At 29.2% G+C, this 57,671-nt stretch carries 60 protein-coding genes, 2 tRNA genes and 1 other RNA gene (1 of these 63 running past the window's edge); 19 read left to right on the forward strand and 44 right to left on the reverse strand.

Translation table 11 applies throughout. The annotated features are described in order from the left end of the window. The coding region (locus KFW21_05775) for a hypothetical protein (protein MDK2818939.1) at window positions 1-507 on the forward strand (507 nt) is incomplete at its 5' end. A gap of 32 nt (window positions 508-539) precedes the next feature. Continuing rightward, a complete protein-coding gene (gene pyk / locus KFW21_05780) occupies window positions 540-1,949 on the forward strand; it encodes a pyruvate kinase (protein MDK2818940.1) in 1,410 nt (469 codons plus the stop codon). Window positions 1,950-2,036: 87 nt separating this feature from the next. Here the strand turns inward: pyk and KFW21_05785 are convergent, their stop codons facing one another. After that, a complete protein-coding gene (locus KFW21_05785) occupies window positions 2,037-3,146 on the reverse strand; it encodes a hypothetical protein (protein ID MDK2818941.1) in 1,110 nt (369 codons plus the stop codon). A gap of 244 nt (window positions 3,147-3,390) precedes the next feature. Between KFW21_05785 and KFW21_05790 the strand changes: the two genes are divergently transcribed. Genes KFW21_05790 through KFW21_05800 form a run of 3 tightly spaced genes read left to right on the forward strand, consistent with a single transcriptional unit; the run spans window position 3,391 to window position 6,563 of the window. Beyond that, window positions 3,391-4,155 (forward strand): hypothetical protein, encoded by a 765-nt coding sequence (locus KFW21_05790; GenBank protein MDK2818942.1) that lies wholly within the window; start codon window positions 3,391-3,393, stop codon window positions 4,153-4,155. A 15-nt stretch (window positions 4,156-4,170) separates the two neighbouring features. Further along, on the forward strand, window positions 4,171-5,583 hold the full coding sequence (locus tag KFW21_05795) for an aminopeptidase (protein ID MDK2818943.1): 1,413 nt from the start codon (window positions 4,171-4,173) through the stop codon (window positions 5,581-5,583). A gap of 17 nt (window positions 5,584-5,600) precedes the next feature. Next, window positions 5,601-6,563, forward strand: a complete 963-nt coding sequence (locus KFW21_05800) for a radical SAM protein (protein MDK2818944.1) — start codon at window positions 5,601-5,603, stop codon at window positions 6,561-6,563. Window positions 6,564-6,639: 76 nt separating this feature from the next. Here the strand turns inward: KFW21_05800 and KFW21_05805 are convergent, their stop codons facing one another. Next, the gene (locus KFW21_05805; GenBank protein ID MDK2818945.1) at window positions 6,640-7,680 is read right to left on the reverse strand and encodes an alpha/beta hydrolase; all 1,041 of its coding nucleotides are present in this window, start codon (window positions 7,678-7,680) and stop codon (window positions 6,640-6,642) included. Beyond that, complete coding sequence (locus tag KFW21_05810) at window positions 7,677-8,273, reverse strand: hypothetical protein (protein MDK2818946.1); 597 nt, start codon at window positions 8,271-8,273, stop codon at window positions 7,677-7,679. The genes KFW21_05805 and KFW21_05810 overlap by 4 nt, the downstream gene beginning before the upstream one ends. 237 nt (window positions 8,274-8,510) lie before the next feature. On the opposite strand from KFW21_05810, the gene KFW21_05815 reads away from it, so the two are divergent. Beyond that, window positions 8,511-8,600: transfer RNA gene (locus KFW21_05815), tRNA-Ser, on the forward strand. Between the two features lie 198 nt (window positions 8,601-8,798). Here the strand turns inward: KFW21_05815 and KFW21_05820 are convergent. From KFW21_05820 to KFW21_05855, 8 genes are all read right to left on the reverse strand, one after another. Continuing rightward, entirely contained in the window at window positions 8,799-9,131 is a 333-nt protein-coding gene (locus KFW21_05820) for a hypothetical protein (protein ID MDK2818947.1), read from the reverse strand. 229 nt (window positions 9,132-9,360) lie between these two features. Continuing rightward, window positions 9,361-10,533, reverse strand: a complete 1,173-nt coding sequence (locus tag KFW21_05825; protein ID MDK2818948.1) for a DUF3800 domain-containing protein — start codon at window positions 10,531-10,533, stop codon at window positions 9,361-9,363. A gap of 1 nt (window position 10,534) precedes the next feature. Then, window positions 10,535-14,269 (reverse strand): class I SAM-dependent DNA methyltransferase, encoded by a 3,735-nt coding sequence (locus KFW21_05830; GenBank protein MDK2818949.1) that lies wholly within the window; start codon window positions 14,267-14,269, stop codon window positions 10,535-10,537. Between the two features lie 85 nt (window positions 14,270-14,354). Beyond that, window positions 14,355-14,834, reverse strand: a complete 480-nt coding sequence (locus tag KFW21_05835; protein MDK2818950.1) for a hypothetical protein — start codon at window positions 14,832-14,834, stop codon at window positions 14,355-14,357. A 203-nt stretch (window positions 14,835-15,037) separates the two neighbouring features. Beyond that, window positions 15,038-16,228 carry a hypothetical protein gene (locus tag KFW21_05840; protein MDK2818951.1) on the reverse strand — a complete coding sequence of 397 codons (1,191 nt, stop codon included), beginning with the start codon at window positions 16,226-16,228 and terminating at the stop codon, window positions 15,038-15,040. A gap of 100 nt (window positions 16,229-16,328) precedes the next feature. After that, entirely contained in the window at window positions 16,329-17,954 is a 1,626-nt protein-coding gene (locus KFW21_05845; GenBank protein MDK2818952.1) for a hypothetical protein, read from the reverse strand. A 49-nt stretch (window positions 17,955-18,003) separates the two neighbouring features. After that, on the reverse strand, window positions 18,004-20,016 hold the full coding sequence (locus KFW21_05850; protein MDK2818953.1) for a hypothetical protein: 2,013 nt from the start codon (window positions 20,014-20,016) through the stop codon (window positions 18,004-18,006). 8 nt (window positions 20,017-20,024) lie between these two features. After that, the gene (locus tag KFW21_05855; protein MDK2818954.1) at window positions 20,025-20,915 is read right to left on the reverse strand and encodes a sulfite exporter TauE/SafE family protein; all 891 of its coding nucleotides are present in this window, start codon (window positions 20,913-20,915) and stop codon (window positions 20,025-20,027) included. A gap of 130 nt (window positions 20,916-21,045) precedes the next feature. Between KFW21_05855 and KFW21_05860 the strand changes: the two genes are divergently transcribed. Next, complete coding sequence (locus tag KFW21_05860) at window positions 21,046-21,603, forward strand: hypothetical protein (GenBank protein MDK2818955.1); 558 nt, start codon at window positions 21,046-21,048, stop codon at window positions 21,601-21,603. Window positions 21,604-21,977: 374 nt separating this feature from the next. Beyond that, window positions 21,978-22,712 carry a glucosamine-6-phosphate deaminase gene (locus KFW21_05865; protein MDK2818956.1) on the forward strand — a complete coding sequence of 245 codons (735 nt, stop codon included), beginning with the start codon at window positions 21,978-21,980 and terminating at the stop codon, window positions 22,710-22,712. A gap of 72 nt (window positions 22,713-22,784) precedes the next feature. Here the strand turns inward: KFW21_05865 and KFW21_05870 are convergent, their stop codons facing one another. The 17 genes from KFW21_05870 to KFW21_05950 form a co-directional block, all read right to left on the reverse strand. Continuing rightward, window positions 22,785-24,116, reverse strand: a complete 1,332-nt coding sequence (locus KFW21_05870; protein MDK2818957.1) for an FAD-dependent oxidoreductase — start codon at window positions 24,114-24,116, stop codon at window positions 22,785-22,787. 130 nt (window positions 24,117-24,246) lie between these two features. Then, window positions 24,247-24,552 carry a hypothetical protein gene (locus KFW21_05875; protein ID MDK2818958.1) on the reverse strand — a complete coding sequence of 102 codons (306 nt, stop codon included), beginning with the start codon at window positions 24,550-24,552 and terminating at the stop codon, window positions 24,247-24,249. Then, entirely contained in the window at window positions 24,546-25,091 is a 546-nt protein-coding gene (locus KFW21_05880; GenBank protein MDK2818959.1) for a DUF4065 domain-containing protein, read from the reverse strand. The genes KFW21_05875 and KFW21_05880 overlap by 7 nt, the downstream gene beginning before the upstream one ends. Before the next feature lie 94 nt (window positions 25,092-25,185). Continuing rightward, window positions 25,186-25,608, reverse strand: a complete 423-nt coding sequence (locus KFW21_05885) for a hypothetical protein (GenBank protein MDK2818960.1) — start codon at window positions 25,606-25,608, stop codon at window positions 25,186-25,188. A gap of 1 nt (window position 25,609) precedes the next feature. Beyond that, entirely contained in the window at window positions 25,610-26,098 is a 489-nt protein-coding gene (locus KFW21_05890; GenBank protein MDK2818961.1) for an N-acetylmuramoyl-L-alanine amidase, read from the reverse strand. 129 nt (window positions 26,099-26,227) lie between these two features. Next, window positions 26,228-26,407, reverse strand: coding sequence for a hypothetical protein (locus KFW21_05895; GenBank protein MDK2818962.1), 180 nt, complete (start codon window positions 26,405-26,407; stop codon window positions 26,228-26,230). Further along, window positions 26,400-26,774, reverse strand: coding sequence for a hypothetical protein (locus KFW21_05900; GenBank protein MDK2818963.1), 375 nt, complete (start codon window positions 26,772-26,774; stop codon window positions 26,400-26,402). Before KFW21_05900 ends, KFW21_05895 begins: the two co-directional genes overlap by 8 nt. A gap of 110 nt (window positions 26,775-26,884) precedes the next feature. Beyond that, window positions 26,885-27,373: a hypothetical protein gene (locus KFW21_05905; protein ID MDK2818964.1), complete on the reverse strand. Its 489-nt coding sequence runs from the start codon at window positions 27,371-27,373 to the stop codon at window positions 26,885-26,887. Between the two features lie 7 nt (window positions 27,374-27,380). Further along, complete coding sequence (locus KFW21_05910; GenBank protein ID MDK2818965.1) at window positions 27,381-28,430, reverse strand: hypothetical protein; 1,050 nt, start codon at window positions 28,428-28,430, stop codon at window positions 27,381-27,383. Window positions 28,431-28,623: 193 nt separating this feature from the next. Next, window positions 28,624-29,355: a hypothetical protein gene (locus KFW21_05915; protein MDK2818966.1), complete on the reverse strand. Its 732-nt coding sequence runs from the start codon at window positions 29,353-29,355 to the stop codon at window positions 28,624-28,626. Between the two features lie 13 nt (window positions 29,356-29,368). Continuing rightward, window positions 29,369-30,457 carry a baseplate J/gp47 family protein gene (locus KFW21_05920; GenBank protein MDK2818967.1) on the reverse strand — a complete coding sequence of 363 codons (1,089 nt, stop codon included), beginning with the start codon at window positions 30,455-30,457 and terminating at the stop codon, window positions 29,369-29,371. A 63-nt stretch (window positions 30,458-30,520) separates the two neighbouring features. Further along, window positions 30,521-30,991 (reverse strand): hypothetical protein, encoded by a 471-nt coding sequence (locus KFW21_05925; protein ID MDK2818968.1) that lies wholly within the window; start codon window positions 30,989-30,991, stop codon window positions 30,521-30,523. Window positions 30,992-31,051: 60 nt separating this feature from the next. Beyond that, window positions 31,052-32,419: a hypothetical protein gene (locus KFW21_05930; GenBank protein MDK2818969.1), complete on the reverse strand. Its 1,368-nt coding sequence runs from the start codon at window positions 32,417-32,419 to the stop codon at window positions 31,052-31,054. A gap of 43 nt (window positions 32,420-32,462) precedes the next feature. Then, window positions 32,463-32,963 carry a hypothetical protein gene (locus tag KFW21_05935; GenBank protein ID MDK2818970.1) on the reverse strand — a complete coding sequence of 167 codons (501 nt, stop codon included), beginning with the start codon at window positions 32,961-32,963 and terminating at the stop codon, window positions 32,463-32,465. Window positions 32,964-33,112: 149 nt separating this feature from the next. Continuing rightward, window positions 33,113-33,538: a DUF1320 family protein gene (locus tag KFW21_05940; GenBank protein ID MDK2818971.1), complete on the reverse strand. Its 426-nt coding sequence runs from the start codon at window positions 33,536-33,538 to the stop codon at window positions 33,113-33,115. A gap of 9 nt (window positions 33,539-33,547) precedes the next feature. Beyond that, window positions 33,548-33,919, reverse strand: a complete 372-nt coding sequence (locus KFW21_05945; GenBank protein ID MDK2818972.1) for a hypothetical protein — start codon at window positions 33,917-33,919, stop codon at window positions 33,548-33,550. Window positions 33,920-33,933: 14 nt separating this feature from the next. Continuing rightward, entirely contained in the window at window positions 33,934-35,067 is a 1,134-nt protein-coding gene (locus tag KFW21_05950; protein ID MDK2818973.1) for a hypothetical protein, read from the reverse strand. Between the two features lie 79 nt (window positions 35,068-35,146). Here KFW21_05950 and KFW21_05955 point away from each other — a divergent pair, with 79 nt between their 5' ends. Beyond that, window positions 35,147-35,446 carry a hypothetical protein gene (locus KFW21_05955; GenBank protein ID MDK2818974.1) on the forward strand — a complete coding sequence of 100 codons (300 nt, stop codon included), beginning with the start codon at window positions 35,147-35,149 and terminating at the stop codon, window positions 35,444-35,446. Window positions 35,447-35,707: 261 nt separating this feature from the next. On the opposite strand, the gene KFW21_05960 is transcribed toward KFW21_05955, so the two are convergent. The 11 genes from KFW21_05960 to KFW21_06010 all read right to left on the reverse strand — a co-directional run bounded on the left by KFW21_05960 (window position 35,708) and on the right by KFW21_06010 (window position 44,290). Next, window positions 35,708-35,878, reverse strand: coding sequence for a hypothetical protein (locus KFW21_05960; GenBank protein MDK2818975.1), 171 nt, complete (start codon window positions 35,876-35,878; stop codon window positions 35,708-35,710). Window positions 35,879-35,925: 47 nt separating this feature from the next. Beyond that, window positions 35,926-36,252: a hypothetical protein gene (locus tag KFW21_05965; protein MDK2818976.1), complete on the reverse strand. Its 327-nt coding sequence runs from the start codon at window positions 36,250-36,252 to the stop codon at window positions 35,926-35,928. A gap of 18 nt (window positions 36,253-36,270) precedes the next feature. Beyond that, window positions 36,271-36,852: a hypothetical protein gene (locus KFW21_05970; protein MDK2818977.1), complete on the reverse strand. Its 582-nt coding sequence runs from the start codon at window positions 36,850-36,852 to the stop codon at window positions 36,271-36,273. After that, window positions 36,840-37,556: a hypothetical protein gene (locus tag KFW21_05975; GenBank protein MDK2818978.1), complete on the reverse strand. Its 717-nt coding sequence runs from the start codon at window positions 37,554-37,556 to the stop codon at window positions 36,840-36,842. The genes KFW21_05970 and KFW21_05975 overlap by 13 nt, the downstream gene beginning before the upstream one ends. A gap of 12 nt (window positions 37,557-37,568) precedes the next feature. Then, complete coding sequence (locus KFW21_05980) at window positions 37,569-38,096, reverse strand: hypothetical protein (protein ID MDK2818979.1); 528 nt, start codon at window positions 38,094-38,096, stop codon at window positions 37,569-37,571. 201 nt (window positions 38,097-38,297) lie between these two features. Then, window positions 38,298-39,227 (reverse strand): hypothetical protein, encoded by a 930-nt coding sequence (locus tag KFW21_05985; GenBank protein MDK2818980.1) that lies wholly within the window; start codon window positions 39,225-39,227, stop codon window positions 38,298-38,300. 164 nt (window positions 39,228-39,391) lie between these two features. After that, window positions 39,392-40,363: a hypothetical protein gene (locus tag KFW21_05990; GenBank protein MDK2818981.1), complete on the reverse strand. Its 972-nt coding sequence runs from the start codon at window positions 40,361-40,363 to the stop codon at window positions 39,392-39,394. A 23-nt stretch (window positions 40,364-40,386) separates the two neighbouring features. Continuing rightward, window positions 40,387-41,523: a DUF935 family protein gene (locus KFW21_05995; GenBank protein MDK2818982.1), complete on the reverse strand. Its 1,137-nt coding sequence runs from the start codon at window positions 41,521-41,523 to the stop codon at window positions 40,387-40,389. Then, the gene (locus tag KFW21_06000) at window positions 41,516-43,045 is read right to left on the reverse strand and encodes a hypothetical protein (GenBank protein ID MDK2818983.1); all 1,530 of its coding nucleotides are present in this window, start codon (window positions 43,043-43,045) and stop codon (window positions 41,516-41,518) included. The genes KFW21_05995 and KFW21_06000 overlap by 8 nt, the downstream gene beginning before the upstream one ends. 9 nt (window positions 43,046-43,054) lie before the next feature. Further along, on the reverse strand, window positions 43,055-43,327 hold the full coding sequence (locus tag KFW21_06005; protein ID MDK2818984.1) for a hypothetical protein: 273 nt from the start codon (window positions 43,325-43,327) through the stop codon (window positions 43,055-43,057). A gap of 312 nt (window positions 43,328-43,639) precedes the next feature. Then, on the reverse strand, window positions 43,640-44,290 hold the full coding sequence (locus tag KFW21_06010) for a hypothetical protein (GenBank protein MDK2818985.1): 651 nt from the start codon (window positions 44,288-44,290) through the stop codon (window positions 43,640-43,642). 158 nt (window positions 44,291-44,448) lie between these two features. Here KFW21_06010 and KFW21_06015 point away from each other — a divergent pair, with 158 nt between their 5' ends. The 6 genes from KFW21_06015 (at window position 44,449) to KFW21_06040 (ending at window position 48,392) form a co-directional block, all read left to right on the forward strand. After that, window positions 44,449-44,751, forward strand: coding sequence for a hypothetical protein (locus tag KFW21_06015; protein ID MDK2818986.1), 303 nt, complete (start codon window positions 44,449-44,451; stop codon window positions 44,749-44,751). Window positions 44,752-44,770: 19 nt separating this feature from the next. Continuing rightward, entirely contained in the window at window positions 44,771-45,253 is a 483-nt protein-coding gene (locus KFW21_06020; GenBank protein ID MDK2818987.1) for a host-nuclease inhibitor Gam family protein, read from the forward strand. A 10-nt stretch (window positions 45,254-45,263) separates the two neighbouring features. After that, window positions 45,264-45,704, forward strand: a complete 441-nt coding sequence (locus KFW21_06025; GenBank protein ID MDK2818988.1) for a hypothetical protein — start codon at window positions 45,264-45,266, stop codon at window positions 45,702-45,704. A gap of 400 nt (window positions 45,705-46,104) precedes the next feature. Then, window positions 46,105-46,450, forward strand: a transfer-messenger RNA (tmRNA) gene (gene ssrA, locus KFW21_06030). Window positions 46,451-46,720: 270 nt separating this feature from the next. Then, the gene (locus KFW21_06035) at window positions 46,721-47,248 is read left to right on the forward strand and encodes a hypothetical protein (protein ID MDK2818989.1); all 528 of its coding nucleotides are present in this window, start codon (window positions 46,721-46,723) and stop codon (window positions 47,246-47,248) included. A gap of 958 nt (window positions 47,249-48,206) precedes the next feature. After that, window positions 48,207-48,392 carry a hypothetical protein gene (locus tag KFW21_06040; protein ID MDK2818990.1) on the forward strand — a complete coding sequence of 62 codons (186 nt, stop codon included), beginning with the start codon at window positions 48,207-48,209 and terminating at the stop codon, window positions 48,390-48,392. 331 nt (window positions 48,393-48,723) lie between these two features. Here KFW21_06040 and KFW21_06045 read toward each other — a convergent pair. From KFW21_06045 to KFW21_06065, 5 genes are all read right to left on the reverse strand, one after another. Then, window positions 48,724-48,808, reverse strand: a tRNA-Ser gene (locus KFW21_06045). A 49-nt stretch (window positions 48,809-48,857) separates the two neighbouring features. Then, window positions 48,858-50,060: a hypothetical protein gene (locus KFW21_06050; GenBank protein MDK2818991.1), complete on the reverse strand. Its 1,203-nt coding sequence runs from the start codon at window positions 50,058-50,060 to the stop codon at window positions 48,858-48,860. Between the two features lie 20 nt (window positions 50,061-50,080). Further along, a complete protein-coding gene (locus KFW21_06055; GenBank protein ID MDK2818992.1) occupies window positions 50,081-50,896 on the reverse strand; it encodes a hypothetical protein in 816 nt (271 codons plus the stop codon). Between the two features lie 397 nt (window positions 50,897-51,293). After that, complete coding sequence (locus tag KFW21_06060) at window positions 51,294-52,616, reverse strand: 6-phospho-alpha-glucosidase (protein MDK2818993.1); 1,323 nt, start codon at window positions 52,614-52,616, stop codon at window positions 51,294-51,296. Window positions 52,617-52,690: 74 nt separating this feature from the next. Further along, a complete protein-coding gene (locus KFW21_06065) occupies window positions 52,691-54,259 on the reverse strand; it encodes an alpha-glucoside-specific PTS transporter subunit IIBC (protein ID MDK2818994.1) in 1,569 nt (522 codons plus the stop codon). Window positions 54,260-54,564: 305 nt separating this feature from the next. Here KFW21_06065 and KFW21_06070 point away from each other — a divergent pair, with 305 nt between their 5' ends. From KFW21_06070 to KFW21_06085, 4 genes are all read left to right on the forward strand, one after another. Then, window positions 54,565-55,395, forward strand: coding sequence for a transketolase (locus KFW21_06070; GenBank protein ID MDK2818995.1), 831 nt, complete (start codon window positions 54,565-54,567; stop codon window positions 55,393-55,395). A 9-nt stretch (window positions 55,396-55,404) separates the two neighbouring features. Further along, complete coding sequence (locus KFW21_06075) at window positions 55,405-56,352, forward strand: hypothetical protein (GenBank protein ID MDK2818996.1); 948 nt, start codon at window positions 55,405-55,407, stop codon at window positions 56,350-56,352. Window positions 56,353-56,427: 75 nt separating this feature from the next. Further along, window positions 56,428-57,216: a transporter substrate-binding domain-containing protein gene (locus KFW21_06080; protein ID MDK2818997.1), complete on the forward strand. Its 789-nt coding sequence runs from the start codon at window positions 56,428-56,430 to the stop codon at window positions 57,214-57,216. A 29-nt stretch (window positions 57,217-57,245) separates the two neighbouring features. Beyond that, a protein-coding gene (locus KFW21_06085; protein ID MDK2818998.1) for an amino acid ABC transporter permease crosses the window boundary here: on the forward strand, window positions 57,246-57,671 show its 5' portion. It continues 345 nt past the right edge of the window; only the first 426 of its 771 coding nucleotides appear in the window; it begins with the start codon at window positions 57,246-57,248; the stop codon falls past the right edge of the window.

The raw sequence follows: 57,671 nt of genomic DNA on the forward strand, positions 1-57,671 counted from the left end.
GAAGACGATCTAGAAGAGTTAGTGATAGAAGAAGAAGTTGAAGACGATCTAGAAGAGTTAGTGATAGAAGAAGAAGAAGAGTTATATATATCGAAATATATTTTTGGAGCTTTTCAAAATATATTAATGCAAAAATATACGGATGAATTACCAGATTTATTAGATAAATTTAAAATTTCTAAAATAGCTATTGCTGAAAATGATAATGGATTATTTGTATTTAATTACAATGATTTTAATATACCATTAAGTATTGATCAAAACAATCCACTATTTCAAGAAGTATTATCTCATGGTAATGTACTTTCTTTATTTGGAGATTTGACAAATTCTGAATATTTAGAAGACTTATTTTCATATGAGATATTAAGATCACTTCATGAATTATTTATCAGACCAATTATGGATAATAATGTAGTAATAGGGATCGTTATTTTAGCTCGAGATAGTGAACAAATAGAATTATCTCATCAAGATAAAAAAGAATTATTTATAGATCATAATTAATAAAAAAATCAATTTATTGGAGTTGTATAATGATAAAAAAAACAAAAATAGTTTGTACCCTAGGTCCTGCTGTAGATAATGTAGATATTTTATCTTCTATGCTTTTAGCAGGAATGAATGTTGCTCGTTTGAATTTTTCTCATGGGACACATGAAGAACAAGGTGGTAGAGCTGAGCGAGTACGAGAAGCTTCTAAAAAAACATCGATACCTGTAGCTATTTTATTAGATACTAAAGGTCCTGAAATTAGAACAAAATCACTAAAAGATGGTAAAGAAATATCTTTGACTCAAGGACAAGAATTCTTTTTTACTACAGATGATATTGTTGGTGATAACAAAGGCGTATCTGTAACTTATGCAGACTTTGTGAAAGATATGAGTATTAATAAATCTATTTTAGTAGATGATGGTTTACTTGCTTTTACAGTAACTAAAATTGAAGGTAATAAAGTATATACAACTCTTCTTAATGATGGATTTTTAGGTGAAAAGAAAGGTGTTAATTTACCGGATATGAAAATTAACCTACCAGCATTATCAGAAATAGATATAGCAGATCTTATTTTTGGTTGTTCAATTGGAATTGATTTTGTAGCAGCATCTTTTATACGTAAAGGATCAGATGTTCTAGAGGTTAGAAAAATATTAGATGCAAATGGTGGAAAAAACATCAAAATTATTTCAAAAATTGAAAATCAAGAAGGATTAGATAATTTTCCTGAAATACTTTTAGTGTCAGATGGTATTATGGTAGCTAGAGGAGATCTTGGTGTTGAAATTCCAATGGCTAAAATTCCATTTGCTCAAAAAAATATGATAGCACTTTGTAATGAAGTTGGAAAACCTGTTATTACTGCTACTCAAATGTTAGATTCTATGATTAAAAATCCAAATCCAACGAGAGCAGAAGTAACTGATGTTGCTAATGCTATTTTAGATGGAACGGATGCAATAATGCTTTCTGGTGAAACAGCTAAAGGCTTGTATCCTTTACAAGCTGTTGTTGCAATGACTAAAATTGCAAATGAAATTGATCCGTATATTGAATCAATGTCTGTAGATTTTGAAGAAAGAGTAGATATAACGGAGGCTGTTGCTAGAGGTACTGTAGAAGTTTGTAGTGCTTGTGGAGCAAAGGCTATTGCTATAGGAACACATACTGGACGCTCAGCACTTAGTGTACGAAAATATTTTCCAAAAGTACCTATTTTAGCAGTTGTTGATAATGAACAAGTCGCAAGACAATTACTTCTTGTAAAAGGTGTGTATAGTATAGTTGATGACACATTATCTGGACATGAAGAAATAGCAAGAGTAGCGTTAAAAGCTTGTCAAGAAGTCTTAAATCTTCAAAAAGGAGATACTATTGTTGTATCTTATGGACAAGAAATATTTACTTCTGGAACTACAAATAGTTTGAGAGTATTAGAGATTCGTTAATTTTTGTAATAATTTTATTAAAAAAAATAGATATAAAAAAAAGAGAGAAGTATAACCTCTCTCTTTTTTTATATCTATTTTTTTTTATTATGAACGTCCAAATACACTAACATAAAAACCAATTTCACCAGGTGCTGTAGTATCATTAATATAAACAAAACTATTTGGCATAGTATAAAATACACCTAGCTTATAAGTAAGGCCTAAAAATACAGCATCAGCATAAGCTCCTACACGATGACTAATAGTTAAAGCATCGTTAACAAGAGAATTAGATTCAAATATTCCATAGACTAATCCATAGTCTACACCAAAACCAACATTATTAATACGCCCACCTAAGGATAAAAATATATTAATATCAGGAATACTATTAAACCCTACAAGAGGATCTGAAACATTACCAGATTCTGCTCCTAAAGAAGTAATAGAAAAAGTTTGTTCAAAACCTCTAATTAATACATATTGACTTAGTCTAAAATAAATATCATCAAAAGAAAATACTTCACCAAAATGAGATGGAATATATATAGCAAAATATACATTAGCATACTCTAAAGTAGTATAAATACTTAAACCACCATGACCTTTAATAGCTGTAGAAACTGCACCAATTGTTGGTATAGCAACACCACCATAAAGTTCTAAATTCCAAAGTTCAAAACGAAATGTTGTTAATAAATCAATATTAAGATAATCAATACCATTATTTGAATCTGAATAAAGAACTAATTCAGGTTCATAACGGCCTTCTTGAATAGGAAAACTAAATGCTAAACCAGCTCCTTCTAATGATTTGTAACCATAATAATCTGAACCAGGAGTATAATTGTATTGAAACCCTCTTGGGATAACTTTATCTTCTCCAAGATATTTATACCTTCCATAAAATGTATGAAAGTTGAAAGTACTGGATGGAGAAATTGATAATTTTAAAGTGTCTAATTTTATAAGATCATTAAGACCGCTTTGTAAATTTAGATCTTCACCATTTACTCCTAGACTGAAAACAAGACCACTTTTATCTCCAACAACAATATTAGCCTCTGCATTATATGAAATACTTGGTTTAAGATTTTGGTTCATTTTCATGTGAAAATCTAAGCGAGGAAATTGAATACTAGTTTCTTGTGTAAAACCGATGTTTGTAAATTGTAAGAATAAGAGTAAAAGTAATAAAAACAACTTTTTATTCATTTGAGGCTCCTAGAATAATTATCAATATATTTATTGTTATAAGTTAGAGACATTATATAAGATTTAGTATGTGTATTATAAATTATTTTAATTATTATAAATTATTTTATAATAATTATCAAGATTTATCTACTTACTAACCGACTATATACTAACTGATAAATATTATTTTAGTAATATGTTATATGATTCGGTTATTTTCTAAATTTCTTGAGATAATATTTAAATTAATGAATGAGGGTGTATGAAACTAATTATAGGGGTCTATGATAGAGAAGTTTCACATAATTTAGCTGTGATTTTATCAAGTAAAAAAATCATTCCTATAGAAGCAGAGGCTTCTGAAGAAATTCCTTCTTTGTTGGAAATTCATCGTGGAGCTATGTTACTTTGTGAAGAAACCTCTATAGATTTTTATCAGAATTTATATGATAAAAATCTTCTGACCGATACTTTTCTTCTATATCATCCCAATTTGTCAACAACAGATCTTTTAAAATTAAGAAAATTTGGATTAAAATCATTAATTCCTTATACAGAAGATGCAAATACTATTATAGATTTAATTGCTAAACAACTAAGTCTTTTAGCGTCTTCATTAAAAAAAAATGATGCTAGTATTATGATTCCTAATATCAATATAGTAGATCAAAAAATAAACTCTAATAATATTGGTAATAAAAATCCTAATAATGTTGCAATTCATCTTGTCAATTCCAAACGATGGACATATGGTAAATTATTAGGGCTTAATAGTTCTAAAGTTTCAGTTAGTATTTACAATAAAGATGTGATTCAAGATTTATTGCAAGATAAAGCATCGGATAATATATTGATGTATTTACAAGGTCTTAATATCAGAGTCTTTGCTGATCTTGTAAATATCAATGATAATAATTTTGTATTTAGGTATCGTCAAATGTCAAAAGATGATGCTCAACGATTAGCCTATTTTATAAATCATTGTCAAAAAAACCCTAAAACAGAAACTTTAACAATGAATATCTAACAAATGGAGAAATAAATGTCAAAATTAAATATTCAATCACCTTATATATATGATAAGAAAAATATTTGGGAAGTCTCTAATAAAGAAGATATTTCAAAAATTTTTATAGAATCAGATAAATATAAAGTGTTTCTTGATGCTGTACGTACAGAAAGAGAAGGGGTTGAGTGGATTCAAAATCATGTAGAATCTCAAGGTTTTGTTAATCTTGAAAAAATCACATCAGTGAAACCTGGTGATAAAATTTATTATCAATTTGAGAATAAAAATATAACTTTAGTAATTATAGGACAAGATTCTATTAAAAATGGCGTAAATATTATAGGTGCACATTTGGATGCTCCAAGATTAGATTTGAAAGTAAGACCACTTATAGAAGAAAATGGTGTGGCTATGCTTAAAACTCATTACTATGGTGGAATTAAAAAATATCAATGGTTAAATATTCCTTTAGCAATTCATGGAGTTGTTATCAAACAAGATGGTTCAAAAGTAACTATCAATATTGGAGATAAAGAAGAAGATCCTGTATTTGTAATTTCAGATTTACTTCCCCACTTGTCTAGAAAAATTCAAGGTGAGAAAAAATTATTAGATGGTATAGAGGGTGAAAATCTTAATCTATTTGTAGGAACAATACCTATTGATAACAAAGATTACAAAGATAGAGTAAAAGCTTGTGTTTTAGAATATTTGTTTCATACTTATGGAATTATAGAAGAAGATTTGATTTCAGCAGAATTAGAAGTAGTACCAGCTTTAAAAACAAAAGATGTAGGATTTGATAGAAGTATGATAGGTGGCTATGCTCATGATGATAGAGTTTGTTCTTATTCTGCACTTTCTGCTTTAACACAAATAGATTCAACTCCTAAAAAAACAGCTATTGTTTTCCTTACTGATAAAGAAGAAATTGGTTCTAAGGGTATTACAGGTAGTGATTCTCAAGCTTTGCCTAATATTATAGCAGAACTGCTTTATAGGGAAGATAAACAATATCATGAAATAGAATTAAGAAGAGTGTTGAATAAATCTTGTTGTTTGTCAGCAGATGTTGGTGCCGCGTTAAATCCTCTGTTTCCTTCAGTTCATGATAAATACAATGCTTCTTATATGGGATCAGGTGTAATTATTAAAAAATATACAGGTGCGGCTGGGAAAAGTAGTGCTTCAGATGCTTCTGCAGAATTAGTCGCAAAAATACGTCGTATCTTCAATGAAAATGATGTAGTATGGCAAGCATCTTCTATGGGTAAAATTGATGAAGGTGGTGGTGGAACTATCGCTATGTTTATTGCTCAGTATGGAATTCCTGTTATTGACTGTGGAATTGGTGTAGTAGGAATGCATGCACCTTATGAAATCATTAGTAAAGCAGATTTGTATCATCTCATTAGAGGATACAAAGCTTTCTTTATAAATTCATAGTATCTAGGAAGTAATTCATGCAGTATAAATATCTTTATGGTCCTATACCTTCTCGAAGATTAGGGATTTCATTAGGCATAGATCCTATTCCTTTTAAAACATGTCCTTTAAACTGTATTTATTGTGAATGTGGAGCAACAACTGAATTTACTATGGAGAGAAAAGAGTATATACCTACTCAAGATTTGTTAAGAGAATTAGATCATTTTATGGCTCACAATCAATCTCCAGATTTTATTACCTTTTCAGGATCTGGAGAGCCAACTTTATATAAAGATTTAGGTTTTGTAATAGATTATATACACAATAATTTTTTACATACCAAAGTTGCGGTAATTACAAATTCTATTATGCTTGCAGATAAAATTTTGTGTCGAGAATTGATGAAAGCTGATTTAGTAGCACCTTCGCAAGATGCTATTAGTGAAGAAACATACAAAAAAATTGATGTTCCTATGAAAAATATTGATATTAATAAATTACCTCAATATTTGAGAGAATTTGCTATTGAATATATGTCCTTAGAAAAAAAAGAATTATGGATAGAAATATTTATCGTAGAAGGGATCAATGATACAGATCAAGAAATAACATTGTTTATTAAAGAACTAAAAAAAATTCCTTATTCGAAAATACAATTAAATCGTTTGGATAGAATAGGAACTAAATTAGATCTTAAACCAGCATCGATGGAAAGGCTGTATTATATACAAGATCGTTTTATAGAAAATGGACTAAAAAATGTAGAAATAATTGGTAAGTTTAAAAAACGAGATGAAATCAAATCTTATAATCAATCCTTAGAGGATATTATTATGACTTGTCTTACACGCCGATCTACATCACTAAAAGATCTTTTAATAATGACATCTTCTACAGTAGATGATATTGGTAAATATTTAGATGTTTTGGGTACTGAAAATAAAATAATTCAAAAAAATATAGATGGAGAAGTCTCTTATAAGATTTTTCATAAATAATATAATTTCATAATCAAAAAAGCACCTTATTTATAAAGGTGCTTTTTTGATTATGGGAAAATTTTTTATAAAAGTTTTATTTAGGAGATTCTATAAACTCTGTGATATGTTCTTCTATAAGTACAGGATGTTCTAGAAATGCATTGTGTGCTGATTCGGGATAGACATGTTCTCTTTTAAAAGAACTTGAAATAATATTAAAAGAATTAATAGAACTTGCTGGTGGTACAATAAGATCATTCTCTCCAGTTATTAACATTACAGGGATAGTAATATTCTTTAGATTAAATTTAGGGTCTGTTTCTAAGTTGCGTGTAGATTCATTATTTTTATCAAGTAGAATAAGTATCTTTTTAATTTGTGTCCCCAATATAACTGGTTCTAATAAAGGATCTGCAGTGAGTTTAGATGCTACTTCGGTAGTATATTTGTCATAATGAGTAAAACCTTGTATTATATCAGCTTTAGAAACATAAGAATTGTGTTTAATAAAAGAATCTAAATTTAAAGGGATATTATCTAAATAGAATTTTTTGATACCTTCCCATTCCTTACGAGAATTATTTGAAATATCAGAACGATTTAGATAAGGATCAATAAATTTTGTAATGATATTTGGAGAAATACTAGAGCTCATATTAACAACATTAAGAGCTGGAGATAACATCATAAGCCCTGTGAGTTTGTTTTGATTAATACTAGTATAAGCAGAAGCAATCATGCCCCCATAACTATGAGCAAACAAATAAATATTAGAATCAGGATATAGTGATTTTACCGAAGTAACTACAAGATCAAGATCTTTGACATTTTGATCTACAGTGATAGAGCTTTCTGATATTTTACCTCGAGCTCCACCAGAACCACGCTGATCATAAAATACCATACGGTATTTCTTACGAATACTTTCCCAAGCAGGGGCATAGAAATACACTAATCCTGAACCCCCTGGTCCTCCATGGACAAATATAATAATATCTTTGCTGTTAGTTCCTGCAATCAATACAGGTAGAGATGCTCCTGCACTTTGGACATAATATAATTTTCTACTATCTTCATAAGGTTTAACAGAACAAGATGTTATAAATACACTAATAAATAATACTAATAATATCATTTTTTACCTCCTACAAAATCAAATTTATAACTTAAGCTAGCTCCATACATAATAAAATGTTTGATAGTAAAATTAAATGGGAATTGCATGCGATACCCTAAAAATACAGCAAATTTGAACGGTTGCATAAATTTTTTGTTAAAATCATAACCCATTCTAAGACCAGAGGAAAAAATTCCGTAAGGTTGGCTGATAAAATTGTCTTGAAATCCTTTTTCAAGAGTAAATACAGGGGTTTGGAAAAATTCAGAAGCAACTCCTAAACCTGTTTCTAAAGAAAATAAAAATCCTCTTTTGGTACTAAGTGAATATTGTAATTCTACAATACTACCAAACAAAATAAAAGGTGCAACAGGTTGGAAAATACTACTTGGAACAAAGGTAATAAGCGATGTTTTGACAGATAAAGTGTTTATTCCTTTTGTATAAAAGGGAATAATAAAATCAAGATCAAAACCACCAAAAGCGATATTAAATGAATAAGCTGTAACACCAAATTCTAGCTGAAAAGCTGGTTTGGTATTAGTATTTTCTTGAGCATAAATGTCGACGCTGAAAATAAGTATTAATAATAAGAGAAAATTTTTTTTCATATAAGAATTCCTTTTTTATAAGTAATATTAAATATTATAGTAACATTATATAATATATTATTATAAAAATCTACCTTTGAATGATTTATTTTAGTAAAATACCTTTAAAATGTTGTTTTATATAGGTATACAGTAGTTTTTTGTTTATATATTTTTGAAGATATATAAGATATAAATAATATATATCTTTAATATATTGACAAATATGATCAATAATGTTATAATATTCTCATAAATGGAGAGATGGCTGAGTGGTCGAAAGCGGCTTCCTGCTAAGAAGTTGTCCTGGATATTACGGGACCATGGGTTCGAATCCCATTCTCTTCGAGACCTTGTTAAGGCAAAAATTAAACCATCATAGAAATATGATGGTTTAATTTTGTAATAAATTTATGACGAATCTTCTAGGTAATGTAGAAGATTTTTTTTGATTTTGTATATTATTTTTTATTAAGTTTTTTTGTACTTAGATCCTACAAAACAAATATAAATAGCGATTAAATAATAAATTAGTAAGTACTTATCTTAAGGTTTTGAATGGAAAGTGATTTTTTTTAATAAATACATTATATAATTATCACCAGATTTTAATACTTCTACATTTATATTTTTTTCTTGATGTTGTTCTCTCTCTCGTTGTTCTTTTTCTCGTTGTTTACGCTCTTTACGCTCTTGTTTTTTATTTTGAGTATATAGATATTGTATCCAAATAAGTAAAACAGGTAAGCCTATAGAACCAAAATTAACGATACTTTTATCTATCATCAGACTGGTATGATCAGGCAAATGATAAGTAGTAAGATATGATAGAAGTACAGATATCGTAATAAAGGTTATTGAAAGTATTGTTATACCCATGTGATTTTCCTTCCATAGTTAAAATTATAAGATAACGAGCAAAAATCATCCTAAATTAATGGGAGTCTTATAGTATATAAGTAGCGAATATCATGCCAAATATCTATGATTTCCTAAGATCCTATGTAAATATAATAGATAAAAATACTGAAGTCGAATCTTTATTCTCCCACCACACTCTCAATCTCTTCCTGACTAAGTTCGTAGAGGATATCAATTTTTTTGATATTTAATCAATTCGAAATCTTACATTTTCTCCTGTTTCATAAATTTCTATGATTTTTGATAATGTAGTTATTTCAAAAAATAATTCTGTTTTTGAAAATTCATATATTCCATTTTTAGCAGCAAGTAACTTCTTTAACATTGGATATATAATATTTTCATCATGTTTAATATATTCATCAACATCTTTTGTACTTGTTGCTAATTTATAACCTTTTTTTGTTCCAACAATAATAATCCCATATTCCCTTATTTTACCAATAATATTTGTTGTTAAAAATCTGTGGTTTATTTTACAATTAACAACAGATTCTAAATATGAAATTAAATTACTAGAATTAATAATCTGGTCGCTAAAAGTATTATTAATTAATAATTCTAACACTTCTATTCTTATTCGATAATCATTTTCTTGTTTTTCTCTATAATCACGAAAAAAGTAATCACATTTCTTTTGTTGGTAATTAAAAATTTCTTCATCTTTAACTGTAGTATTAATACTGGGTAGAATTTTATATGGAAAATAGTGAATATTAATAAATTGGTTTTTAATCATATCATAGCATATTTTTTCAAAATTTCCTGAAAAATTTTTATCAATATATTTAGTTAAAGTTCCTGAAACAATATCTGATATTTGTATTATTTCAGATTCTTTACTATCTACAAATTCATGAGTCCAATTTGTATCATCAAACAATGTTCTTTGAGTATAATTATTTAAATAACTGCTAAACTCTTCTTGAAATTCATCAGATCCTATTTTATCTGCATGAATAACTAAATCCATCTTTTTAGTATTAGCAAATATAGCTTGGTAAAATACTCTATTAATATATTTATAGAATGATTTTTTATAGGATAAACCACTATCTTGTTTCAAGTATTTTTTATCAACAACAAAAGCACAAAATTGTATGGGAAGTTTTTGTATTTTTTGTAAAGCTATTGTACGTCGTTTTGATCTAAGTTTCTTACTTTTTAACTCATGTTCTGGTTGCATATTTAATTCTTGTTTTAATTCTAAAATACTATTGCGTACAGTTAGCATAAGATCTTCATCAACGATTGTTGCTAAACAAACAAAATATTGACTGACATGATCTGTGTCAAAATTTAGAGCATTTGTTCCTGTTTCATCAATATATGCGTGTAATTGTTTAATTTTCTCCTCCACCTTACGCCCCCTCCACAATCTCAATCTCTTCCTGACTAAGTCCGTAGAGGGTATAGACGAGGATATCGATCTCTTGTTCTTCGGGGGTGGAGTCTTGGTTCTGTTCTTTTTTGTGCAGTATTGTTTGCACGAGCTCTGTTATCTGTTTCTCCTGTGCTGGGGTAGGTACTGGTATGGGGAGATTTTCAACCCATACTTTTTTCCATCGAAATGTTCCCATACCTGTTGCAGCACTTATTCTATGTAAACACCATTTTATACTTTTAGAGTTTAAAATACCTAATAAAAAATATAGATTTATAATATCACTAGTCATTATAAAAGATGTTGCCTCATTGTACATTTTAGATATATCTAAATGAAATTGATTATTATCACAAATCTCAATCCAAACAATCTTCGGCTTCTCGAAATCTTCTAAATAAGCACAGTTTCGAAGATTGTAAGGAGTATCGCCTTGATCTTGTCGTTTTATTATTTCTTTACTATAGTGATCGAGATGTTTTTTAATTGCTGGATATTTGTTAATATCTATAGGAGCAATATTTTTTAATTTCATGCCGTTATGTGTGTTTATCAACCACTTATCAGCGAACTCATAGGAGTAGCGTTTGATATCGCGTCCTCGGAGCAGAGGTTTGATGATCTCTTCAGATTTGGGATCTTCTTTTATTAATGCCGAACGCGTGTTCCCGTCTATGATAAATGCCTCATTATATCCTGTTAAAACACCTCTATTAATACTAATATCCCAGTCTTTGAGGGGCTTGCCAATCTTATTCATCTTGTTGAGGATAGTGGCTTCTTGCGGGTTCACGATAATCCAACTATCGCCTGTGAGCGTAGAGGTGATTTGTTTCCGTTCTGCTTTGAGTTTGCCGTGATCTATAGAGATGATTTTGTTGTGTAGGGTGTAGGCGGGGATAGTGTCTTGATAGGGACGATCATCGCGTCTCTCATAGCAAATGATATTCGTATCCACTGTCGCACTGTCAAACCATCCAGAACCCAAGTCCAAGACTTCGTGCGTGTAAGCGTTTTGACAGAGCCATGCTCTGGTGCTTTTTCCATAGCCGGAACGCATCCATTTGTTGGAAATAATAGTAGATACTATGCCTTTGTCTCGAATCAAATCAAAAGATTTCTCCATGAATAATTGATAAATATCGCCCGTAGACGCATAAGTAGCAAAAGAATCTCTATCAAAATTGTTTTTCTGCGACGATGTCTGCAAGGCAAAATAAGGCGGGTTCATAATAATCAAATCGAAACCAACAAATTCCCCCGTCTCGAGATTTAATACCTCTGGAAATTCATAACGCCACTCCATACTATTCGCAAAACGATCTTTGGTGTATCGGGCTTTTTTGATAGTTTTGTTCGTGAGATCGCGAATGTTATCAGTTATCTCCGTGAGATAGTCTTGCTCTGGCTCTTTGTCTTTGATAAGGATAGCAATTTTGTTTTGATATTCTTTGCTGGCTTTCTTATTTTTGTCGGATATTGACATTCCTTCTATAGGAGAAGTTAACAAATCAGTGGCACGCTCTTTGAAAGTTGTTATTAGATCTTCGATGACTTTTATTTTGTTTTCTATGTTTTCTTTTTGGACATTACATTTGAGAATTTCTATCTTTCTACGATATTCGGATTTTTCGTCACCGCTGGCTTCTTCTTTGTATTTGGTGATAAGCGTGTGATATTCTTGTAAAAAATTTATCTCTTTGGGCGATAAAATACGCTTGTCTCTAATATCAAAACGATGAATCAAGCTATTACCTTCTTTGATGTTGATGTCAATATTGGGAAGTGTTTCGAGATGTGTCGGCTTGTATTCTGGAGTGACATGATAATAAGTGTGTTTCAATAGTTCTATCCATAATCTTAGTTGACAAATCATCACGGATTTGGGATTGACATCCACGCCAAACAAACAATTCTCAATTAAAAATTTCTTCTCTTCAAAAATAGCTTCTTGTAATTTTTGTTTTTCAGCATTGATCCTGCCATTAGACACCTGATAAGTGCAAATCTTGTTGTTGTCATCCAAAATTAATAGTTCATCGTTTTCGACAAGGATGGTATATTCGTTTCGTGATACTTTCCTTTCGTCTTTATAACAAAATAAGCCTAGCTCGTGTTTGAATTCTATTAATTTGTTCAACACCGATACAACAAAATGTCCACTACCAACGGCTGGATCACAGATTCTGATTTTGTTGAAGGTGCTTACTAGTGATTTGTCATTTTGTGTGATCTCTTTTAAATCCTCCCACGATGGGATATCGCGATCTAACTCTCTCCTGAAGAGATTGATAATGCTTTCTTTGACACTGGTCGTGGACATATAATGTGTGATTGCTTCAGGCGTAAAATGAGCACCTTCTTGGTAGCCGTTTAATTTTTCGAATACCAATCCTAATACTGCTGAGTTGATCAATGGCTTGGCTTCTTCTTGGATAATATTATCGCAAGATCCGAAATCATAGCTATTCAAAAAGTCTAATAAATAATGTAATACAGATACTTGAGTATTGTTTTTGTCAGGCATTTTATCATGTACAGAGATATCATAAAGAAAATGCTCATCATCCTGTAAATCAAATAGAGAGCTATTTAAATAGGGAATTTTAATAAATTCTGGAGTGATAGAACCTCTTTCTTTTTTGGCTAAGACTTTAAAAAATAATTCTTTGAGGCGGGAGAAATCTTGGATGATATCTTTATTCAAAAAATGATAGCTAGAATCTTTGGGATGTATCGTGATTAGTGAAGCTTCTAATAATTTCAAAAATAAAATTCTATTAATAATCAATAATAGATAGCGTAGTTTTTCATCTAAGTTTTGTAAGCTTGGATTTACTTTACAAATAAGTTTGATGAGGGTGTGAGGGGTAGAACTTTCTTCGATTTTGTTGGTAGTTTCTTTGGTGTTTTTTTCTTCTAATCCCAAAATATATAATAAGTTTTTATAAAATTTTTGATCCAAACTATTTGCATCAGTAGTGTGAGCTTCTTTGAGGAGAGTATAGGGTGAGAAAAAACGATACAATATAATAACTTTTTCTATATCATCTTCATTGTCTATATCAAGCTGAGTATAGTCGTTTAAATTGAAATAATAAACTAGTTCTTGTAAATTTTCAAAAAATGAAGGGGCAGCATTTTTTACTTGAGCATAGAAAAAATCAACATTTTTGTCAGTGAACAATCTTTCAGAAAATTGTTTATGGGGTTTTTGAAAAATTTCTGTAGCTTTTTTGAAATCTTGAGCATCAAAAATAAACCACTCTATACCATTAGTAATAATAAGATTTTTGACAAGATAATTGTTATTTTCTTCTTCTTGATAAAAATAATGAATCAATTGAGCTAATGATTTTTTATTGAAATCATCTTTGCTAATCATATCAGATAATTTATGAGGATCTTTAGTTTCTATGATAACATAAGGTTTTTTACTTTTGTCTGTTCCATGATAGAGAGCTAGATCTATTTTATTATAAACATTACAGTCATAATTTGTGGGATGATCCTCTTGAAAAAAACGACCACTGAGCGTATGATTCTGTAAAAAAGTGCTGATATTATTTTTATGAAATTCTTCTGTTGTGTTAGAATTATCTTGTAATTTTTCATATAGGGAGTTGATTTCATCAAGAAATTTTATTACAAATTTCTTGGTTAAAGTTTGTTTATTATATCCTACAGGAATTAAATTAAGTATTTCTTTCATTATTAAATCCCTTGTTAAAATTTCTAAAAATATTTAATACAATTATAATATTAAATATTTACACTAGGAAAATATACAGTTTTTTTCAATCTGTACTATTTGAGATACAGTGATACGCACAAGCTATTGCAAATGCTAAGGCTTCATCACAATCTTTTGCTGGTTGCATTTTGTGTTCAGTGACATAAGCTTTAGCTCCTCCCTTTTTTTTGGTTTCTTTCAAAAAATTTTGTTTGTTATTATATTCTCGTACTGGTTTGCCCTGTAAATAAGTGACAGCTTCAAGATAAGATTTTCTTCGATTATCAACATTATCAATTTCGTAACCAGCTATTTTTAAAGCTATCTTATCAATATTATAAATAGCATCAATTTTTTTGAGTTCTTTATCAAACCAGACTAGAGTCTGAGCGGGGATATGTTGCTCTGCTTTGAAACAATCTTCAGGAATAGATATTCTATGGTTATCATCTGTACTAATAAGAGTAATAAGCTCTTTTTCGTTTTTGTGTATAACAGCGAAGTGAACTCGTTTTTTTCTAATACATATACCAAGTACAGTCATGATTTTTCCTTACTTTGGAGATCCCAAAGATTTATTACTATCAAATTTTTATTATTATACATTGATTATTTTAAAAACACAACATACATAATAATTATTCTATGGTGCGTTTTTTATTTGATTAGGCTACCATATAAAAACACCTTTACTAGAAAAATAGTAAAGGTGTTTTTTGTATTTGTTAAAAAAGTAGGTATGAAATCTTATTCAATTCCATCAAAATGAAGAGCTGGAATTGGACTCCATGATCTATAAACAATGGTGAATAAATGCACTCTACCAGGTTCAATTCGTAAATTAGTAGGTAAAGATAAATTAAAATTTAATTCTGTTAGTTTAGTAGCTGTAGTCTCATAAGGAGGTACCATTCCTGGACGATATAAATCTGGATCATAAGTTGCAATCATTTTGTTATTTGCAGAAATATCAGCAACACCTTTTATATAAGAAGCATCTACTTTAGATGGATCATATGATAGTTTGATAGGATGTGGATTATACTCTGTTTTTAAACCATAACCAACTGCATCTTTACTATAGCGATAAGGAAAATTACTATCGTATTGACCTGGTTGAAATCTTTGACCAAACACATTAACTAAGTCTGCATAGATCGTTTTACCAGCATATACACCTTCTCCAGCTATTTTGAACATAGGATCACCACTAGAAGTACTCATATTATCTACATCAAATCTAACTTTGTATAATATATTGTCATAAACGGTATGAGGAGGAGTAATTTGACCTTCGTAACCATCATAAGAAACATTATAATTAATAGTACCTGGATATTTTTTGTCTTTTATATTAATAGTAAATAAATGAATTTTTGAAGTATCCAATCCTTTAGGTAATAAAATTTCTATTTCACCTTTTATAGAATATGTTTCTTCAGGTCCATACATATAATACACATATTGAATAACTCTTTCTTTTGTAAGATCATAAGAAAGAACTCCATACTGTCCAAGATCTAAGTAATCTGTTTTTAAATTAGCTCCAGTTTTATCTGTTACAAAACCATAATCCCCGTTACCTTTTCCAGTACCATTAGTAAAAGTTGTTGAAAAATCTGATTCATCCCATGTTCCTATATAACCATGTTCTGAAACTTTAGAATCTAATTCTATAATATTTACCCAATAAGCTAATGTTGGTCCATAAAAAAATGTTCTAAATAAATTTGGATCAGAATCACTTTTTCCAACTATTCTTAGTTTAAAGAATAATTTTGTAGGGTCTGTGTTGTCATTAAAAAGTTTGTTAATACTAGAGCGTTCTGTAGATTGTTCTAATGAATTCAACCACTCCTTATCGGATAGTTTTTCTGTTGAATTAATTGTACAAGATAATTGAACAAAACTAAAAAAAATTAAAAATAAAAATCTCATATGATGTATCCTTGTGAAAATTTTGTTATTTACTATTATAATAAAAAAAATATAATATGTCAATCTTTGAAAGTGAAAAATTTAAAAATATAGTGTTATATTACTTATTTAAAGTATTAAGTACAAAATTGGTGTCAAATAATTTGTTGAAATTAAGTTCTTTTAATTCCTTATCTGTAAATATACCACCCATATTACTATACATAGTGAGAGCTATATTATTGTTAGTTATTGTATAGGATACAAAATAATCTTTGTATATAGATGTGTCTCGTGACTCTTGTTCTTTATAGTACACTAAAGGATAATTTTTTTTTGTATAATAGAAACCAGTCCATGAAACAGGATTTTCTATATTAGATTCATACAATTCTTGATGCCAGTAAGGAGACTGTTCTTGATCTGCAGGTAAAACAGCATCTAATTTTTTTAAAGAATAAAATCGATATATTTTTTCTGTAATATACCATTTTTTTCTGTGTTCTTTAGCATTTTTGATATAATCAATATCTAATGTGTTTTTTGTTACCTTAAAAGTAATAGTTAGCAGAGCTAATAGACAAAATATAATATATATTTTTTTTACAGGATATTTTGTGACTAATGTATCTTTGTACAAAGAAATAATATAACCGATTAAAATCCATAATGCTGATAAAAACATCATACGAGTTAATACTTTTAAATCGCTAGATACTAACCAAAATAAACCAGTATCATAATAAGATTTACCAGTTAATATTAAAGAAGCATTAAACATTCCAGCTCCAGCGACTATAGCCCATGCTACAACTAAAACTCTGATATTTTTTTGAATATTTGTTTTGTTATAAAAAATAATTGTAGAAGCGATAATAATAGGTGTTATGAAATAGCGGGCTTGAGATACAATAAATACTTGTTTAATCCATATAGGGATAAATTCAGGTAAAAGAGAAATAGAATATAAAATATGATTACCCTCTGCTGAGGATCTGTCAGTAAATAATGATTGAAAACTAGGGGCAGAAAAATATAGAATAGTTCCTATTACAAATGTTGTTATAGGTATATAAATACCTAAACCTAAATTTTTGAAATTTTGCAATATTTTTTGTTTTTTTATAGTGAAAATAATAAAAGCATAACAAAATAAAACCCCAAGAATACCTATAGAAGAAATAACATTAAAATGTGCTGTAACTCCTAACATAAAACTTAAAAAACTATTTCTTAATAAATCTTTAGAGAGAGGTTTTGTATTATTAATAAGATAAGAAAAAAACACTCCCCATCCAAGAAAAAACCAAATTAAATTACTTTGATAAGCAAAATGTTGATTATATCTGTATATATTTTGAGGACTTATTAAATATATATTCATTAGTATAAGAAATGTAATAAAAAATAATAATGGAGATAATTTTGATTTGAAAGGAGCTGTTATAAAACGAGAAATTATTAAACTGAGAAGAGCTATATTAAATCCAGTAACTATTTTAGGGAAAATATCCATGTTAGGATGAATATTCTGAATCCACATAGAATAAGTAACTACAATTTTCATATAAATCCAGCTAAAATAGCGTCCATGATCGGCAGTTTTTAATATATTCCAAAAATTAGAATCATATAAAAATGCTTGGGCAAAATCATCATGTTCATAAATATCAAATCGTAATATATACGAAATAAAACAAACAATAATTATAAAAATAATACTGTTTAATACATTTTTTTTATTCATTAATAAATTCCTTTTTAGATGTTTTCTATAAATATTTTATGTGAAATAATTAAAATATTTGTGCTAATTTATCTTGAATTAGTAGATATACATAAGAGTCATTCTTATTTACCTGATAGGGTAAAGATTTTAATTTATAAACAAAATAAGTTGAGAGACTTGTTTCTATAGATAAATCTGTCAATTCTAATAATTGTTGTTTGTCATCTATTTTGTTAGAAGATATAATATAAAAATCATAATCTACACGAGGATATATAGTTGAACTATCATTAATAATAGGAATACTAAGTGCATTTTGTAATATAGCAGGAATCTTTAGGAGTATTTCATCATCAATAGATAATTTGCTATTTGGATATATAATAGAAGAGTGTTGTAATTTGTTGGGACTACCTTGTAGTGATCGTAGTAAACCCTTTACATTATAAATATTTCTTGCCCAATAAAAAGCTATATCCCAGTTATCTTTAATTTTGTAAGTATCTTTTAGTGTTTGAGGATAAACTTGAGCTCCACCTTCATAGCTATAGGTATACCATTCCCAAGGAGAATAGTTATACGGATCATTGTGAGGATGATTTGTATTTGTTTTGTAATTATAAATTAGAAGGCATTGAAACATACTAGCGCATAGAATAAAACTAGTTAATATCATTTTGATAAAAGTGTTAGTATGGAATAATTTGTATGAGAGCATAATAATAATAGCAATAGCAATAAACATATTATAAAAAGGTAATTGAGCTTCATTACCACGCAAAAAAAGGCTATTTAATAATATAGATATAGTTAATACTATTATACTAGCATACAAATATCTAATTTTGTTCAATACCTTTGAATTTTTTATATAATAAAATAAGGATATACCAAATAATCCTAAAGAAAAAATAAAAACTCCAACTTTTTGAGAGCTTATCCGTGATATACTATTATTATAACCAGTTGAGATAGACATGGAGATTTGACTTAGTGCAAAAGAAAAAAGATATAAATTAGAAAATATATGCGTACCTTTTTTTTGTAGTAATATAATAAGCATAGGAATAAATAAAGCACCACTAAAAAGAACAAAACGATGGAAATAATAAGCTGTTTTTGGATATAAATTTTGATGTCTATATAATATATAGGATATTAATGTTTGAAAAACTAAAAACATTGGATATAAAGAGGAGAGTACTATAATATGGGGTAATTTGAGTGTTCTAACAAAAGCTCCAAGCTCTAAAGATCCATTAATTAGAACAATAATTATAAAAACTAATGAAATGATAACTGTTAATAAGTGAGCACTACTGAGTATGAGATTGAGTTTTCTTTCTTTAAGGGAGCTGTTTAACATTTTGTCATTATTATAAAAAGAATGAAGGATATAATAAAATAAAACTAAGAGAATAATACCTGGTAATAATACGATTTTAGAGATAAATGCCCAGCCAGCAAGTATTCCTGTAACTATAATTAAATATTTGTATCCTATTTTTACAGCATATAATAATACTAATAAAGCAAGAGACCACCACAAAAAACCACCAAATTCATAACGAATTATAGGTTCAGGTATAAAAAAAGCAAATTGAAAAGAAAATAAAATACTACTAAGAAATAAAACAGAATTTTGAAAAAGAGATCCTGTATTTAATTCTTCTTCAAATAATTTTATAATAAATATATATATTAAAGAACAGCCTATATAAATATAACTTATTCTAAGTGAGAGTAAAAATGAAGTAAAATCTACAAAATTGAAATAAGGATTTAAAGATACTTGAAATTCTTGAATAGTGGATATTGATATAAATCCTAAAGCTTTAGCAATAGGGAAAATAAAGAATTTCTCAAACCATAAAACACCAATATCAGGATGAAATAAATGGGACGGAGTCAATCCTCCATTAATTAATAAAGAATCAGTTGCATATAGTAGACTACTATCCCATGCAAAATAATAAGGATATATATTTGTCATGGTAAGATTGCTCAAAATTAATATAGGGTATATAATTAATGGTAAAAAATATAATATTTTTATTTTATTGTTTTGTAAATTTAGCATCATAGTTCCTATTTAATAATTATTTGTTTGTGATTTTGGGAAGCAAGAAACATACTGATAGCTGTATAGCTGAGTATTACGACAATTCCCCAAGTAAGAATATAGAGTGATAAGATTTTGACAAAGCTTACTGCTATATAAACTCCAATAACTCCACCCAGTGCAGACCATAAAGTAGCCTTTCTATTATATGCTCCTGCTTTGATGAAGCGAATACTGGCAGGTATCATTAAAAAGGCGCAAGATCCCATCATGATAGGAAATGCAACCAAAGGATTCATACCAAGACTATATACAAGGGCTAAACAAGGAGCATACAATCCTACTCCTATTGTCATTAATACTCCAAGAACAAAATTACCAAAAACACCAATAACCAAGTTGAGCCCTGTTAATCCCAATTGATCGCCACCTTTAGGAAGAATGTTAAGTTGTTTACAAAGGATGAGAATTATGACTAGAGTCAGCGCTAAAGACATATAGAGGCGAACTTTGTTTTCATCTAATTTGGCAACAATTCCAGCTCCAATAGTAGCGCCTAAAGTTGCTGATGCTATCATTAAGACTAAGGTTAGTATATCGACTTTCACTTCTATAATGAATAACAAAGCTTGCATCATAATAGGTAGTGTAAATGCTGTATTTAAAGTGCCAGGAAGTTTTTTGTCAGTGACGAGTTTGAAATGACGAAAAAAGATAGTAGCAATAGCAAAACTACCTAATCCAAGAGTATCAAAAAAATTAATAATAGCACTAGAGATAACAAAGACAATAGGAGCACCAGCTAATTCTTCAGTAGAGGATTCTGGTGTTTTTTTATATAAAATATAATCCTTAATATAAGTAATAATAAATATCCCTTCAAAAGAGATTAACAATAATAAAATAATAGGTACAATAGTTATAATATTCCCCTTGTTCATAATTCAATATTATACTTTATTATATTATTATATTCAATATTATTTTATTATAAATTTGTCTTTTTTAATCATTATAATTAATATTAAATTATAAAGGAGAGAACTTATGAGTTGTAATAAACCATCTAATTTTATAGGTTTTTTTGGTATACTATTAATATTATTAGGTGTTGCAATTGCTTGTTCTACAACTTCTACAACTGATGACAGGAGTGAAAAAACTATAGATAATGGTCAAATTATTTCAGGTATTGGAGGTATAGAGCAATTATTATTAAATCAATTTAAAACAAATTTTATGGGTACTTATACTGCAGAAGAAACAGTGCAACTTGACTTTCATGGGAAATCTATGATTTTCAATAATAATGGTATTGTTACAACTTCTACAAGTGCAGATGAGCCCATTTCTATAGATCTTATGGTGAATGGTAATCCAAGTTCTGCCACTATTACTCATATATTCTTTCAAGAGGGTGGAGAAGAGTATTATCCTAATATTCAAAGTGTGATAGCAATTACTTCTACAAATATATTAATTGGGAATCTAGTGATGTATACTACTGGTAAGACCGTTGAAGGAGGGGATATTATAGAGTTGATTATCAATCCTGAGACAGGAGTATTAACTTTTGATGGAGTTAAAATAGCAACTAAAAATTAATTAATAAGCAAATAGATAAATTAATAAGCAAATAGATAAATTAATAAGTAAATAGATAAATTAGCAACTAAAAATTAATTAATAAGCAAATAGATAAATTAATAAGTAAATAGATAAATTAGCAACTAAAAATTAATTAATAAGTAAATAGATATATATAATAAAATAATAAAAAACACATCCTAATATAAGATAGGGTGTGTTTTTTATGGTATAAATCCTATACAAAATTGTGTTAATTATTGTTTGATTAAATTTTATAATATTATATATAAAAAATAATATGTAGATTTCTTTAATATTTCTCAAAATCTATCGAAATAAAAAATAGAGATAGTGTATTGTATTACAGTATATTTAATAGGAGGTGTGATATGAAAGTAATCATAACCAAAAATCATGCAGAAAGTTGTCAAAAAACAGCAGAAATAATTGCTAAAATTATCAATAAACAAGAAAAACCTGTACTAGGGCTGGCAACTGGTAGTACCGCAGAGCAAGTTTATTCAGAATTAGTACAGATACATGAAGCTAATAAAGTTAGTTTTAAAAATGTAATTACTCTTAATTTGGATGAATATTTGGGATTATCACCCGAACATGATCAAAGCTATCGTTATTTTATGAATTTACATTTGTTTAATAAAGTAGATATTGATCTAAAAAATACTTTTGTCCCTGTAGGTAATACAGATAACAAGATTGAATTACAAAAATTTCAACAAAAATTAGCAAGTATGCCAAGACATTTTCAATTGTTAGGAGTAGGTCCTAATGGACATATTGCTTTTAACGAACCAAGTAAAGTTTTGCATGCTGATGCTCATATTGTAGATATTGCAGAATCTACAATAGAGGCTAATGCTAGATATTTTGCAAGTAAAAATGATGTTCCAAAACAAGCTTTTACTCAAGGAATGGGAGATATTCTTAAAGCTGAGTGTGTTGTTCTTTTGGCAACAGGTGCTAATAAAGTAGATGCTATGAAAAAAATGCTTTTGAGTGATGATATTACTACAGAATCACCTTGTACTTTTTTGAAAGTTCATCCTAATTGTATTATTTTTATTGACCAAGAGTTGGCTGATTTAATTGGCTATAAAGGATAATCCCTTTAAAAACAAATATTTAAACTAAAAAACACCCCAGTAATAGGGTGTTTTTTTGTTATTGTTATTGATTTAAGGTGCTGTTAAACATACCAAAGTTAGCCATGATACAGGCTTGTTATAATGTGGTAAGAAGAAGAAATCAGTAAGTGCCAATTCATCAACTGTCATTTTTTTAGCAATTGCTAATGAGAATGTGTGAATAACTTCTGAATGATTTTCTGTAGATTGAATTTGAGCTCCTAATAAACGACGAGTCGTAGCATCATAAACTACTTTAACTCGTACTTGAGCATTAGTAGGCATAAATTCTGGACGAGCATTATCAAGAATTTCATTAGTTACAACTTGAAAGCCTCTTTTTTGGGCTGCAATTTCAGAAAGTCCTGTAGAAGCCATATTAAGATCAAATACTTTAATTGCATTAGATCCTTGTACACCATCAAATTCTCTTGTAGGATGAATAATATTAGCGGCACATAAAATACCTGTTCTTACAGCATTAGTTGCAAGAGCAATACTATCAGAACCTTGCATAACATTAGATAATACGGCTACACAATCTCCACATGCATAAACATCTGCATCTGATGTTTGTAAATATTTATTAACAATTAATGCACCATTATCAAGAGTTTTTAATTTGTCTTTATAAAGAGTATTATTAGGTTTAAATCCAGTAGCAATGATAATCATATCAGTAGTATAAGTACCTTTGTCTGTAACAATTCCACTAACTTTTTTATCACCTTTAATTTTGGATACTTTTTCATCTAAATTTACATTAATTTGGTTGTTATGTAGAGATTTTGTAACAACATCTGTAAATGTAGGATCAAAATAACTTCCTAAAGGCTGAGAGCCCCCTTCAATAAGACGAACTTTTTTGCCAAGTTGGTGAAAAGCTTCTACAAGCTCAATACCAATATAACCAGCACCAACAATACAAACTTCTTTAACATGAGGCAGTTTTGCATAATTAATGATATCTGACGCTTGTTGATATGTTTTTGAGAAAAATACACCTTCTAAATCTACCCCTTCAATAGGTGGGCAAATAGGTATAGAACCAGTTGCTAACACTAATTTGTCATAATTATCTACAGATTCTTTACCAGATACTAGATCCTTCACAGTTACCTTTTTTTCATCATAATCAATAGCGATGACTTCATGTTTCATATGAACAGTAATCCCTTTTTTTTGAAGATCGGGTACATTAGCATAAAAAAGACCTTTAGGGTCTTTAATAACATTTCCTACCCATAGAGCAATACCGCAAGCTAAAAATGAAATATTATCACTTTTTTCATAGCTTACTACAGTTACATTTTTATTCATTTCAGTAACATTATTAACAAATGCTGTCCCAGCGTGATTATTTCCAACTACTATAACTTTCATTTAATTCTCCATAATATGTATTGTATACATATATATTATACATTATATATAAAAAAAAACAAATTATTATATACAAAAAAGGACAAAGTATTATGCTTTGTCCTTTTTTATTTTGATATAGATTGTATTATTATTTATTTTCATATAATTTAATTACATGATTGATAGTTTGTTGAATAATATCTGTAAATAGTCTTTTTTTATTATTAATAGTATATTCTTTATCACATGGAAGAGGCTTTGTGCAATTGAAATCGCAAGACCACCCATCTTCTAAGAGTATTAACCTAATACTGATTTTTCTATTAACTACTAGCAGTAGTGCTGTATCAGAACATTCTGTAAGATGGTTTTGAAAGATATATTTCATTGTATTTTCAAGTTTTTCTATTAATTCAGGACGCTCTTTTTTTATTTTATCCATTTTTGTTAGCATAAAAAAGACATCTCTTTAATACTACTATCAATAGAATCAAGATCATACTTTTTATATTCTAAAAAATACGCTCCAAGAGCTTGGGTAATAATTGTATGTACAGGAAAATATTCTTTGATATCTGTTTTAGAAATAATTTTTCTGTCATGTTCTATATAATTGTGATCCCAAGCACTACCTATATCGTGTGAAATATCAGTAAGTTCTGTAGCTTTAAATGATTTAGTAACTTCAAAGATTATTTCAATAATCGTTTTTGCAAAGATATCTGTATTACGAATAGATGTGTGATTTAGAAGACTTGATGGTGATTCCCAGTTAGTATACACTGTAGATACTACAGGACCATATTGCCATGCTTCAGTCTCTTCAAAAAATAATTCATAATTGAAATAATATAGAGAAAAACTTTGAGCAAAAAATAATTGTTTTAAAATTTTAGTTTTAGTCACATCGTGTCCATCACCATTACTATAATGATGAACAATTAATTCTTTTACTATATCAACAACAGATGTATCAGTTTTTTGAATTGTCATTTGTATATCCTTTATTAGCTTATCTTATTCATCAGACTTACCCATTATATTACACATAAACTCATGCTTTGTCAAGTTTAAACCACGTTCTTTACTACCAACTAAACCTACCACCTATGCCTATCCCATAGTCTAATTCCTTTAATCTAAAACTATATCCTAGTTTTGCAGAGATAATTAACTTGTCGTAAGAGTAGGCAATATCTAATAGAGGAGTCTGACTATTGATTAAATAACCACCTTGAAATATAAGAGAATTTTTGTACTGAATATCTTGTCTATTTAATACGATCTCACTAGTAAAAGTTCCTTTTTGATCTGTCTCAAAAACAGCGGTTGCTATGATTGTTGTATATTTTTTTGTAAGATCAAGTGTTTGATTAGAAATATTAGCCTCAGGATTTGAAGAGCTTATAATCATACTAGCTTGAATAGGGACTGATTTGTTCAAGAAAAAATAAATCACGCCCCCACCTAATAATAGCCCAAATACAAAACTATATAGCATATATTTCATGTTAGACTCTGTGTACTAAAGCACTAAATCGTTTGGTAATATCTGCTAACAAAACATCTCCTGGACAAGATTTGGTTTTACCTTTGTAAGGAAAATCTCTATGTACTAATATAGTTCCAACTTGATAGACTTTTATTATTTTTAGTAAAGATTGATATTGCTCTTCTGTAAGATAGTTTTTTGTACCACATCCACAAATACAAACACCGAAGCTTTTGTGATTTTGCCCGTCACCTATGCAATGGTATTGTTTGTTTGCCGTGGGTCTCGAAAAATAAATAACACCGTCTTTTTCTATAGAAAACATATAACCTATATGATCCCAGCCGAGATTTTCTACATGGTAGCGTTCATGGTTATCCGTATGGATATTATCTCTTTTAATATCAGCTGCAGCTGTATGGATCATCATTGGTTTTCCTACCCATCGATCTACAATAGGAATTTCATTTGTGATTTTTTCACAAGTTGTTTTTTGTATAAATGCCATAATTATGTTATGTAGTATACTTATCAAAGACAGAATTACTACTTTCCTCCATGTGATTTAATCGTTTTATATATAAAAAATCATCCCCCAAAAAATGAGGATGATTGATTTGTGATGTATTCATAAAAATTAGTTATTTTTCCAAGATTTGATAATATCGATAATAGTATCTTTTCCTCCAAATCCTACGAGCATTAATAATATTCCTAATGCCAAATTAATTGATTGGGTAGGGGTGTCTTTAACTAAATAAATCCAAATAATAAACCCACAAGCTCCTGTAATTATATTTAGTATATTACTATGCATTTTTATTATTCTTATTTTTTTTTCTAATCTTTTTAGCAATAAATTCAGATTGATTTGCTATCTGTTGATCATTTCTTAAAGTATTGATATTTTCTAACAATTTAGATGTAGTATTTTCTTTGAATCTTGTATCTATTCTTCTATTGGCGTGTAATGCCAAATAATAAGCAGCATCGGTCGTATGAGAAACAACCTCAATATCTTGTTGAAGTTGTTTTAATATATCTTCTAAAGATCGTTGATGTTTGTCATTAGATGTTGCTATTTTTTGAGTTTCTTTCATAGTCATAAATTGAAATAAACCAAAAATCGAAGAAAAAGAAAATGCTAAAAATGCCCATACATTGTTAATACCTGTATAATCCATATTTCCCTCGCTTTTATAACTTTTTTTTAGTTAAATTTTTTCTTTATCTATAATTAATAAGATAAATACCAGGATCTTTATCTTTTGATTCCCTACATGATAAAGTTTTGTTACTCTTCATTATATTCATTCTGTAAAATCTGTAATTCTGATTTTTTAGTTTGAATGGCGATTTTGAGAGAGTCTTGTAAAGAACTATTGTCATCTAATTCAGCATCAATATAAATATCTTTTAAATCTTTTATTTCTTGTTCTTTTTCTTGAATAGCTTGAGCAAATGTTTTGACAGAATTTTCTTCAATAGGATATCGATTGGGATATTTTTCTTGTAGTTCTTCCTCTGTAAGATCACGAATTATTTTGCCGTCTAAAATCTGATCTTCTCCGAGAATGATTAAATTCTCTGCGACTAATTCAGAGTTTGGTCGAAGTGTACCCATATCAGTATACTTATTAATATTTTGTCCTTTACTAAGATCATTACTAAAAGGATAATTTTTGTAGTCTTCGTTTTCTTTTAGATATTTATATATATTTTGTTCTGTAGTATCTATCAATCTTGTAATCAAGTTTGTTTCTATATTGTATAGTGCTTTCATATTTTATTTATCCTATTCTTTTCCAAATTTTCATAAGCATATTTATAGATCTATTCTCTGTTGATGTTCTTGCTTGTTGTGAGTTATCAAAATTTACATTAGTTGATTCTCTTAGAGAATCCTCTCTCACAGACCCACTTCTTACTGAGGATACAGAACCAGTAAATATACCTTTAAATCCCAGATAAAATTGTCCTGAATTTGTGAGTCTAGTGTTAAGTACCCCCGTCAATCTCTGCATAGCGTCGAATTGGATACCAGTAGATGCATCACGATTCTCTGCAGATAGTCCACCCTCAGTACGGAAGAAAACACCTTTGTCTGTAAAGATTTGTTCCCAGTCCCCACCAAACAAAGATCTTGGTGTTTCTGTGTCATCAAATAATCCTGTAGTTTCATCAGGATATTGCGTGTAGGTGGACTTGATAGGGTAAGCCATATCTCTAATCGTATCAGCAAAAGATTTTTTGTTGATATTAAAGATATCTGCATCAATATTGGCTATTGTCGATTCAGATGATTTTTCTGTAGAAAAGGAATGAGTTTTTTCTATTTGTTTTTGCAAATTTTGAAATTTAACTCCTGTTGTTTTGATATCTATAATAGAGCTACTTGTTAAGATAATAGAGGCGAGTATAAAAGTATCTTTGTCAAGAGTCTCTCCCGTGATAAATTCTACACTAGGGGCGAAACTGGTATATATTTCGTTTCCTAAAGAGTCGTTAACAGGATTAGACAAAATATAAGATCCTTTGATACCTAATAAAATTGTTTGTGTTTCTATATTAGATTTTAGAGGCATTAGATCTATAGGAGTAGAATTTTCTGAAATCAATCTAACACCGTTAGTATCAAAAGCAACTCCAGGATCGATAGTAATTAAAAAGTTATCAGTCTGTTGTATTTCAAAACCATGAAGGATACCATACCCTAATAAATCTGATACTACTAGATTGTTATTTTTATCAGAATAGTCCTGTAAACTATTCAAATTTTTGGCAACAATTTTTTGACCTTGATAAAAGTTTTGTCGAATATTATTATTATTATTAGACATATAAAAATTCTCCTTTAGAAAAATATAAGTGGTAGTACATAAGTTATGCGAAGTAAATCGAATAAGAAAAAGAAATGTAGATTGATGAAAAATAATATATAAATAATATATAATTAAAGAAATAGAATTTTCTTATATTATTGTATTTGAATAGTATATATTTTCAATGGTTGAGATTTAAAAAGTGATATGTTTATATATCAAGAAATGAATTGATCTCACATATTTCATCTTTATCATCTAATACCCAATCATCTAGGATAAAAGCATTTATATGATATCCAATATGAGCAGGCTTGTACAAATCAATGATATTGTCTAAATATATTTTTTCAGCCAATCTTATAGGATTGTTCCCAAAATCTACTACAAAATAATAAGATGAGACATCATTTCCTAAAATCACATTTTCATCTAATTGTTCTTCTCCTAGAACCCAATCTTCTGTATAAAGTTCTCTTATGTCAAATTTTTTTGGTAGAAGAGTAGGATCACTATTAATCACATTGTCAATAATATTTCTTAATCCTGTAAGTGTTGATGATGCCAATAAAAAACGATGTGCATTTATAATACGGGATTGAAACTGTTCCTGACTTTCATCTTTCATTTTGTACAATCCTCTTTCCGTAGCAAATTTTGTAAGATCTGCGTCAAATCTAGAATCTTTAGGGGGAGGTAGGGTCTCCATATAGTTAATAATATCTATACTATTACTAGGAAAACTACTACTCAATATAAGAGCTCTTTCTTTATAAACTTTATCACAATGATAAGCAATAATTTCAAAAAAATTAGTTATTGATGAGGGGTTTGTGTTTTCGAATGAATTTGATGAAAAATTGTTTTTGAGAGGATAAGATAGATTTTTGAATAAATTAGTAATAGGATTTCGGTGATACATTTGGATAAAAATGTTTTTCATAGTATTAGTCCTGTTATGAATTATAGATCGTAATATCTGTGTCAGCGTTGATGTTTTGACGAGCAATTTGAATGTCAGATATATTAAAAGTTGTAGACGGCGTGTTAATCACAACAGATTTGATTTCAGGTAATTTAAAAAAATGAGCTATCAATGCCGATGGTTCAAAATTTTGACCAATAAATTGATTCATAAAAAATTTTTCAACTTGTTCTTTGATAGCATCTTTATTTAATGTACTATATGTATATAAAGTTATATTAAGCGGTACAAAAACTTCTACAGGTGCTTTTACTACAATGTCTGTTGCTATAGGTTTTCTGGAATCAATCACTTGCTGTACACTGTGAATGATTTCAGGACTTGCTTGTATATTATTAATACCTGTACAAACAATTAATATTTCTCCTAATTTGTTTTCAGGAGTACCAATAACCTTTACATTGCCTACACCAGATACTGATTTCGCCCAAGCTACATACGCTTCTTTATTAGCACCACTAAGTCCTTGCCAAATAGATAAACATCGAAGTCTCAATTCCTCATCATTTTCTTCTTCTCTACCTAATCTTACAATCCATTGAGTGCTATTATTTATAACACTATCAACACCTGAAATAGTAGTAATAAATTCTGTTATGGTATTAATAGGAACATTGTACCTACTGCCATATTCTTCTGCTTCAACCAAAACACTAAGCGTTTTTTCTTTAGCTATAAAGAGTACATCATCAACTACTTTAAATCTAAATACTTGTCCCTGGGTATTTGGTTTTGTGGCTATAATTTTATTTTTATCAATAGGGATAGTATCATCAGCTTTATTTCTACTAAAAACAACATAACCTTGTGTTTTTTGAGTAAGAAAACGATTTTCTATACCTAATTCTTTTGATTTGATAGTAAGACAATCTCCAGAAGCTGTTTGTACAAATCTATTGGCTAATAAGTCGTCTGATTCTTGATATAATTTTTCTAAAAAACTAGCAATTATTTCAATAAACAATCGAAATACACCACCAGATTTGAAATTAGAAACTTGAGGTATTTCTTTTTTACACTGTTCAAAAATTTCTGAGGCTATGCTTTGTCTGGTTTTCATAAAATATCCTTAATAATAAATATTTTCCCCATAAATAAAATAGATATGGGGAAAATAATTGAGTTAGTTTAGGTATGCTGCTCCTCGAGCTGCTCTGCCATTATGTCTTACATTGTCTAAGATTAAAAAATCTAAAGAAACTTTTAATTCTTTATCTCCTTGATTGGCTGATTCAGATACTTTTGTAAATCTAATACCTGTTAGTGTCGTTGTACTTAACGGAATACTACTATCAAAAGAATTTCCATAAAGAACATTAATATGAGTATTTCTTGGATCCATATTAAGAATTCCGTTTGGTACAATTAGAGCAAGTGCTTCAAATTCATTTTTAAGTAATGATATTTTACCACTAGCTTTCCAATTGCCTTTGCCAAAACCAACAGGAACACGACCTTTACCATAAATAGCCTCTGCTTCGAATTCTTCATCCCAAGATATCTCTTTTGCTGTAAAAATTGCTGGTGTTAATGGTAGTAAAGATATAGTAATATCTCCCCAATCAAATGTTTTTCCGTTTATTAAAATACTCATAAGATCCTCTTCAGCAATAGTATTGCTTGTATAATTATTTTTTAGTTGTAATTAGAAAGATTAATTACTCTGATTATATTTGAACATGAAATTTAGATTAATTGTTCTAATAATAGGGATACCAAACAATTCAATATTTAGTAGTACACCATTATTAACTACATCTTGATCTGTTGGTAAATCAATTTCAAAATCATCAAGTTCTTTTGGTGTGTTTGTTACCATAGTATCAATAGCAGATCTAACTTCAGTTAGTAAGTTTTGTAAACCAATAGAATCACCATTACTTTGAATATATGGTAAAGCTGCTCTGCGAGATAATTTAATTGCTTTAAATACAGTACGAACGATTTCGATAAAACGATAATCTGATTTATCACTAGCTAGTGTTCTTCCGTTAGTCCAGAATAGATTGTTTAATCCTGCATAAGTACGAAGAGTGATCAAACGGCTTTCATCCAAAGATCTTGAATGAGTGTTATTCCAATTATCTAATAATTCAAAATCATAAATAGCAAAATTATTGGTAGCTCCAATACTTTGATTAACATTAGATTTTGTAAGATGTCCTGCACACAATCCTGCTACTGATCTTTTGACTTTCCCTACAGAAGTGATAATATAACCAGGTTGACAAACAACAGAGACAAAACGAGCATCAATTTTTGCAAATTCTGTTTTTTTGTCAGCGATTGCTTCCTCAAGAGATCTTGTTATGTCAAGATCTGTTTCTGTTAAAAATAATACTGGTTTATGATCTTCAAATAATCTTTCAGAAATAGATCCCAAAGATTTTACAAATTCTCCATTGACAGATTGTGCAATAAATACAAATTCTGGTGTGTATATTTCAAGAGCTTGAGTAATTACAGCTTCTAATACTTTCAAAGAAGAAGTTGGTGCTATCGTAGAAAATGACCAAGAGTTTGCTGAAGTATAAATAAGATCTTCGTCAATAGGAAATACAATAGACAAACCAAGATCATCCCTAGTAATAATTCCATCTATAGGAATAATAACAGACTCTTCGTGAACTTTATCACCTGTTGATGCTATCGTGACTTCTACTGTTCCTATTGTACCTTCATTACTGACAGTGATCTGAATATCTGATGTATAAGACGGTGTTCCTATAGCAGTGATCACCGTATTTCCAATTGTCTCAACAGTTGAAATAGTACCAAGTATATCACCTTCTGTTGGTAATGCTACAATACTTACATCAGCCATAGTTTTTTGCATATCGAGGATACGATTAGGCATTTCACCATATCCTAATATGGATTCTACATTTGATTTTTTACCTATGCTCAGAGCTTTGTTTAAAGACCCTTTGGAAGATGTTCCAACAACAATAGCTTTAGGCCCATTGTTTGAATTTAATCCACTTGTTCCATCTGTGATTTTTTCGTTGACGCTTGACCACATAATTGTCTCCTTTTTAGTGTTATGTATATACTATGATAAATTGTTATTTGCTTGGGGTAACATTGACCGTAACATCTTTGATGATGGTATTGTCCGTATTATCTGATCTTATAGCATAGTTAGCATGTAAGCTTAACTGAGCTGTATTAAATCCTAAAACACCTTTGGCGAAAAAGTATTCCAAGTCTATAGGCGAAAGTGAAATAACACTGTGTTGAATGATAAATTCTTTAGGCAATTGCACCAGAAAATTATGAACAATATCATCAAGTTCACTCTTATCTATAAATTCAAAATTAATAACAATAGGTTGAATTATATTGTATTTGCGTTGAATTTTGACGAGGAATTTCCCATGAGGTGTTGATTCGTAATATTGATTGTCCCAATACCATGCAGGGCTAAGTGTGGCTTTGGAGGGGAGTATACTTATCCAAGGCCGTGCCAAGTTTGGATCAGGAGTATCTATCAATATCATCTCTTCAGCAATAGAAGAGCTATTAATAAGTACTTCTTTGAGGTGTTGTTGAATGGCAATAATCATCAAGAACTCCTAAAATTGTTTTTCTGTATTTCTGAGCCTTGCTTCGTTATGTTAAGTGGAAGGTATGTTTTACTTTTTTTTGGAAGTTAAGGAGAGATAAAAATATAAATTGAGACTCGTTCTACATTACATAGAAGAAAATAAAAATCCTAAAAATTATTTTGAACCAAAGGACTCTTAGGGAAATAGTAAGAAGGATGAACAGGAGATGAGCCTGAGGAAATAATACCGATATCAAGTTTTCCAGTCGCTATTTGTTCAAGTTGTTTGATAGCAGAATCTCGATTGACTTTGATAGAGTAGTCCGCAGAATCTTCTGTAAAACCTTTGCGGGAGAGTAGTTGATAGAGAGATAATTTAACACAAATATCCCTCAAGGAAAGTGGTATAAAAGGTAGAGGAAGAGAATGTTGTTTGCAAATATAAAGATTCATCTCTTCAGACGAACGAGAAATTGCAGAAATGATACGAGGAGTGAACATTTCAGAACTTTCTCGGCAATCATTTTTTGCCCAGCTTTCTATGGCGGATTGAAGACAAGCTTCGAAGAGATCTTCCTTGTGACAATAAAGCATAGTAGCTCCTTATAAATTGATATTTTGAGAGTAGGTGAGCGAGACGATATCGTTATTTAGAGTGGTGTAAAAAGAGATAGAAACAACAAGATCTTGCGTCTCTTCAATAGTTATAGAGATAGTATTAGTGATGATGTTGGGATCTTTGGAAAGGATAATTATTATATCTTGTTCTATACTGAGTTTAGTGTCATAGTCGCGGGGTGATTGTATAAAAGATAAAATAGAAGAACCTAATAAAGGATCATAAAACCAAGTACCAGGAGAGGATTGTAAGACGAGGGATATATTTTGCTGGATAGAATCATTATCATAAACAAGCTCAAGATCATCCACTCCAAATACAATATCTCCGTTTGAAAGTTTGATATCAGAAAGCATATAAACTCCTTAAATTAAGCTGATAAAGAATGATATTTGATATATTGAATAAGATCTTCCATATCTGAGATCACGCCATCAGCAATATCAATATTAGCTATATTATAGACGGTTTGATTGTTGTGGGTGCTTTGAGAGGAAGAGATAGATTCTTTATAGAGTTGGTGGTTATTAGCTATGGCAGTAGGAATATGGACAGCATGTTTGTCGATATTCGGTGACAAAGAAGGTAGGACAGCTTTATCATTATTCGATATACCTAATGTATTAGCAGGTTTTTGAGGAGCGATTTTGTCGGTGGTGTTTTTGTTGAATATTTTGTTAACAAAGCCCCCAGCGAGCGATTTAATTTGATCGATTTTGTCCAAGATCCAAGTAATCGTCTTGGTAACAGGCTCTAAAAATTTATCAAGATTAGGGAGATCAGAGAATTTATTTATTAAGGAAGTCCAAGCATTTTTTATATGATCAATATTAAAAATGATAAGCGCAAAAACACCTACAATAGCAGCGATGACAAGAGCGATAGGCCCCAAACCAACAAGCCAAGCAGCAGCCATCTTCAACCCTGCCATCGTAGCCGACAAGCCGAGTCTCGCATAAGTGGCAATGACTGTGCCGATAGTGCCAATAGCGGGTAGCAGTGATACGCTTATCTTGGTAGCCATACTAGCCATCTTCATTAGTGCTGTTCCCATTATCGCTACGCCCATTTGAGCGATACCCTTTATCGCTGTGCCACTCATTTTAGTGATATTCTTTATCGCTGTGCCTATCTTGGCAGTATCTATATTAGGAATACCCACCTTAGGACTACCCATCTTGTCAGCACCTCCCTTAAATAGTCCACCAACACCAACACCAAGTGATGCTACACCAAGTACAATATTTGCTATGTCGAACCCCTCAGCTTTCTTTGAATCTTTGTTTACACTTGTTGTAAATGTAGTAAAATTATCATTAAATTTAGTAAAATTATCATTAAATTTAGTAAAATTATCAGTAAATTTAGTAAAATTACTATTTAATGTATCAAAATTACTATTTAATTTATCAAGAGATTTGGACATAGTGCTTAATATAGGGGGAGGGGAAAGCCCCTTTAGTGTACTAAGAATCTCCGTGAGGACTTGAGTATCTGTAGACATGAGTGTCTCCTTAAAAAAAATTTCCCAAAAAAGGATAAAAATATTGACAAAAACAGGTTAGTGTAGGTATAATAATGATATGAATAAAAATAGAGGAATGGATATGGAAGAGCAACCAAAAAGAGATAACACTTTATTAATAGTGTTGATGATAGTAGCAATATGCTTTTTATTAGTAAAATTAGGAATGCATATAGCATATTATCAAGAGCTTAGTGCGAGAGAGATCGAGCTTAGCGAGCAAGCACGAGACGCGAGCGAGCGAAGCGAGCGAGCGAGCGAAGCGAGCGAGCGAGCGAGCGAAGCGAGCGAGCAAGCGAGCGAGCGACTCGAGAGATCGAGAGAGGAGTTTAAAAAAAAGTGGGGCGAATACCCATAATCTTAGTCTCGTGATGAGATATATCTAAAAGTGATAATAATATACAAACCCCCTTACGGATGTGAGGGGTTTTTTCCTAATATAGGGGGAGGGGAAAGCCCCTTTAGTGTACTAAGAATCTCCGTGAGGACTTGAGTATCTGTAGACATAAGAGTCTCCTTAAAAAAAATTTCCCAAAAAAGGATAAAAATATTGACAAAAACAGGTTAGTGTAGGTATAATAATGATATGAATAAAAAATACCCCCAATAAGGGGGGGATTTATTCTGGTGAAAAGGATTTTTGAATAGCACGCATAAATGCTCTATAAATAACATCTTCTAATTCAGAAAGTATTACAAGAGATTTTGCATGTAAATTTGGTATGTTAGGGTCTTCTCCAATAATTTGATCCATAGGATCTATTAATCTTATCTCTTGCCCTAAACACATATTGATACGAGATTGAACGATATTTAAGTGGTTATTTTTGAAATCTTCTAAATATCGTTGACTATAAAATTTTGATCAAACATATCCTTAATTGCATGTTCTAGAATATTATTAATAGATAGTGGTTTTTCTTCAATATATTGAACGAATACTTCGGAATTTTCGCCACAAAAAAGTTTACGAATAAATTTCTCAACAGGTATAAGAGGAGTATTAGTGTTACTAGATACTTCATTTTGAAAAAATAAGATATCAGTTTTATTTGGCTTTTTGAAATAAAATACATCGCCGTTATCCGAAGTATAAGAGAACATTTTTTGACCTTGATCTTTGAGTTCTTGTACTTTATCTGGTAGTATATTTGTTTTTTCCATAATGGACTCCTATAGTTTTTATTTAAATAGCTTGTTTATTTTTTCTGATTTGAGTGTTTTCCACTCACCTTGTTGACTTATATCTAGTGTGAGGCTGGCTGTCATTGGTGCTATTACATATGCTGGACATGAGATTGAAGCAAGATTAGTGGTTTTTAGATCAATGATTTTGTCAGCTATTTCTTTAAGAAGCTCTCCAAGATTTACTCCATTAGCTGATAAGGATATTTTATCATCCAAAATCAACTTAGTATCGCCACAAGTGATAATGAGAGTATCTTCTTTACTTTCTTCAGAATAATTACTCCCTATAATTGCTGTGATGATAGGATAATTCGTATCATTATCTAAAAAATTAAGTACAACAATAGTGTCAGGACTAGGAGCCATAAAGATCCCCCCTTTACTACTTGCCCAAAATTTGGGAATTAGTACATCAGGGTAGATCAGATTGGTTTTTTCTCCAGTTTTGGTTAATCCTATACATTTACAAGTGTAATTATCGTTATTAACTTCGCTAATTTGTGCTAATGTAGGGCTTGCAAAATTAGTAATAGCTGACTTAATGAGATCATCAAGATGTTGTTTTATTGTTGACATGCTTGGACTCCTAATATCATTTTTATACTAGCATTGTATCTATAATTAATACTAGTAACAAAGTATTGTTCATCTGATGAAATAACAATATCCCCGATTTCTAATTCTGGAATAGGGAATATTGAGATTTTTGATGATTCAACACTTTTTGTACAATTACTGATATTATATTGTTGAGCATTTTTTCTTTGTAAGTGATCCATGACAACTACCTGATTTTTTTTGTTAACAAAGTAGTTCATGTTATGAATACTGAGAACTTTTTTCAAATTCTCAGCTTTAGTATTTTTAAACACGATACGATTATTTGTGTGATTTGTTGCTTCAAATTTAATATTAGAAACAAAACTATCAATAATTTGTTTTGTATCACATTTGAGAAATGTTTCTTCGTATATTTTTGAGTCTACACAATTATAATAAGCAGTAATATTTATTTTATTTGGAGAAAATGAAATATTTATAATTTTACCTTTAAAAATCAATGTTTTTTCTGTATTATTATTCTGTATAGATACAAAACAAGAATTTCCAACTTTGGGTACTAAATTTATTTTAGAGGCATATTGATTATTAATAGTTATTTCTGCAGTGATAGTGGGATTATTTATCTCTTTTTTCACTTTAAAATTGAAGTTCGATGCTAGATGTGTTTTATTGATTGTTAAAAAAGAAAAGCAAGATTTAATAATTTTTTGATCCATAATGAACCTCTTTTATATAGATTTTTTTTCTATAGAAATATCATCTACATTGCTTTGATCGTAAGTAGGAAATACAATTTCTTCAAAAGTAATACTAATAGTAATATAATCTTTAGTATTATTTTCAGAACTATTTAAATTGGTAAAACATACTTGATTAATCCCTCGTTTGTTAATATGTGTGTTTTTAATATTATAGTAAGAGGGCATAATAGAGACTTTTTCATCTTGAGTATTACTCTTATTTACTATTTTGTTGGAAGATTCTTCAGTATCTTTGAACAAACGCTCTAATTCTTGAAGTATGTGATAAGAAGTTTTGAATCCGTCTTTGATCAATAATAGAGAAATTGATATAGATTTTTCTTTGTAGCCGCTAGCTACTTTTTTATTTTCTGTTCCTACAGATCCAGAATTATCCCATATAATTTCACCACCTATAGATAAACTTTGTAATATTCCAGGTAAAGGAGTTTCTTTTTTTGTAATAGTGTTAGTAAGGATTATATTAGATTCACTAGAATCATTTCTTATTTTCATGATCTTTCCTTAGATATTATTTTAAAATAAATATTTCTAATTATTATTCTCCTTAATAATTAGATAACCTCAGTGATGTCAAACATTGTAATATTTATTGAATTGTTAATTAATATTGTTATGATTTTGTAACTTAAAAGAATAAAAAATAATAAAGACAGTACCTTCCCTTTTTGAATAGGGAAGGATACCAAAGATCATTTACAGTACATTTTTGAATAGAAATCCAGCTTCATAATTGGCAACAGCCCAACCTAATCTTTCATCAATTGCTGTTACATCACTAGTTGTTCTTTCATCAAAATAATCTCTCATTTCAGAATAACCAAGAGGAGCTCTCACAGTAATTCCAAAGCTCAAATCTTCAAGGCTATAAATAGTATTAGGAACATAAGCAAGCACAACATTATTTCCCCAAGTATAAGATAATTTATCCTCGTGTTGATACATATTATCTGCAATAATTACTTTATCTACAGCAATGATTTTAGCAAAATCTTCTGTAGTAATACCAGCTTTTAAACTCGTATTAGGAAGGCGATCTATAAGATTTTTCTTATATCGAAGTACTTGCCACACGGTATCAGAGATAACACATTTATTTGGATAAACGCCTATGCTATTTTTTATTTTTGTACGCGCAATTTCTATTTGTGCAATAGGATCACTAGCTGTATTACCCCATAAATTAGTCGTACTAGGAGTTGTAGTATGTTCTCCATATTTAGTTGCATCGAGGATATCTTTCACTTGAGATGCTTCTATGGAATTCATCATTTTATCATAAGCATTACGCATACGAGCTTCTCTCATTAGTAAGGAACTTTGACTAATATCAGTAGATCCAATTAACTCGGCTCTATCAACAGAACTTTCAACAGTGTATCTATGTACAGAAAGGGATATCCAAGATTTGATATAATTCTGTGTTCTTTTTGCTTCTGTTCCATATTCACGACGAAAATCTGAAAGTTGTAGATGTTCTGCTCCCAAATGAGCAATTTTATAAGTTTCTCTTGCGACGGTAGCTTCAAAAAGAGGCATTAATTCATATCCAAAACGAGCTTGTCTAGGATAGCTCAAAGCAAATCTTTCTAGGATTACAGGGAAGTTATTTTCTTGAAGAGACATAAGGACCTCATTAAATATATTATTTTTACTATGTTATTTTTTTAGTATGAATATTATACAACTGTCATATTATAAAATAAGATCTCTATAAAAAATTATGGAAAATAGATTTCTTTAGTATTATTTACAGTCGTAGTATTATTTATACTAAAGTAATAACGAATTTACACAGAATTTTTACTCAAAATATTCTTAGCTTGTTTATAAGCATCGCTTCGTGATAATCCTTCTGCATAAAATTTTTCAACTTCATCAGCAAAAACAGCGCTTTCTTCTATGCTCGTAGTTTCTGAAAAATTGGCAATTCCTTTTTCTGGAGTAGGTACTTTATCTTGAAATCGATGGCTATAAATTGGTTGATAATAATCTTGTATAAAGTCAGTAAATGAAGCGACAGATTCTTGAGGATTTATGCCTTTTTCTGATAATTTTAAGGCCTTTATCCGTACTTGCTCTGCCATTTCACTACTAATTTTTTTGTCTACAATTATTTTTTCAATTTCTAAATCAATTTCTTTTTCAATTTGCTTTTTTTTCAATTCTTCTTTCAATTTGATAATTTCTGATAATGCTTCTTGTAATTGTATATATAATTCTTGTTCTTTTGTATTCATTGTATTTCCTTGATTTTTATTTATTAATGACTGCTCTTTGAACACTTGTATTTTATCCCTAAGAGAATAAGGATACTCTGAGAAAAAAGCAACAACATCATTATTTTCTTCAGAAAAAGATAAGATAGTTTGTAATTTCCCTAGATTGGGAATAGCAGGTCTAGCTGCACCTAAAGCACCAACATGCCTAAGGCAATATTTACCTTGTTGAGGATTGCTAGGAGCTGTTGGTAAGAAAAAACTAGCACTAATATTTTTGAAATGATTTTGTTTAATTTCTTTCTTAAAATCTTCTGAAATATCAATAAAAGAGGCAAATAATTTATCTCCAATAATTTTTAATTTATCTATCCATCCCATTGCTGGATCTTCATTAGTAGGATGTCCTTTTACAAGAGGAGCTGAATAGGGTTGGTAACTTTCTACTATTTCATCTAGAATTTGTGATGTTATTTGATATTTTTTACCTGTTGCGTCTGTATAATTTCCTATTTTCAAAATAGGGATCATATGATTTTTCATAAATACCTCTTTTAAATTATTGATTATTTTTCTACTGATTTTTGTATATCATTTTTGTTAAAATGGTAAGTTTTACATATATATTCTTCCGAGAATTCAAATCCCATATTGTGTAACATGGTATCTCGTTCTATACGAGATTTTTCGTCATCTTGTTCAGGTTTCCATGAAAAGATAACTCGAGAAGAAAAATTATTAATAAGACATAAGTGACGAATGAGTTTATTAATTGTTTCTGTAATAATACTTTTATCATCTTGAGTAATATCCTGTCTTACAATAGAAATACTTGTTTCATTTCCTAATTTTCCAGGAGTAGAATCCAAAGCACTAGAATGTCCCAAAATAACTTTACTGATTTGCTTTGTACAAAGATCATAAAAGTCTTTAAATAAGTGAGAAGAGCTGTTTTTATCTGATTTTAGGATCTCTATAGAATCAGATCCTTCGATAACCATAGCTCCAGAACTTCTAAATTCTTGAATGGCATGTAACATGGACATCTTTTTATCTTCGTTTGCTAATTCTACTCGTCCTACAATGGAATCGTCACCAAAACGATCGATATATGATATCCATAGATCCATAGTTCCTCTTATCCATGTAGCACTCCAGAATACTCTCGTGAGTAAGCTTTCCCCATAAGGATTAATAAAAGTAGGTCTATATTGTACTAGCTCTACTTCTTTGTCTAGATCTCCAATTGTAATGTTAAGGGGCGTAGTATTGGTATGATTACTAGGGATTAGTTGACATTTTTTATTAAAACAAAACCACTCACTAGGGAGAGAATTAATTTTGATGTACTCCCAATGATTATCAATTTTTTGTATAGGATGTTGTAAGATTGTATACCCATACCACAGAGCATGAAATATTTCTCTAAAGATACTATTAATACCTAATTTTTCAAGATTACGAGTGATGAATTGAGTTTCTTCTTCGTTATCTCCTATAATCTCCCATGGATCACCAATAACGGCTGATTCTCTAGCAAGAATAGTACTTTGTACTTCAGGAGAATAGCTGAGATCTCTTAGAGCTTTGTGAGGAGAAACTCCATGAGTATGAAAAAAATGAAAATCAGGGTTAGGTAACTGACCCCACAATTGTAACATTTTTAATGTTTTTATTTTTTCTAGTTTATTTGTTTTAGCCATAAAAAGAGCTCCTTTTGTGGAATTTATTTGCTTGTTTAGGGAGTACTTTATAGGTACTATTTGGTGTTGTTTTGATATCTAATTTTAATAAAATATCAATAGCACTCGCTAAGGCATCCGGCCCATCATCATGAATAGTAGAGTTGGGAAAAAATATTAATTGTTCAATTAGTGTTTTTCCATGAATTGTCTTTCTGAATTTAGAATTAAAAAAAATACGATTTGTTTCGAATAGAGGTAATAAGCGTGAAATACGAAGTTCTTTTTTTTGGTATTGTTTGACGCCTGATAGTCTCAAGTCTATACCTTTATCTCTTGCAAATTTATCTAATTCTTTCATATAGTAAAATTGAAAAGAATTACTTTCTATATAAGTTCCCAAAATAGATTCTTGATGTTCTTGATAGATGGATATAACACTTTCAAAAAATGGAATATCAGCACCTTGAATTAAGGATGCATTAATAATCTCAAAGATTCCCTTATGATCTTTACCCACTAATACACAAGCTTTGTAGTCATTATTTTTGATACCATCTACAGAAGGATCTATAAATAATACTTTAGAAGAATCTGGTAATATAGTGCCATCTTTGATATAAGATTCTTTAAACAAACCAGACTCATCATCTGTAGGCATATTCTGATATTCAGCATTAAAAGCTGAAATTCCCATTATCACTTTTTGTTTTTGTAAAAAATGAAGCGGAAAACGCTGTTCCCATATAGATTTTTCCTTGCCTTTGTATGTGGGTTCTATAGCTTTATATATTTTTCTATTCCACATATTCCAAGGTTCTTCATCACTAAGAAGTAATGTTCCGACTACAGATCTCTTTCTCAATATAGTTCCAATGATTATTAATTTACCTCCAGGTGTGAGAGAAGGAATAAGTCCTCTTGTGATAATATTGAGTGTTTTAGTTACTATTTTTGGACTGATAGCTTCGTCGTCTTTTTCAATATCATCTAAAATAATCAGATCTGGTCGATGTTCTCGTGAACGAAATCCCCTTATAGCTTGTTTTTTTCCTCTAGCTAATAGGCGTGTTTTATGAGCAATAAAATCACCGCCAGAACCTTGTTGAGGAAGAAGTTTTCCAAAATCTGATAAAATAAGCTGATTATCAGAAAATTCAATTCTAATAAAATCACAAAGATCTTCAGCCAAAGTATCTGTAGCAGATATAATGATAATAAATTTGTACTTCTCTATGAGAATACACCAAATAACATAAGCAAAACTAACTAAAGTAGATTTAGAGAATCCTCTAGGAGCTCCAATAATAAGGGGTGAATCACCTTTTTCTAATAAAGTGATGATTTCTTTATGAAATTTAGGGCTTTTTGTATTAGAATAATGAGGCAGATAGTTTTTAAAAAAGAACCAAAAATCTTTTTTTATTTTTTTTATTCGTTGATCTTTACTTTCTTTTTCTAAAGGAATAATAGAGTTATTAAATAATTCTATTATTTGAGGAATACTTTTTTTGAATTCTGTATAGGATATTTTTTTAGACATTAAAAACTCCTATTTATAATTTAAAAATTTGTAAATAATATCCTTTAGTATGGTATTTTTTTCAGGATAATATTTTTGAATAAAAGTTACAAAATCCTGCATAACACGAATTGTTTCATGTAGATGATCTATAGACCCTTCATATTTTTTTTTCATAGAAATATATTTATCTAAAATTGATAATAAAGAATCATCATTTCTATCTTTTTCTATTTCTTGCATTGTGTATTTTATTTGTTCTTCTAACCAAGAGATAACATTTATAGATTCTAATTTCTGCATAATAATATTCCCTTTTTGAACAATTGATGAGTTATTATAACATGGAAATGTGAAAATAAACTTAGATATAGTAACGATTTTCAATTTATTTTCATGAAAAATTATTTTATCTATCTATATAAATAACAAGTTTTTATATATTTTTTTGTAAAATTTAATATAGAAATCGTGAAAATAGTTATCGTTTTATGATATTTTATAGTAAATCTTGGTGGAGAGTAAATACTAAAAATAGAATAAGGTGAAAAATTTTCTAATCAAAAAAAGCCTACTATCATAGTAGGCTTTTTTTGACTTGATTTAATTTAATAATCACATTTTATCTATATTTCCAATAACTTCTCCAAGTAGAATTAAATCTCCTAATTGAGTTGATCCTTTAGGGTAAATTTCGATTTCATAAAGAGGATTATCACTTTTGACAATGATTTCTCCCGATCCTTTTTTTTGGATACGTTTACAACGAAGCTCATTATCTTGAAGAAAAATAAATATCCCTTCAGATTTTAAACAATCACTTTTTTTGACTAAGATCCAAGAATTTTTAGCAATTGTGGGTTCCATAGAATCCCCATTAATTTTGATGATGACAACATCTAATCCCCAATAATTTTTGAATTCAAGTCCAATTTCTGTTGTACCAATCATTAGTTCATTTTCATTGATTATACCCATCCCAGCAGAAGCTTGAACATCTACAATAGGTACAGAATAGGATGCAGGAATAGAATCTATTTTTGTAGAGATTTCTGATTTGAACATATGCCCTTGACCTGTAAGTAACCAAGATACATTTACTCCTATTTTATCAATTTTAGTTAATATTGGTGCTTTCAAACTAGTTTCATTTGTTTCTATTCTAGATACTATCATCGTTGCTATATCCAACTTTTCTCCGAATTTCGACTGAGATAATTCCATAGCTTTTCTGACTTTTCTGACCCTATCACCATAATTTATCATAAAAACTCTCCAATTTCGTTAAAAATGTATTGACATTATTATCAATTTGTGATATATTGATATATCATAAATTGAGTGAAATGATAATATGTTATCGGAATTATTTAAGGTTAAACTTAATAGTATTTATATGAAATAAATTGAAATAGGAGGTGTATATGCCAACATGTATTGAAAGAATGTCAACGACTGAAGTTATAATTGAAGAAAATGATATTCAATTAATAGGAAAAATTGTCAGTAATATTAAAAAAAACAAAGGAGTTCAGGAATTTTTTATAACTATTTTTTATAGTGATACTGGTGAAAAATATTTGTTATTAGTACCATCAAATCATCCCATATTGATAGAGTCTTGTTTTCACCTTGAAAATAAAAAATGTTATATAGGTGTACGAAAGTACAGTTCTCCATGGGAAGATAGGTACAAATTGTTATGGACTTTAGCGTATGAAGTTTGATAAGATAGGGAGTAAGAATATGGAAAAATATAATATAAGCATAAAAAATGATATTATTATAAAATCTCAGTTATATGTAGATTTTATAAGGAAAGTCGAAAAAATTGAAGTATCTATGAATCAAGATATCGATAATGTCAAAAAAAGATATAACAAAAAAAATTTACTTTTAAAAAACACGATCAAAGACTTAACAAATGATATTAAATCACTTGTTAATGCTAATAAAGATGTGATTTTTAAAGATAATAGAAGATACTTGGATTTAAATTTTGTTACTATTGGATATAGAAAGAGTTCTGAGATATGTATTCCTATCTTACAAAAAGATAATATTATACATTATATAGAAAAAAATAATCTTATGGAATGCTTGGATATAAAGAAATCTATTAAAAAATCAGTATTATCATCATGGAGTGATCATCAATTATCAGAAATTGGTATTATCAGAAAATATAAAGATAATTTTTACTTAGATATAAAAAAAGATGAGTTATAGGGAGGGTAATATGATTGATTTTATCAAAGAACTTTCAAATAGTGATAGTGAATTTTTATCTATTATGCTTTTATTTGACAAATGGGTGGTAGGAAATAGACATCGTGTTATATATATTCCTGAATACATGTTAATGTCTAAAATCAGTAGAAAAAATAAAGGGATATATTCTAAAACTATTTTTGATGATAAATTACTTCTTGCTACTATTATAAAATTCACACCTTATACAGCACTAAATAAAACAAGAAGTATACTAAGTAATTTTGGAGGTACGATCGTTTATATTCCAAGATTAGAAAGTGTATGTCGTAGTATTCGAAATGATAACATTAAAACTTGTTTTCAATTAGGATTTTCTCATAATGATTTGAAAAAATGTTTTAATATGTCTTATTCAGGAATTAGAAAAATTATTACTTTAAAAAAAACGCAGGATTCAGCTATATAGCATTCTCCTACGTTTACCCCAATTCATAAGGTTTTGATATTTTCAAATTAATATTTTAAAATAAAAAAGCTCACAGGACTGTATTGTGCTAGATCCCGTGAGCTTTTATATGTTGTTTTGATAAAATGGAATTATGTTATCAAAAGTTGTATGACTCGCTGTTGGATACAAATCGCTGTGAGCAATTAATAAATAAACCAATGCAAGCGAAAATAAGAACAATATCAACTTTTTTAACAATAACAAGTAGTTCAAAACAACGCGGAATCTAGCAATTTTATTATAAATTAAATACGATATAAAGTCAAATATATTATCTATACGTACTTATTTTAAGAATATTTTTTATAGAAAAAATTTGTATTTTTTCTATTTTTTAGTTATACTATATTCATAAAGGGGGGATGCTCGGTTTCGATCGGGGGATTTTAGGTATAGGTTTCAGGCGGGTCTGGACACATCCTTAAACGGTCCAAAACTATAGTTGCAAACGACAACTACGCTTACGCAGCTTAATTAGCGCGTTTCCATTCAACTCTTCTTGGTCTTTGAAGTTTTGATCATGGTTATAAAATAAAGACATCGATATACTATTAGTGAGCTAGTATATTTAAATTTTTCACTTGCGGTAAAGGTAGGTTTGTTTGTCTTCTGATAATTACTTAAGTTTTTAAGGCAAACCAAGCTTGTGGATAAGGCCTATACTAAAACCTTCGGGACGCGGGTTCGATTCCCGCCATCTCCAATCTATATCAATAGCTAAATGTAATAATAATTGCATTTAGCTATTTTTTATTTCTACCTGTGTATACATTGTGTACAATTTGTGTACACATAAGGGAATCGAAGTATGGGATATAGTTACATAATATATATCATAAAAAGATAATTATTGATTTTTGATAAAATCCATGCTATAATAGATAAAAAATACTAATAGTGTTTTAACTTGATTAAAGTAGATCTGTATGATATAATATATTAAAATAAGAGGTGAGTATATAATCGGTGATATAATGAGTTGTTTAGGATATTTAAAAGACATTAAAGATGATAACGAAAGAAAAAAACAAGAAGACTTGTTATTTAAATCAACAAAAGAGTTAATGATTAAATTTGTTACACTTATTACTGATAATTGTAGCCAAGATACAGCAAAAACAGATTGTAAAATTGTTAATTTACATAATGGTTCAGATCAGATTTGTTTTTCTGAACAAGGAGAAGAAAAAGAAGAATTAGTGTGTTTAGCATTATATATGTTAAAAAAAGATAATAAATTAACAGATAAACAAGTAAAAATGATATTTGATATAATATATGGTATGCTACCTTGCCCTATACAGATTAGTTCTATCGATTCTAGAGAACAGTTATATTTTATCTTATTAGATGATCAGCATAAAACGATTGTCCATCAAGAATATATACCTGATAATCAATGTTTTAAGCCTAATTTGAATGAAATTGAGAATATAGTACAATCTTTAAATAATGAAGAATGGGATAGTTTTATTAGAACATCTATTAAGGAATTAGGGTAAATATATTAACACATTAAAAGCTTTACATTCTAATAATGGACACAAACAAAAAGAAGTTCATTTATTAAACGGGATCTACAAAGATCTTTACTCTGCAGATGTTAGCTCTAGAACAGATAATACAAGAATGTTATTAAAAAAAAGAAGTTTTCAACAAGGTGTAACAATACTTGAAATATTCAAAGTCTTCACAGAAGAAACCCATTAAAACCCAAAAAATATCATCCTAGTGATGAGCTTTTTTATTGTGATGAGTTCAAGACTCATCAGCATGCCTTTTTACAATAGAAATGATGGTATAGGACAAGATCACTATTATCAACATCTACTTTTACTTTCATAATTAATTATAACATAAAAAAATAATATCTAAAAAAAAAACCCGCTTATTAGCAGGTTTTTTTTAGATATTATTTAATCTACAGTATCAATAGTTTCTTTTTTATCTTTATCTTTAGGAAGATGATTTTTTATTACATCTATCATTAAAATAATAAATACAATATTGGGTATAAATATTATTAATATTATTATGTCAAATATATAATCACTAGTTATTGCAAACACAATATAAGAAAAAGTGATCATAAAACAAATATACGCAAAATTATTTATGAGTTTTATAGTAGAATGACAGACCTAATAGAATGTGAAAATGAATTAATACGTATTTTTGGAATTAATTATGAAAATAATCCTGAGTATTTAGAGCTAGAAATGTAAAAATGATTAAGAAGTAATCATCTTATAAAAAGCCCTCCTATCAACTGGGGGGCTTTTTTATTTTTTTCTATTCTTTCTTCGCAAAAGGACTCGACTTCCTGCCGTAAGCAAGCTATAATTGTGTATGATGAGTTAAAAAATACAGATTATCACTTCGTGAAATCTGCATAAGAAACTCTAATCGCCTAAAGGCTTAAGACTTTCTAAAGGAGAAAAATTATGAGACAGTATTCAAATGAAATTCAGGTACGCCCTAGGGTTAGAGAGATTAATAAGAAACCAAAAAGGACTATCTAAAATGTATATTAACGATACAGATAAAGATAGTCAGTACATGGCAAAATACTACAGCGATATAGCCGATGAATACGAAGAAGAATTAAAAAGAAGAAACGCTATTGAAATGCAAACTGCTGTTTAGTGTTTTATAAACAAAGCCCTCCTATAAATTGGAGGGCTTTTTTTTGATTTCAATGACGATTTTTATTTTTCTGCAAAATCAAACTTGACATGACATTTTTATTACATCTATCATTAAAATAATAAATACTGTCATGCGACATTTATAAAAGAAAAAATTAAATTTCTATAATACCCCAAACATATACAATTAATACCTGATACAAAGAAAAAATACCCAGTAGCATAGGGTATTTTTTGTTAGTTATAATATTATATTAAGAAGGGATAGTGGGGCGATCTATAAAAATCAAATAAGTCCTTAGATATTTTCTAAGGACTTATTATATTCTCGAAGAGAGAGGGATTCGAACCCCCGGTACATCACTGTACAATAGTTTTCAAGACTACCGCTATCGACCACTCAGCCATCTCTCCATTTGAGATAATATTATAGCATAAAAATAATAAATTGTCAAGATATTTTTTATTTTAATAAAGAAGACTTTATTACTAATGAGTTTATTTTTCTATCTAAATATAATGCATAGATGCGATTATCTTTAATAGCTATTTTGACATTAGCTCCTGTAGATCCTAAATCTGATATAATATTCATATCCTTATTTTCAAGAGCTAAGCCTTCATTAAATCTATCAAATTGTACTTTATCTTCTTTTTGAACGAGTGGATTTAGTGAATGTGAATAAGCGATATATAATTTGTTTTGATATAATATAGTTTGATAGCCATAGATTTTATTACTAAAAGGAATAGTTGTCTTCCATTTATTATTGTATAATTTAAAAATTTCAAATGTACCTAATGTTGATGCAAAAGTATCTGATAAAAAGCTAAGATACATTATTCCATTACTATCAATATAAAAAAAATAATCACTATACAAAGATTTTCTATTTGGTATATTAGGGGCTGAAATTTGTTCCCATTTGTTATTTTTTAACATTAGTACCACAGGCTCACTATCAAAAAATCTTTTTAAGGCTATATAGGGCGTATTATTATAGAAAGCCATTTGTATACCATTGTTTACAGAGCCATCAAATCTATCGTTTGATGTTTCTCCACAAGATTCCCAACTGTTATTGTTTAAATATTTAACATATAGTTTCCTACTAGTATCCTCAACATACATTAAATATAATCGATTTTGATATGGATACAAAGAAATAACTCTAAGTTTTTCTATTGTGGATAAGGTATTATCATTGTGAGCGTTAATCCATGTATTACTATCGAAATTAAATTTTTGCACAAAACTTTTGTCATTAGCGATATAAGTAATATAAGGAATATTTTTGAAAGTAATAAGAGAATGATGACTTTCTGCAGATATTTCAGATCCTATTTGAATCCAATCATTACCACTCCAACGATATACATATATTTTACCACCATTGAGAACACTAATATAGGGAGTATTATTATCAGATACTGTAATATGTTCAGATGACACCATACGACCAGATAGATTTTTTGTTGACTTTAGATATTTCCAACTATTTACTTCTAAATCTGGAAAATCAGGTGCTAGGGGGAAGGATTCTGGATCAGGATTTTGATCTGGAAAATCAGGTATTGGGGGGAAAGAGTCTGGATTAAAAGTTTGATTTGATGAATTGACATTACAAGAAACACTAATAAGTAGTAACAATATATAATATAACATATAATACTTCCTTTTTATCTTTATCTTAATATGAATACACCTAATTCTATAAGGCTCTGTTCAGACATTTTTTCAGCTTCTTCAAATGAAGAAGTCATTTTCATAGCTAATAAATTAGGTAAAAGTAAATGAATATATATAAAAGAAATATCTCCATCTTTTTTATCAGGGTAAGCAAATATCCCTTCATTTGGTTTGAACATTCTTATAGGAGTAAGTGCATATATATTATTCTCAACAACTTCATCTTGATAATCTAAAAATTTAATATTAATCGTAGAATCTTTTATAAATAGCTCCATATATTTATAAACTAAAATCGCAGGATCATTATAAAATTTCAATAACCAATAACTTTGATCTAAATTCTTTAACATACCATCAGAGCTTAATAATTTTGGTATTTTCTTAGTTTTTAAGTTCTTGAAATCAAATGTTTTAGATGGTGATAGTTTATATAGAGGTATAGGTGATAAAGCATTGGTAGTTACGAAAATTTTATCTATTTGTTCTATGTTTTCAATTGATTCATAATTACTTTCCATGTCTGTAGTATCTTCATATCCTTGATATTCAGATGTTGATTCAGTAGATGAATCAACTAGGGTATTAGTGTCCATTAAAGTAGTAGTATTAAAGATCTTATTCTTCATTTGTTCTATTTTATTTATTTCATCTATGTTATTCAATAATTCTTTAGTTTCACTTTCTTCATAACTATAATTAAAACTAAATTCAGGTTCTTGATCTGTTGATGTAGAATCTGAGGTTTGTGATAATGATAATATAGGCAATGATAGTATATAGATGTAAAGTAGTAATAAAACTTGTAACATGATTGATATCCTTAATTCGAGTAAATATATTATAGATGGATTTATTATTTTTGTCAAAATAAGTGCTTATTATTAAATTTTATAGATTAATTTAAGATTGACAAAACATATGATATAATATAATTCTATTATTCATATTTTAAAGAATTAGCATAATAACAATAGAAAAATTTGCACATGTAATTAGGTATTATAGATATGATTATCATATAGAATTTGGACATCTAGGAGAATTTTTATGTATTGTTAATTATTTAGTAATTAGATATTTTTTGATCTCAAAATATTATACACGCTAAATCAATCTGGTACTATTTACACGATAAAAGATAAATAAAAATCAATAGAAAAATCCCCTTATTTAATAAGGGGATTTTTCAGTTAAATATTTTAATAATTATTTTAATTTTGGCCAAAAGTCTTTATTAGCTTCTATAAGATCATCAAGTATTTTTTTTGCAATACTTGCACTAGGAACTATTTTAGATAAAGTAAGTGCTTGCCATAACTTTAAATAAGACCCTTCTATCCAAGATTCGACAACCAATTTTTCAACGCTTATTTGTTGTTCCATAAGTCCTTTTTGAAAACGAGGAATTTCACCAATACTTAAAGGTTCAGGTCCTGAATAACCTACGATACAAGGAATTTCTACCATAGCATCGGCATCAAAATTAGAAATAGCACCTTGATTTGGGACTATTAATAACATTCTTTCTCCTGTATTAGAGGTTATAGCTGTTGCCAAATCAACAATATAAGTAGCATGTCCGCCGATTTCAAATTTAGAATCTTTAGCAGTACCATGTTGAACGATACGACGACATTCACCAAATACTTCTTTTTCTCTTCCTGCTCTTACCATATCTGTTCTGGTATAGTTAATATCAGAATGCCCAACAACATGATCTGGATATAGGTAGTATTTTAAATAAGTATTTGGTAAAGTACTAGGATCAAGAGCATGAACTTTTTTGGCCATTGTCATAGTATCTGTCCAATCTTCATCAGCATGAAATCCTGGGTATCCAGCATAACCATGTTTTGAGACATGTTCATGTAATTGTGGCATTAGATCTTTACCTGTTGATTTTTCGATAATACTTGTCCACCAACCAAAATGATTTAGTCCATAGTAACGCACTTGCATTTCTTTACGAGATTTAAGTCCTAAAATGGATGCCATGGAATCTTCAATACCGATAGGCATATCACAAATATTTAACACTTTAGATTCAGGGCGTAAACGGCGTGTTGCTTCGGCAACGATAGCTGCGGGATTAGAGTAATTCAACATCCATGCATCTGGTGAATATTTTTCCATAAAATCAATAAGCTCAATAACGCCACCTATAGAACGCATACCATAAGAAATTCCTCCTGGTCCACAAGTTTCTTGTCCTACGACTCCATATTTTAGAGGTATTTTTTCATCAAGAGAACGCATTTCATATTTACCAACACGAATATGTGCCATAACAAAATCGACATCTGTAAAAGCTTCTTTCGGATCAGTAGTATAGCTAAATTTAATATTTGGAGCTTGTTCTTTCATAATGATTTGACAAGCATCTCCTACGATTGCTTGTCTTTCAGCATCATTATCATATAATTTCAGCTCTCTTAATGGAAGTCTATCCTGTTGACTTAACAGTAATAATAAAATTTCAGGAGTAAAGGTACTTCCTCCACCAGCGATAACAATTGAATATTTTTTCATAATAGTCTCCTAATCTATAATAAGATTTTTAATAAGATTTTTAATAAGATTTTTTATTTTATTTAAAGATGAATTTATTTTTTTAATAATTCTTCAAATTGAGTACGAATTTGAGGGACAGATAAACCAACAATTACTTGTATAGAATTGCCTTTTTTCATGAGTCCATGAGCTTTTCCTTCTTGAAATGCAGGTAATTCTTGTACTTTTAACATATTTTTGACAACTACTCTCAGACGGGTAGCACAATTCGTTACTGTTTCAATATTTTCAGCTCCTCCAAGTGCATCTAAAAAAATAATTGCTTGATCAGCAAAGGAAAGTTGGGAACTTGCTTTTTTCTTGTTCTCAACATCTTGTTTGGTGTAAAGTTTTATAGTTTTTTTGTCGTCTTCCCTACCAGGAGTTTTTAAATTCCATTTGAGAATAATAAATCTAAATACAACAAACCAAATACATACAAATATAGAGCCTATTACAAGTTGAATAATAATTAATTCACCATGATTTCTGAAAGTAAATAGCCAGTTTGCAGTAATAAACTGTAATAATCCAGCTCCCATATTACCAACTACTCCAGCCATATAGAGACACATTGCTAAGGTGGCAGCTAATAGGGAATGTATTAAAAATAATATAGGGGCAACAAACAAGAATGTAAATTCTAGAGGTTCGGTAATACCAACTACTGCAGCAGTAAGTGTTGCTGGTATTAATAATGCTAAGACTTTCTTTTTATTTTCAGGTTTAGCCGTAGCATACAGTGCCAATGCAATACCGATACTACCAAAAACTTTTGAATTTCCATGTAAGGAAAATCCTCCTCCTGGGAACTGCTCTTTAAGAGAAAGTCCAGAATTAGCAAATTCATGAACATTTTGAAACCAAGTAGGTTCTATTCCATTAGGAACGACAGCAGGTCCAAAGATAAATGGTCCATAAATAAAATGATGTAATCCTGTTGGGATTAAAATACGCTCAAGGAAAGTATAAATCCAAACACCTATAGCTCCAGAGCTTGCAAGCATAGTTTGCATAGAATTAATTCCCATCTGTACTTTTGGCCAAATAAGAACCGTTAGAAATGCTATAGGTAATGTTACAAAAAATCCTATCATATATACTAGCGTTGTCCCTTGAAATACTCCTAAATAATCAGGAAGTCTATATTCATAATATTTGTTGTGAATATTTGTAACAAGTGCTCCTATTAAAATGCCACCAAAAATACTGGTATCTAGTGTTTTGATTCCAGCAATCATTGCTAAACCACTTATACCACCAGCATCTTGGCTAAAATCAACTCCAAAATTAGTTCCCCAAATACTAAGAATTGCAGAAATAAAATAATTAAATGATAGATAGGTAGCTAATGTTGCCAAAACAGCACGCTCTGGAGCTATTTTTGATAGTCCAATAGGAATTCCTAAACAAAATAGTAAGGGCATATTTCGGAATACCATCCATGCACCCTCTTCTATAATTGATAGTATTTTATAAAAAAATCCATCGGGATGTGCTATAGACCCTACAATATTTTGATCTTTGAAAACAATTGTTAAACCAACAACTAATCCCGAAAAGGAAAACAATAGCACAGGAACAAACATTGCTGCTCCAAATTGCTGCATCGCTTCTTTAATATTCGTACGCATTTTAAACTCCTATAATTTTAATTTGTATTTAAATTATAAATTCGAAAAAAAAATTGTCAAGAGATTTTTTTTAATATATTTATATATTATTTTAAAATATTTACTCATAATCAATTATATGTTTATTTATATATTTTAAAATTAAAAATGAGGATAAAAAATCACATTTTTTATCAAATTATTTTTGTTAAAATAAGTACTTATTATTAAATTTTATAGATTGATTTAAGATTGACAAAACGTATGAATATAATATAATATAATTCTATTATTCATATTAAAGGATTAACATAATGACAACAGAGAAATTTGCTCATAAAATTAGGTATTATACTATAGATATGATTATCCATATGGGATTTGGACATATAGGAGGAGCTCTATCTATAGTTGATTGTTTAGCTGTTTTATATGCTCCAAAAGAAGGACTTTTAAAAATAGATCCGAAACATCCAAGATGGGATGAAAGAGACTATTTTGTAATGAGTAAAGGCCATGCAGGGGCAGCACTTTATGCAACACTTGCTTCTAGAGATTTTTTCGATCTCAAAATATTACATACGCTAAATCAACCTGGTACTATTCTACCTTCTCATGTGGATAGATTGAAAACACCTGGTGTAGATATGACTGCAGGAAGTTTAGCTCAAGGATTTGGTGCTTCAGTTGGTATTGCAATAGGAGCGAGATTGAAAAATAAAAATCAAAAAGTATATTGTATTGTTGGGGATGGAGAACTCAATGAAGGTCAGTGTTGGGAAGCTATTCAAGTTGCAGCTCATCAAAAACTAAATAATTTAATTGTATTTGTTGATGATAATAAAAAACAATTAGATGGTATTTCATCAGATATTTGTGAAGCATTTGATTTTGTACAAAAATTTGATGCTTTTGGATGGAATGCAATACGTGTTGATGGACATGATCACCAACAATTACGTGAACAAATTCTCAAAGCTCATGAACAGTCCAAACCAACAGTAATTGTTATGACTACTATTAAAGGTAAAGGTATTGAATTTTTAGAAAACATTAATGATCATCATTTGAGAATTGATACAGATGAAAAACAAGAACTTTTAAATAATGCTAAAAAATATTATGCTAAAAAAGCAGAATTATAAGGGATTAAGATGATAGTACAAGAAAATATAATAGATAACAAAGAAATTAGAACGGCATGTTTAGATGGTATTATTGAAATTGCAAAAAAAGATGATAAGGTTTGTTTTATTGATACAGATCTTGTTGCATCTAGTGGTTCTGGTGTTTTTCAAAAAGCATTTCCAAAGCGTTTCTTTAATATTGGAATTATGGAAGCTGAAGCGATTAGTATGGCTGCAGGTTTAGGAGTTACAGGGTACAAATGTTTTGTACACAGTTTTGCTCCTTTTGCATCAAGACGATGTTTTGATCAAGCTGCAGTCAGTTCTGCTTATACAGATATTCCTATTGTTATTTTGGGTACAGACCCTGGGATTACGACTGCTTATAACGGTGGAACTCATACTACTTTTGAAGATATAGCAATGTTTAGATCATTAAGTAATACAAAAGTATTTGATATTTGTGATTCTGTTCAAATGTATGCTATTATCAAAGAACTTGGACAAAATATGAAAGGACTCAATTATGTTCGTTTTGCAAGAAGACCATCTCGTAAGATTTATCAAGATGAGATGAGCTTTGAAATCGGTAAAGGTATAATGATTAGAGAGGGAATTGATATTTGTATCTTTGCCTCTGGAGCAATGGTTTCACAAGCATTAGATACTGCAGATATTTTGAAATCTCAAGGAAAAAGTGTCAGAGTGATAGATCTTTTTACAATTTTACCAATTGATAAAGATATCATTATCAAAGCTGCAAAAGAGTGTAAACATCTAGTCGCTTTAGATAATCATAATATTAGAGGTGGATTAGGATCAGCTATTGCAGAAGTATTAGTAGCACACCATCCTGTCAAACTTCAACAGATTGGAGCAGAAAGTTTTGGACAAGTTGCTACTTTTGCTCAATTATTAGATATTTTTGCTTGGACTGGAGATAAATTAGCTAAAAAAATTCTTAAAGCTATTTAATTATATTGAAATTCTTTATCTATTATTATAAAAATTCTTAAAAATATGTTATAATATAATATAAGGAGTAATGGTATGAAATTAAATATAATTATAGTATTATTGGTAGTTGTTATACTAGGAGCTTGTACTCAAAAAAACAACAATAAACTTATTGTTGGTATGGAATTAGCGTACCCTCCTTTTGAAACAAAAGATAATGATGGAAATCCTATAGGAGTCAGTGTTGATCTTGCTTATGAATTAGGTAAATATCTAAATAAAGAAGTTGTTATTGAAAATATAGCATGGAATGGCTTGATACCTGCTCTGCAAACTGGAAAAATAGATATAATTCTTTCTTCATTAACAATTACAGAAGCAAGAAAAAGACAAATTGATTTTTCAGATTCTTATTCTAAATCATTGTTAGCAATGCTTGTAAATATCAATTCTCCTGTTAATTCTCTAGACGATTTGAATCAAAAAGGTAGAATTGTAGCTGTTAAACAAGGTGCTACCCCATTTATTTTTGCACAAAAGTATCTTACAAATGCAACAATTAATTCTTTTGCTAGTGAAAGTGCTGCTGTTACAGAGGTTGTACAAGGTAAGGCTGATGCTGTTTTATATGATCAATTAACAATTTTTAGAAATTATCAAATGAATCCTAATACGACAAAAATTGTAGCCTTAGATATTGCTGATGAAGATGTTGATGTATGGGGTATTGGTATAAAAAAAGGTAAGACTCAATTGCAAGCTGATATTAATAAATTTCTTATAGAATTTAAAGCAAATGAGGGTTTTAAAGAAATTACAAAAAGACACCTAATAGTAGAAAAAAAAGAATTTGATAAACATGATTTTGATTTTTTCTTTTAAAATAAATAAATTGATTAATAGGGGAATAAATGGATAATAAAATATCAATAAAACCCCCTTCGCTAGTGTATCGATTAGGTAATATTATTTTATTAATAATGGTATTATTTATTTTTTCATGGTTAACTATTCACAAATTAGAATTACATTTAGATTTTTCAATTTTACTTGAATATACAACACGATTTCGACACGGTTTTTTAATGACAGTAGTAATTAGTTTTTTCTCATTGATTTTTAGTATGATTGTAGGATCATTTACAGTAATAGGAGTTCGTTCTAAAATATTATTTATATCTTATTTTTGTAGAGTATACATTCAAATTATTAGAGGAACACCTTTGTTGGTACAGATATTTTTCTTTTATTATATTGTTGGAACAGCATGGGGTATTGAAAATAGATATATTGCAGGAATATTAATATTATCTCTATTTGAAGGCGCTTATATTAGT

It is taken from the genome of Spirochaetota bacterium (assembly GCA_030154445.1).
Classification (GTDB): Bacteria; Spirochaetota; Brevinematia; order Brevinematales; family Brevinemataceae; genus Brevinema_A.

Bases quoted from the DNA above. Each gene is read 5' to 3' on its own strand.
- KFW21_05785 (MDK2818941.1), bottom strand. From the start codon at position 3,146: ATGAATAAAAAGTTGTTTTTATTACTTTTACTCTTATTCTTACAATTT.
- KFW21_05790 (MDK2818942.1), top strand. From the start codon at position 3,391: ATGAAACTAATTATAGGGGTCTATGATAGAGAAGTTTCACATAATTTA.
- KFW21_05795 (MDK2818943.1), top strand. From the start codon at position 4,171: ATGTCAAAATTAAATATTCAATCACCTTATATATATGATAAGAAAAAT.
- KFW21_05800 (MDK2818944.1), top strand. From the start codon at position 5,601: ATGCAGTATAAATATCTTTATGGTCCTATACCTTCTCGAAGATTAGGG.
- KFW21_05805 (MDK2818945.1), bottom strand. From the start codon at position 7,680: ATGATATTATTAGTATTATTTATTAGTGTATTTATAACATCTTGTTCT.
- KFW21_05810 (MDK2818946.1), bottom strand. From the start codon at position 8,273: ATGAAAAAAAATTTTCTCTTATTATTAATACTTATTTTCAGCGTCGAC.
- KFW21_05820 (MDK2818947.1), bottom strand. From the start codon at position 9,131: ATGGGTATAACAATACTTTCAATAACCTTTATTACGATATCTGTACTT.
- KFW21_05830 (MDK2818949.1), bottom strand. From the start codon at position 14,269: ATGAAAGAAATACTTAATTTAATTCCTGTAGGATATAATAAACAAACT.
- KFW21_05835 (MDK2818950.1), bottom strand. From the start codon at position 14,834: ATGACTGTACTTGGTATATGTATTAGAAAAAAACGAGTTCACTTCGCT.
- KFW21_05840 (MDK2818951.1), bottom strand. From the start codon at position 16,228: ATGAGATTTTTATTTTTAATTTTTTTTAGTTTTGTTCAATTATCTTGT.
- KFW21_05845 (MDK2818952.1), bottom strand. From the start codon at position 17,954: ATGAATAAAAAAAATGTATTAAACAGTATTATTTTTATAATTATTGTT.
- KFW21_05850 (MDK2818953.1), bottom strand. From the start codon at position 20,016: ATGCTAAATTTACAAAACAATAAAATAAAAATATTATATTTTTTACCA.
- KFW21_05860 (MDK2818955.1), top strand. From the start codon at position 21,046: ATGAGTTGTAATAAACCATCTAATTTTATAGGTTTTTTTGGTATACTA.
- KFW21_05865 (MDK2818956.1), top strand. From the start codon at position 21,978: ATGAAAGTAATCATAACCAAAAATCATGCAGAAAGTTGTCAAAAAACA.
- KFW21_05870 (MDK2818957.1), bottom strand. From the start codon at position 24,116: ATGAAAGTTATAGTAGTTGGAAATAATCACGCTGGGACAGCATTTGTT.
- KFW21_05875 (MDK2818958.1), bottom strand. From the start codon at position 24,552: ATGCTAACAAAAATGGATAAAATAAAAAAAGAGCGTCCTGAATTAATA.
- KFW21_05880 (MDK2818959.1), bottom strand. From the start codon at position 25,091: ATGACAATTCAAAAAACTGATACATCTGTTGTTGATATAGTAAAAGAA.
- KFW21_05885 (MDK2818960.1), bottom strand. From the start codon at position 25,608: ATGAAATATATGCTATATAGTTTTGTATTTGGGCTATTATTAGGTGGG.
- KFW21_05890 (MDK2818961.1), bottom strand. From the start codon at position 26,098: ATGGCATTTATACAAAAAACAACTTGTGAAAAAATCACAAATGAAATT.
- KFW21_05895 (MDK2818962.1), bottom strand. From the start codon at position 26,407: ATGCATAGTAATATACTAAATATAATTACAGGAGCTTGTGGGTTTATT.
- KFW21_05900 (MDK2818963.1), bottom strand. From the start codon at position 26,774: ATGGATTATACAGGTATTAACAATGTATGGGCATTTTTAGCATTTTCT.
- KFW21_05905 (MDK2818964.1), bottom strand. From the start codon at position 27,373: ATGAAAGCACTATACAATATAGAAACAAACTTGATTACAAGATTGATA.
- KFW21_05910 (MDK2818965.1), bottom strand. From the start codon at position 28,430: ATGTCTAATAATAATAATAATATTCGACAAAACTTTTATCAAGGTCAA.
- KFW21_05915 (MDK2818966.1), bottom strand. From the start codon at position 29,355: ATGAAAAACATTTTTATCCAAATGTATCACCGAAATCCTATTACTAAT.
- KFW21_05920 (MDK2818967.1), bottom strand. From the start codon at position 30,457: ATGAAAACCAGACAAAGCATAGCCTCAGAAATTTTTGAACAGTGTAAA.
- KFW21_05925 (MDK2818968.1), bottom strand. From the start codon at position 30,991: ATGAGTATTTTAATAAACGGAAAAACATTTGATTGGGGAGATATTACT.
- KFW21_05930 (MDK2818969.1), bottom strand. From the start codon at position 32,419: ATGTGGTCAAGCGTCAACGAAAAAATCACAGATGGAACAAGTGGATTA.
- KFW21_05935 (MDK2818970.1), bottom strand. From the start codon at position 32,963: ATGATTATTGCCATTCAACAACACCTCAAAGAAGTACTTATTAATAGC.
- KFW21_05940 (MDK2818971.1), bottom strand. From the start codon at position 33,538: ATGCTTTATTGTCACAAGGAAGATCTCTTCGAAGCTTGTCTTCAATCC.
- KFW21_05945 (MDK2818972.1), bottom strand. From the start codon at position 33,919: ATGCTTTCTGATATCAAACTTTCAAACGGAGATATTGTATTTGGAGTG.
- KFW21_05950 (MDK2818973.1), bottom strand. From the start codon at position 35,067: ATGTCTACAGATACTCAAGTCCTCACGGAGATTCTTAGTACACTAAAG.
- KFW21_05955 (MDK2818974.1), top strand. From the start codon at position 35,147: ATGAATAAAAATAGAGGAATGGATATGGAAGAGCAACCAAAAAGAGAT.
- KFW21_05960 (MDK2818975.1), bottom strand. From the start codon at position 35,878: ATGTGTTTAGGGCAAGAGATAAGATTAATAGATCCTATGGATCAAATT.
- KFW21_05965 (MDK2818976.1), bottom strand. From the start codon at position 36,252: ATGGAAAAAACAAATATACTACCAGATAAAGTACAAGAACTCAAAGAT.
- KFW21_05970 (MDK2818977.1), bottom strand. From the start codon at position 36,852: ATGTCAACAATAAAACAACATCTTGATGATCTCATTAAGTCAGCTATT.
- KFW21_05975 (MDK2818978.1), bottom strand. From the start codon at position 37,556: ATGGATCAAAAAATTATTAAATCTTGCTTTTCTTTTTTAACAATCAAT.
- KFW21_05980 (MDK2818979.1), bottom strand. From the start codon at position 38,096: ATGAAAATAAGAAATGATTCTAGTGAATCTAATATAATCCTTACTAAC.
- KFW21_05985 (MDK2818980.1), bottom strand. From the start codon at position 39,227: ATGTCTCTTCAAGAAAATAACTTCCCTGTAATCCTAGAAAGATTTGCT.
- KFW21_05990 (MDK2818981.1), bottom strand. From the start codon at position 40,363: ATGAAAAATCATATGATCCCTATTTTGAAAATAGGAAATTATACAGAC.
- KFW21_05995 (MDK2818982.1), bottom strand. From the start codon at position 41,523: ATGGCTAAAACAAATAAACTAGAAAAAATAAAAACATTAAAAATGTTA.
- KFW21_06000 (MDK2818983.1), bottom strand. From the start codon at position 43,045: ATGTCTAAAAAAATATCCTATACAGAATTCAAAAAAAGTATTCCTCAA.
- KFW21_06005 (MDK2818984.1), bottom strand. From the start codon at position 43,327: ATGCAGAAATTAGAATCTATAAATGTTATCTCTTGGTTAGAAGAACAA.
- KFW21_06010 (MDK2818985.1), bottom strand. From the start codon at position 44,290: ATGATAAATTATGGTGATAGGGTCAGAAAAGTCAGAAAAGCTATGGAA.
- KFW21_06015 (MDK2818986.1), top strand. From the start codon at position 44,449: ATGCCAACATGTATTGAAAGAATGTCAACGACTGAAGTTATAATTGAA.
- KFW21_06020 (MDK2818987.1), top strand. From the start codon at position 44,771: ATGGAAAAATATAATATAAGCATAAAAAATGATATTATTATAAAATCT.
- KFW21_06025 (MDK2818988.1), top strand. From the start codon at position 45,264: ATGATTGATTTTATCAAAGAACTTTCAAATAGTGATAGTGAATTTTTA.
- KFW21_06035 (MDK2818989.1), top strand. From the start codon at position 46,721: ATGAGTTGTTTAGGATATTTAAAAGACATTAAAGATGATAACGAAAGA.
- KFW21_06040 (MDK2818990.1), top strand. From the start codon at position 48,207: ATGAAATTCAGGTACGCCCTAGGGTTAGAGAGATTAATAAGAAACCAA.
- KFW21_06050 (MDK2818991.1), bottom strand. From the start codon at position 50,060: ATGTTATATTATATATTGTTACTACTTATTAGTGTTTCTTGTAATGTC.
- KFW21_06055 (MDK2818992.1), bottom strand. From the start codon at position 50,896: ATGTTACAAGTTTTATTACTACTTTACATCTATATACTATCATTGCCT.
- KFW21_06060 (MDK2818993.1), bottom strand. From the start codon at position 52,616: ATGAAAAAATATTCAATTGTTATCGCTGGTGGAGGAAGTACCTTTACT.
- KFW21_06070 (MDK2818995.1), top strand. From the start codon at position 54,565: ATGACAACAGAGAAATTTGCTCATAAAATTAGGTATTATACTATAGAT.
- KFW21_06075 (MDK2818996.1), top strand. From the start codon at position 55,405: ATGATAGTACAAGAAAATATAATAGATAACAAAGAAATTAGAACGGCA.
- KFW21_06080 (MDK2818997.1), top strand. From the start codon at position 56,428: ATGAAATTAAATATAATTATAGTATTATTGGTAGTTGTTATACTAGGA.